Origin of the sequence: Amycolatopsis sp. A133 (genome assembly GCF_031082405.1) — a bacterium.
Taxonomy (GTDB): domain Bacteria; phylum Actinomycetota; class Actinomycetes; order Mycobacteriales; family Pseudonocardiaceae; genus Amycolatopsis.
Window position 1 is genome coordinate 248,903 of record NZ_JAVHJU010000036.1, and the last position, 57,671, is coordinate 306,573.

Annotated in this window: 36 protein-coding genes, 2 tRNA genes and 1 pseudogene (2 of these 39 running past the window's edge); 22 read left to right on the plus strand and 17 right to left on the minus strand. The window is 72.6% G+C overall.

The features are described 5' to 3' along the window. The 4 genes from Q5425_RS24085 to Q5425_RS24100 form a co-directional block, all read left to right on the plus strand. Window positions 1-165, plus strand: partial view of a type I polyketide synthase gene (locus Q5425_RS24085; RefSeq protein WP_396135233.1) — the 3' portion only. 8,967 nt of this gene lie to the left of the window's left edge; 165 of the gene's 9,132 nt are visible here — the last part of the coding sequence; its start codon lies off the left edge, out of view; the stop codon is at window positions 163-165. A gap of 74 nt (window positions 166-239) precedes the next feature. After that, a complete protein-coding gene (locus Q5425_RS24090) occupies window positions 240-15,227 on the plus strand; it encodes a type I polyketide synthase (protein WP_396135234.1) in 14,988 nt (4,995 codons plus the stop codon). A 34-nt stretch (window positions 15,228-15,261) separates the two neighbouring features. Further along, window positions 15,262-23,868 carry an SDR family NAD(P)-dependent oxidoreductase gene (locus tag Q5425_RS24095; RefSeq protein WP_308674559.1) on the plus strand — a complete coding sequence of 2,869 codons (8,607 nt, stop codon included), beginning with the start codon at window positions 15,262-15,264 and terminating at the stop codon, window positions 23,866-23,868. A gap of 110 nt (window positions 23,869-23,978) precedes the next feature. Beyond that, window positions 23,979-25,547, plus strand: coding sequence for a carbohydrate-binding protein (locus Q5425_RS24100; protein WP_308674560.1), 1,569 nt, complete (start codon window positions 23,979-23,981; stop codon window positions 25,545-25,547). A 49-nt stretch (window positions 25,548-25,596) separates the two neighbouring features. On the opposite strand, the gene Q5425_RS24105 is transcribed toward Q5425_RS24100, so the two are convergent. Continuing rightward, complete coding sequence (locus tag Q5425_RS24105) at window positions 25,597-25,962, minus strand: helix-turn-helix domain-containing protein (RefSeq protein ID WP_308674561.1); 366 nt, start codon at window positions 25,960-25,962, stop codon at window positions 25,597-25,599. 67 nt (window positions 25,963-26,029) lie between these two features. Between Q5425_RS24105 and Q5425_RS24110 the strand changes: the two genes are divergently transcribed. Beyond that, window positions 26,030-26,827, plus strand: coding sequence for an NAD(P)H-binding protein (locus tag Q5425_RS24110; RefSeq protein ID WP_308674562.1), 798 nt, complete (start codon window positions 26,030-26,032; stop codon window positions 26,825-26,827). After that, entirely contained in the window at window positions 26,824-27,642 is an 819-nt protein-coding gene (locus Q5425_RS24115) for an alpha/beta fold hydrolase (RefSeq protein ID WP_308674563.1), read from the plus strand. The genes Q5425_RS24110 and Q5425_RS24115 overlap by 4 nt, the downstream gene beginning before the upstream one ends. A gap of 268 nt (window positions 27,643-27,910) precedes the next feature. On the opposite strand, the gene Q5425_RS24120 is transcribed toward Q5425_RS24115, so the two are convergent. From Q5425_RS24120 to Q5425_RS24140, 5 genes are all read right to left on the minus strand, one after another. Then, the gene (locus Q5425_RS24120) at window positions 27,911-28,585 is read right to left on the minus strand and encodes a uracil-DNA glycosylase (RefSeq protein ID WP_308674564.1); all 675 of its coding nucleotides are present in this window, start codon (window positions 28,583-28,585) and stop codon (window positions 27,911-27,913) included. Window positions 28,586-28,822: 237 nt separating this feature from the next. Beyond that, window positions 28,823-29,221, minus strand: coding sequence for an ATP-binding protein (locus Q5425_RS24125; RefSeq protein WP_308674565.1), 399 nt, complete (start codon window positions 29,219-29,221; stop codon window positions 28,823-28,825). A gap of 131 nt (window positions 29,222-29,352) precedes the next feature. Continuing rightward, window positions 29,353-30,291, minus strand: a complete 939-nt coding sequence (locus Q5425_RS24130; RefSeq protein WP_308674566.1) for a sensor histidine kinase — start codon at window positions 30,289-30,291, stop codon at window positions 29,353-29,355. Then, window positions 30,288-30,623: an STAS domain-containing protein gene (locus tag Q5425_RS24135; RefSeq protein ID WP_308674567.1), complete on the minus strand. Its 336-nt coding sequence runs from the start codon at window positions 30,621-30,623 to the stop codon at window positions 30,288-30,290. The genes Q5425_RS24130 and Q5425_RS24135 overlap by 4 nt, the downstream gene beginning before the upstream one ends. A gap of 251 nt (window positions 30,624-30,874) precedes the next feature. Next, entirely contained in the window at window positions 30,875-31,126 is a 252-nt protein-coding gene (locus tag Q5425_RS24140; protein ID WP_308674568.1) for a hypothetical protein, read from the minus strand. Window positions 31,127-31,960: 834 nt separating this feature from the next. Here Q5425_RS24140 and Q5425_RS24145 point away from each other — a divergent pair. After that, window positions 31,961-32,293 carry a helix-turn-helix domain-containing protein gene (locus Q5425_RS24145; protein ID WP_308674569.1) on the plus strand — a complete coding sequence of 111 codons (333 nt, stop codon included), beginning with the start codon at window positions 31,961-31,963 and terminating at the stop codon, window positions 32,291-32,293. 348 nt (window positions 32,294-32,641) lie between these two features. On the opposite strand, the gene aztD is transcribed toward Q5425_RS24145, so the two are convergent. From aztD to aztB, 4 genes are read right to left on the minus strand one after another with little or no spacing between them, the layout of a single operon-like run. Then, window positions 32,642-33,814: a zinc metallochaperone AztD gene (gene aztD, locus Q5425_RS24150; RefSeq protein ID WP_308674570.1), complete on the minus strand. Its 1,173-nt coding sequence runs from the start codon at window positions 33,812-33,814 to the stop codon at window positions 32,642-32,644. A 47-nt stretch (window positions 33,815-33,861) separates the two neighbouring features. Further along, window positions 33,862-34,788 (minus strand): zinc ABC transporter substrate-binding protein AztC, encoded by a 927-nt coding sequence (gene aztC, locus Q5425_RS24155; protein WP_308674571.1) that lies wholly within the window; start codon window positions 34,786-34,788, stop codon window positions 33,862-33,864. Then, the gene (locus Q5425_RS24160; RefSeq protein ID WP_308674572.1) at window positions 34,785-36,005 is read right to left on the minus strand and encodes a hypothetical protein; all 1,221 of its coding nucleotides are present in this window, start codon (window positions 36,003-36,005) and stop codon (window positions 34,785-34,787) included. The genes aztC and Q5425_RS24160 overlap by 4 nt, the downstream gene beginning before the upstream one ends. Beyond that, on the minus strand, window positions 36,002-36,865 hold the full coding sequence (gene aztB, locus Q5425_RS24165) for a zinc ABC transporter permease AztB (RefSeq protein ID WP_308674573.1): 864 nt from the start codon (window positions 36,863-36,865) through the stop codon (window positions 36,002-36,004). Before aztB ends, Q5425_RS24160 begins: the two co-directional genes overlap by 4 nt. Before the next feature lie 108 nt (window positions 36,866-36,973). Here aztB and aztA point away from each other — a divergent pair, with 108 nt between their 5' ends. Further along, window positions 36,974-37,624 (plus strand): zinc ABC transporter ATP-binding protein AztA, encoded by a 651-nt coding sequence (gene aztA, locus Q5425_RS24170; protein ID WP_396135223.1) that lies wholly within the window; start codon window positions 36,974-36,976, stop codon window positions 37,622-37,624. A gap of 51 nt (window positions 37,625-37,675) precedes the next feature. Here the strand turns inward: aztA and Q5425_RS24175 are convergent, their stop codons facing one another. Continuing rightward, a complete protein-coding gene (locus Q5425_RS24175; RefSeq protein ID WP_308674575.1) occupies window positions 37,676-38,626 on the minus strand; it encodes an Lrp/AsnC family transcriptional regulator in 951 nt (316 codons plus the stop codon). 85 nt (window positions 38,627-38,711) lie between these two features. Between Q5425_RS24175 and Q5425_RS24180 the strand changes: the two genes are divergently transcribed. Continuing rightward, on the plus strand, window positions 38,712-39,590 hold the full coding sequence (locus tag Q5425_RS24180; protein WP_308674576.1) for a VOC family protein: 879 nt from the start codon (window positions 38,712-38,714) through the stop codon (window positions 39,588-39,590). A 36-nt stretch (window positions 39,591-39,626) separates the two neighbouring features. Next, a complete protein-coding gene (locus Q5425_RS24185; protein ID WP_308674577.1) occupies window positions 39,627-40,139 on the plus strand; it encodes a hypothetical protein in 513 nt (170 codons plus the stop codon). Between the two features lie 167 nt (window positions 40,140-40,306). Here the strand turns inward: Q5425_RS24185 and Q5425_RS45785 are convergent. Beyond that, window positions 40,307-40,558 (minus strand): annotated as a pseudogene (locus Q5425_RS45785) (DUF4232 domain-containing protein); the annotation flags it as partial. Window positions 40,559-40,613: 55 nt separating this feature from the next. Between Q5425_RS45785 and Q5425_RS45790 the strand changes: the two are divergent. Continuing rightward, window positions 40,614-40,862 (plus strand): hypothetical protein, encoded by a 249-nt coding sequence (locus tag Q5425_RS45790; RefSeq protein ID WP_396135224.1) that lies wholly within the window; start codon window positions 40,614-40,616, stop codon window positions 40,860-40,862. A gap of 198 nt (window positions 40,863-41,060) precedes the next feature. Here the strand turns inward: Q5425_RS45790 and Q5425_RS24195 are convergent. Continuing rightward, a tRNA-Pro gene (locus Q5425_RS24195) sits at window positions 41,061-41,134 on the minus strand. Window positions 41,135-41,213: 79 nt separating this feature from the next. On the opposite strand from Q5425_RS24195, the gene Q5425_RS24200 reads away from it, so the two are divergent. Beyond that, window positions 41,214-41,284, plus strand: a tRNA-Gly gene (locus Q5425_RS24200). Here the strand turns inward: Q5425_RS24200 and Q5425_RS24205 are convergent. Then, entirely contained in the window at window positions 41,284-45,924 is a 4,641-nt protein-coding gene (locus Q5425_RS24205; protein WP_308674578.1) for a HAMP domain-containing protein, read from the minus strand. The genes Q5425_RS24200 and Q5425_RS24205 overlap by 1 nt on opposite strands. Before the next feature lie 139 nt (window positions 45,925-46,063). On the opposite strand from Q5425_RS24205, the gene Q5425_RS24210 reads away from it, so the two are divergent. From Q5425_RS24210 to Q5425_RS24220, 3 genes are all read left to right on the plus strand, one after another. After that, on the plus strand, window positions 46,064-47,644 hold the full coding sequence (locus Q5425_RS24210; RefSeq protein ID WP_308674579.1) for a SpoIIE family protein phosphatase: 1,581 nt from the start codon (window positions 46,064-46,066) through the stop codon (window positions 47,642-47,644). A gap of 90 nt (window positions 47,645-47,734) precedes the next feature. Beyond that, window positions 47,735-48,277 (plus strand): type 1 glutamine amidotransferase domain-containing protein, encoded by a 543-nt coding sequence (locus Q5425_RS24215; protein WP_308674580.1) that lies wholly within the window; start codon window positions 47,735-47,737, stop codon window positions 48,275-48,277. Window positions 48,278-48,404: 127 nt separating this feature from the next. Further along, window positions 48,405-48,569, plus strand: a complete 165-nt coding sequence (locus tag Q5425_RS24220; RefSeq protein WP_308674581.1) for a hypothetical protein — start codon at window positions 48,405-48,407, stop codon at window positions 48,567-48,569. Between the two features lie 66 nt (window positions 48,570-48,635). Here the strand turns inward: Q5425_RS24220 and Q5425_RS24225 are convergent, their stop codons facing one another. Then, a complete protein-coding gene (locus Q5425_RS24225) occupies window positions 48,636-49,046 on the minus strand; it encodes a hypothetical protein (protein WP_308674582.1) in 411 nt (136 codons plus the stop codon). A gap of 154 nt (window positions 49,047-49,200) precedes the next feature. Here Q5425_RS24225 and Q5425_RS24230 point away from each other — a divergent pair, with 154 nt between their 5' ends. The 4 genes from Q5425_RS24230 (at window position 49,201) to Q5425_RS24245 (ending at window position 52,709) form a co-directional block, all read left to right on the plus strand. After that, complete coding sequence (locus tag Q5425_RS24230) at window positions 49,201-49,626, plus strand: helix-turn-helix domain-containing protein (RefSeq protein ID WP_308674583.1); 426 nt, start codon at window positions 49,201-49,203, stop codon at window positions 49,624-49,626. Continuing rightward, window positions 49,623-50,477: an alpha/beta fold hydrolase gene (locus Q5425_RS24235; RefSeq protein WP_308674584.1), complete on the plus strand. Its 855-nt coding sequence runs from the start codon at window positions 49,623-49,625 to the stop codon at window positions 50,475-50,477. The genes Q5425_RS24230 and Q5425_RS24235 overlap by 4 nt, the downstream gene beginning before the upstream one ends. Window positions 50,478-50,630: 153 nt before the next feature. After that, a complete protein-coding gene (locus tag Q5425_RS24240) occupies window positions 50,631-51,728 on the plus strand; it encodes a hypothetical protein (RefSeq protein ID WP_308674585.1) in 1,098 nt (365 codons plus the stop codon). A 141-nt stretch (window positions 51,729-51,869) separates the two neighbouring features. Continuing rightward, window positions 51,870-52,709 carry an SAM-dependent methyltransferase gene (locus Q5425_RS24245; RefSeq protein ID WP_308674586.1) on the plus strand — a complete coding sequence of 280 codons (840 nt, stop codon included), beginning with the start codon at window positions 51,870-51,872 and terminating at the stop codon, window positions 52,707-52,709. 63 nt (window positions 52,710-52,772) lie between these two features. Here the strand turns inward: Q5425_RS24245 and Q5425_RS24250 are convergent, their stop codons facing one another. Both Q5425_RS24250 and Q5425_RS24255 read right to left on the minus strand, forming a co-directional pair. Continuing rightward, window positions 52,773-53,606, minus strand: coding sequence for an aldo/keto reductase (locus Q5425_RS24250; protein ID WP_308674587.1), 834 nt, complete (start codon window positions 53,604-53,606; stop codon window positions 52,773-52,775). A gap of 23 nt (window positions 53,607-53,629) precedes the next feature. After that, on the minus strand, window positions 53,630-54,808 hold the full coding sequence (locus Q5425_RS24255) for an MFS transporter (RefSeq protein ID WP_308674588.1): 1,179 nt from the start codon (window positions 54,806-54,808) through the stop codon (window positions 53,630-53,632). Window positions 54,809-54,948: 140 nt separating this feature from the next. Here Q5425_RS24255 and Q5425_RS24260 point away from each other — a divergent pair, with 140 nt between their 5' ends. The 3 genes from Q5425_RS24260 to Q5425_RS24270 all read left to right on the plus strand — a co-directional run. Then, entirely contained in the window at window positions 54,949-55,410 is a 462-nt protein-coding gene (locus tag Q5425_RS24260) for a MarR family transcriptional regulator (protein ID WP_308674589.1), read from the plus strand. A 243-nt stretch (window positions 55,411-55,653) separates the two neighbouring features. After that, complete coding sequence (locus Q5425_RS24265; RefSeq protein WP_308674590.1) at window positions 55,654-56,925, plus strand: ROK family transcriptional regulator; 1,272 nt, start codon at window positions 55,654-55,656, stop codon at window positions 56,923-56,925. Window positions 56,926-57,144: 219 nt separating this feature from the next. Beyond that, window positions 57,145-57,671: the start of an inositol-3-phosphate synthase gene (locus Q5425_RS24270; protein WP_308674591.1), read on the plus strand. Its footprint extends 595 nt past the window's final position; 527 of the gene's 1,122 nt are visible here — the first part of the coding sequence; it begins with the start codon at window positions 57,145-57,147; the stop codon falls past the right edge of the window.

A 57,671-nucleotide genomic window follows, 5' to 3' on the forward strand; every position in this document is an offset into this window, starting at 1 on the left:
GAGAACGTCCGGATGCGCGTCGAGATGCGGCTGAAGTCCCTGCTGAACCACTGGAGCGCGGACGCCGCGGCGCCGCGGCAGGCGCAGCTCGCGGACGCCTCGGCGGCCGAGGTCTTCGCCTTCATCGACAACGAGCTCGGCGTTTCCCCGCCGCCGGCGGGCTGACGCCCCCCTGACTGGACGAACGGATGAGGTTGGCGATGGCAGAGCAGGACAAGCTCCTCGAGTACCTCAAGCGCGTGACCGCCGACCTGCACCAGACCAGGCAGCGGCTGCAGGCGGCCGAGGCAGCGGAGCAGGAGCCGGTCGCCATCGTCTCGCTCGCTTGCCGGTACCCCGGCGGCGTCGCCTCGCCCGAGGACCTGTGGGACCTCGTCGCGGGCGGCACCGACGCGATGGCGGGCTTCCCCGAGGACCGCGGCTGGGACGTCGAGCGTATGTACGGCGCGGAAGGCGCCCGGGCGGTCGAAGGCGGGTTCGTCCACGACGCGGCCTCGTTCGACCCCGGGCTGTTCGGCATCTCGCCGCGCGAAGCCCTCGCGATGGACCCGCAGCAGCGGCTGCTGCTGGAGACGTCCTGGGAGCTGCTGGAGCGGGCCCGGCTCGACCCGTTTTCCTTGCGCGGCAGCCGGACCGGCGTGTTCATCGGCGCCAACGCGTCCGGTTACAGCAGCACGCTGCAGGCGGCCGCGGGCTCGGAGGGGTACCTGCTCACCGGCGAGGCCCCCAGCGTCATGTCCGGGCGGCTGTCGTACACCTTCGGGCTGGAGGGCCCGTCGGTCACCGTGGACACCGCGTGTTCGTCGTCGCTGGTCGCCCTGCACTGGGCCTGTCAGGCGCTGCGGCAGGACGAATGCGGGCTCGCGCTGGCCGGCGGCGTCACCGTGATGGTCAGCCCGCTGGCGTTCGCCGAGTTCAGCCGCCAGCGCGGGCTGGCTTCGGACGGCCGGTGCAAGTCCTTCGCCGACGCCGCCGACGGCACCGGCTGGGGCGAGGGTGCCGGCCTGGTCCTGCTGGAGAAGCTGTCCGACGCCCAGCGCAACGGGCACCGGATCCTCGGCGTGATCCGCGGCTCCGCGGTCAACTCCGACGGCGCCTCGAACGGCCTGACGGCGCCGAACGGCCCGTCGCAGCAGCGCGTGATCCGCCAGGCGCTCGCCAACGCCGGTCTGTCCACTTCGGACGTCGACGCGGTCGAGGCGCACGGCACCGGCACCTCGCTCGGCGACCCGATCGAGGCCCAGGCGCTGCTGGCGACCTACGGCCAGGACCGGCCCGCGGACCGGCCGCTGTGGCTGGGTGCGCTGAAGTCGAACATCGGGCACACGCAGTCGGCGTCCGGCATCGCGGGCGTCATCAAGATGGTCATGGCCCTGCGGCACGAGGTGCTGCCGCGCACGTTGCACGTCGACCGCCCATCGTCCGAAGTGGACTGGTCCGCCGGTGCGGTGGAGCTGCTGACCTCGCCGCGGCCGTGGCCCGCCGGGGAGGTTCCCCGCCGGGCCGGGGTGTCCGCTTTCGGCGTCAGCGGCACGAACGTGCACGTGATCGTCGAGGAGGCGCCTCCGGTCGCGGTGCCGTCGCCGGTTCCCCGTCCGGACGGCCTGCTGCCCTGGGTGGTGTCCGGGGCGAGTGCCGCCGCCCTGCGGTCGCAGGCCCGGCGGCTGCTGGCCGCCGACCCCGACCCCTTCGACGGTGGTTACTCCCTGGCCGTCACGCGCGCCGATCTCGCCCATCGGGCGGTGGTGCTCGGCTCCGACCGGGAGTCGCTGCGGTCCGGGCTGGAGCGGCTGGCCGCGGATGAAGGCGTCGCCGGCACCGCCGATCCGGATGCGTTGCTGGCGGTGCTGTTCACCGGCCAGGGCGCGCAGCGGGTGGGGATGGGGCGGGGGTTGTCCTCGCGGTTCCCGGTCTACGCCGAGGCGTTCGACGAGGTGTGTGCGCACTTCGGACCGTCGCTGCTGGAGGCTTTCGACGACGCTGAGCTGCTCGACCGGACGGAGTTCACCCAGCCGGCGTTGTTCGCGGTCGAGGTGGCGTTGTTCCGGCTCTTCTCGTCGTGGGGTGTGCGTCCGGATTTTGTGGCGGGGCATTCGATCGGGGAGATTTCGGCGGCGCACGTGGCTGGGGTGTTGTCCCTTTCGGACGCCTGCCGGCTGGTTTCCGCGCGGGCTTCGTTGATGCAGGCTCTGCCGCCGGGTGGAGCGATGGTGTCGATCGCTGCTCCCGAGTCCGACATCGTTTTGACCGAGGGTGTGTCCATTGCGGCGGTGAACGGTCCGGAGTCGGTGGTGATCTCCGGTGACGAGGCCGCGGTGCTGGAGATCGCGGCCGGGTTCGCGAAGACCAAGCGGTTGCCGGTGAGCCATGCGTTCCACTCGCCGTTGATGGAGCCGATGCTGGCGGAGTTCCGTGCGGTGGCGGAGTCTCTGACGTATCACCCGGCGCAGATTCCGGTGATCTCGAATGTGAGCGGTGCTCTCGCTTCGCCGTTCACGGCGGAGTACTGGGTGCGGCACGTGCGTGAGGCGGTCCGGTTCGCCGACGGCGTTTCGACATTGGAAGCGGCCGGCGTCGGCGTATTCCTCGAGCTGGGCCCGGACGGCGTCCTCAGCTCGATGGTGCCGGGCACGGCGATCCCGGCGTTGCGGCGGGACCGCGACGAGGAGAGAGCAGTGCTCTCGGCGTTGAGCACTGTTCACATCCACGGCATCAACGTCGACTGGGCCGCATTCTTCCCCGACGGCCGCCGCGTCGATTTGCCCACGTATGCGTTCCAGCGCGAACGCTTCTGGCCGCGCGGCGGGGTAGCGCACGGAGACGCCGGTTCGCTCGGCCTCGGTGCGCTCGACCACCCGCTGCTGGGTGCGGCGGTCAGCTTGGCGGGTCACGACGGCGTCGTCTTCACCGGACGGCTGTCGTCGGAGACGCAGCCGTGGCTGGCCGGCCACGCACTGGGTGGTGCGGTGCTCGTGCCGGGGACGGCGTTGCTGGAGCTGGCCGTGCGGGCGGGTGACCAGGTCGGCTGCGACGTCGTCGACGAGCTGACCTTGGAGGCCCCGCTCGTCCTGCCCGCCCGGGGAGGGGTGGCGATCCAGGTGTTCGCCGGCCCGCCGGACGGCGAGGGCCGCCGCGAGCTGACGTTGTATTCCCGCCCGGACGACGGCACAGCGCCCGGCCAGGACGAGTGGACCCGCCACGCGAGCGGTCTCGTGTCCACCGGCGCGCGGCGGGCGGCGGAGCTGACGGAGTGGCCCCCGCCCGGAGCGGAGCGGGTTTCGACGGACGGCCTGTACGACCAGCTGGCAGGCCTCGGCTTCACGTACGGCCCGGCGTTCCAGGGTTTGGGCCGGGTGTGGCGCCGGGGCGACGAGACGTTCGCCGAGGTGGAGCTGCCGGAGGACTACCACCCGGACGCAGCGGCCTTCGGCTTGCACCCGGCCCTGCTGGACGCGGCCCTGCACCCGCTCGGCCTCGCGGCCCAGGGGGCGGGCGACGCGGCCGGCCCGGCGGCGCGCGTTGACAGCGCCGGCTCGGCTGGCGCCGCCCCCGCCACCGGCACCGCGCCGGTCAGCGGCACCGCCGGCCCGGCGGCGCGCGTTGACCCCGCTGGCTCGGCTGGCATCGGCGCCGCCCCCGCCACCGGATCGGCCGCCACCACCGCCGGTCCCGCAGCCGGCGGTATGCCGTTCTCCTGGAGCGGCGTCACCCTCCACGCTTCCGGCGCCACAGCCCTCCGCGTCCGGCTCACCCCGGCCGGCGACAACGCCGTCACCGTCGCCGTCTGCGACCAGTCCGGTGCCCCCGTTGCCTCGGTCGATTCCCTTGTCCTGCGCCCGATCTCCGCCGCTGCGGCCGCTCCCGTCCAGCACGGCTCGCTCTTCCGCCTCGACCAGACCCCCGTCCCCGCCGGGCCGAAGACGGAAGCGGTCGTCCTCGGCCCCGATGACTTCGGCCTCGGCCTCCCCACCGTGTCCGATATGGACAGCGACGCACCCCTCGTCTTCGCCACCGTGCCCACCGCTAAGGTCGCGACCTCGGCCGCCACCCACCGCGCCCTGAAACTCGTCCAAGACTGGCTCGCCGCCGATCGATCCGGCCGCCTGGTCGTCGTGACCCGCCGCGCCGGAACCGATCCCGCCGCAGCCGCCGCGCGGGGGCTGGTTCGCTCCGCCCAGTCCGAACACCCCGGCCGGTTCCAGCTGCTCGACCTCGACGACGCGCCCTGGCCCGACCTCACCACCCTGCCGGCCACCGAACCCCAGCTCGACATCCGCGAAGGTGCCTTCACCGCCCCTCGCCTGGCCCGCGCCCACACCGGCGCCCTGAGCATCCCCGACGCACCCTGGCGGCTCACCACCACCGGCGGCACCCTCGACGGCCTCACCCTCCGGCCGGAACCCCCGCAACCCCTCGCGGCAACCGAAGTCCGGGTCGCCGTCCGCGCGGCCGGCGTCAACTTCCGCGACGTCCTGATCGCCCTCGGCATGTACCCCGACCCCGCCGCGGTCCTCGGGTCCGAGGCCGCCGGGGTGGTCACCGAAGTCGGGGCGGACGTCACCGGGATCGCCGTCGGTGCGCGCGTTTTCGGCCTCTTCACCGGGGCCTTCGGCCCGTCCGCGGTCACCGACGCCCGCCTGCTCGTCCCGGTCCCGGACGGCTGGACCTTCGCCGAAGCCGCGTCCGTGCCCGTCGCCTTCGTCACCGCCTACTACGCCCTGTTCGACCTCGGCGAGCTCGAAGCGGGCGAGTCCGTGCTCGTCCACGCGGCCGCCGGCGGCGTCGGGATGGCCGCCGTCCAGCTCGCCCGCTGGAAGCACGCCGAGGTGTTCGCCACGGCGAGCCCGGCCAAGCAGGACGCCGTCCGCGCGCTCGGCGTCGAGCACATCGCGTCTTCGCGCGACCTCGAATTCTCCCACCGGTTCCAGGGCATCAACGTCGTCCTGAACTCGCTGACCGGCCCCTTCACCGACGCCTCGCTCGGCCTGCTCGCACCCGGCGGCCGGTTCCTCGAAATGGGCAAGACCGACCTGCGCGACCCCGAAGGCGTCACCTACCTGCCCTTCGACCTCGGCGACCCCGGCCCGGACCGCATCCAGGAGATCCTCCGCTCCCTCCTGGGACTCTTCGCGAACGGCGACCTCACCCCCCTGCCGACCCGGGTCTGGGACGTCGTCCGCGCGCCCGACGCCTTCCGGTTCATCAGCCAAGCCAAGCACGTCGGCAAAAACGTCCTCACCGTCCCCGCGGCGCCGGACCCCGGCGGCACCGTGCTCGTCACCGGCGGCACCGGCACCCTCGGCGGGCTCCTGGCCCGCCACCTGGTGACCACGCACGGCGTCCGGAACCTCCTGCTGACCAGCCGCCGCGGCGCCGACGCCCCCGGCGCCGCCGAACTCGCCGCCGACCTGGCGGAACTCGGCGCGAACGTGCGCGTCGAGCGCTGCGACGTCACCGACCGGGCGGCCCTCGCCGCGCTGCTGGACTCGGTGCACCTCACCGGGGTCGTGCACACGGCGGGCGTGCTGGACGACGGCGTCGTCGAGTCGCTCACCACCGAGCGGATCGACGCCGTCCTCGGCCCGAAGGTCGACGCCGCGCTGAACCTGCACGAACTGACCCGGGACCGCGACCTCGCGTGGTTCGCCCTCTACTCCTCGCTCGCCGGGGTGGCCGGGGCCGCGGGCCAGGCCAACTACGCGGCCGCCAACGCCGCCCTCGACGCACTCGCCGCCCGCCGCCGCGCCGACGGCCTGCCCGCCGTTTCCCTCGCCTGGGGCCAGTGGGCCGAAACGAGCGGCATGACCGCCACCCTCGACGACGAGGACCTCTCGCGGATCGCGCGGTCCGGCATCGGGGCCCTCGCCACCGCGGAAGCCTTGGCGCTGTTCGACGCCGCCCAGGTCGCCGGCGCCGCCTGCGTGGTCCCGGTCCGCGTCGACCTCGCCGCGCTGCGCGCCCAGGCCGAACACCTGCCCCCGCTGTGGCACGGCCTGGTCCGCGGCCGCACCCGCCGCGCGGCCGGGCCGGCGGCCGGCACCGGCGGCCTCGCCGCGAAGCTGGCCGGTCTCGGCGGCGACGACGTCCGCCGGTTCCTGCTCGACCTCGTCCGCACGCACGTGGCGGCGGTCCTCGGCCACGACGGCGCCGGCGCCGTCGAGCCCACCAAGGCGTTCAAGGACCTCGGCTTCGACTCCTTGACCGCCGTCGAGCTGCGCAACCGGCTCACCGCGGTGACCGGCCTGCGGCTGCCGGCCACGGTCGTCTTCGACCACCCGAGCCCGCAGGCCCTCGCGGCGCTGCTGCAGGCCGAGCTGGCCGGCGACACCGGGCCCGTGACGACGGCGGCGGTCACCACCGTCGCCGACGGCGACCCGATCGCCATCGTCGCGATGAGCTGCCGCTACCCGGGCGACGTGACGTCGCCGGAAGACCTCTGGCGCCTGGTCGAGACCGGGCGTGACGCCCTCACCGCACTGCCGGCCGACCGCGGCTGGGACCTCGCGGCCCTGGACGCCGCCGAGGGCGGGTTCGTGCACGACGCCGGCGGCTTCGACGCCGAGTTCTTCGGCATCTCCCCGCACGAAGCCCTCGCCATGGACCCGCAGCAGCGGCTGCTGCTGGAGATCTCCTGGGAGGCACTGGAACGCGCCGGGATCGACCCGCGCTCACTGCGGGGCAGCAGCACCGGCGTCTTCGTCGGCGCCGCGCACCAGGCCTACGGCAGCGGCGTGGCCGAGGTCGCCGACGGCGTCGAAGGCCACCTGCTGACCGGCAACGCGACCAGCGTCGTCTCCGGCCGCGTCTCCTACACCTTCGGCTTCGAAGGTCCCGCCGTCTCGATCGACACCGCCTGCTCGTCGTCGCTGGTCGCCCTGCACTGGGCGGTGCAGGCCCTGCGCCGCGGCGAATGCGACCTCGCGCTGGCGGGCGGTGTCGCGGTGATGGCGCAGCCCGGCATGTTCGTCGAGTTCGACCGGCAGGGCGGCCTCGCCTCCGACGGCCGGTGCAAGGCGTTCGCGGAGGCCGCCGACGGCACCGGCTGGGGCGAAGGCGCCGGCCTGGTGCTGCTGGAGCGCCTGTCCGACGCCCGCCGCCACGGTCATGAAGTCCTCGCCGTGGTCCGGGGTTCGGCGGTGAACTCCGACGGCGCTTCCAACGGCCTGACCGCCCCGAACGGCCCGGCGCAGCAGCGGGTCATCCGCGCCGCACTGGCCGGCGCGGGCCTGGCACCGTCCGAAGTGGACGCCGTCGAGGCGCACGGCACCGGCACCACGCTCGGCGACCCGATCGAGGCGCAGGCGCTGCTGGCCACCTACGGGCAGGACCGTGACGAACCGCTGTGGCTGGGCTCGCTCAAGTCCAACATCGGGCACACGCAGGCGGCGGCCGGCGTCGCGGGCGTGATCAAGGTCGTGATGGCGCTGCGGCACGGCGTCCTGCCCCGGACCCTGCACGTGGACGCGCCGTCGTCCCGCGTCGACTGGGAGTCCGGCGCGATCGAGCTGCTCACCGAAGGACGGCGCTGGCCCGAAACCGGACGGCCGCGCCGCGCCGGCATCTCCTCGTTCGGCATTTCCGGCACCAACGCCCACACGATCATCGAACAGGCCCCCGCCGCGCCGCCCGAGCCCGAGCGCGCGGACGAGCCCGGCACCATCCCGTGGCTGCTCTCCGCCCGCGACGCCGACGCCCTCGCCGCGCAGGCCGAACGCCTCCGCACGCACGTCGAGGCCCACCCGGAGCTGACCCCGGCCGACATCGGCTTCTCGCTGCTGAACTCACGGGCCGCCCTCGAACACCGGGCGGTCGTGGTCGGCGGTGACCGCGAGGAACTCCTGGCCGCACTGGAGAACGCGGCGGTGACCGGCATCGCCCGGCCGGACCGGCGGCTGGCGGTGTTCTTTACCGGCCAAGGCGCGCAGCGGGCCGGGATGGGCCGGGGCCTCTATGAACGCTTCCCGGTCTACGCCGAAGCCTTCGACGCGGTGCTCGCGCACTTCAGCCCGGAGCTGCGCGAGGCCTTCGCGGACGCCGAGCTGCTGGATCGGACCGAGTTCACCCAGCCCGCGTTGTTCGCGGTCGAGGTGGCGTTGTTCCGGTTGGTGGAATCGTTCGGCGTGCGGCCGGATTTTGTGGCCGGGCATTCGATCGGGGAGATTTCGGCGGCGCACGTGGCCGGGGTGCTGACGCTGCCGGACGCGTGCCGGCTGGTGGCCGCGCGGGCGTCGCTGATGCAGGCGCTGCCCGCCGGTGGGGCGATGGTGTCGATCGCCGCGCCGGAGTCGGCCATCACCTTGACCGAGGGGGTCTCGATCGCGGCCGTCAACGGCCCCGAGTCGGTGGTCATCTCCGGCGACGAGGCCGCGGTCCTGGAGATCGCGGCGCAGTTCCCGAAGACCAAGCGGCTGAAGGTGAGTCACGCGTTCCACTCGCCGCTGATGGACCCGATGCTCGAGGAGTTCCGCGCGGTCGCGGAAACCCTGACGTATCACCCGGCGCGGATACCGGTGATCTCGAATGTGAGCGGTGCTCTCGCCGAGCCGTTCACCGCGGACTACTGGGTGCGGCACGTGCGGGAGACGGTCCGGTTCGCCGACGGCGTGTCAACGCTGCAGGCCGCCGGTGCCGACGTGTTCCTGGAACTGGGCCCGGACGGCGTGCTCAGCGCGCTGGTGCCCGGCCCCGCGGTTCCCGCCCTGCGCCGCGACCGCTCTGAAGAAAGAGCACTGCTCTCGGCGTTGAGCACTGTTCACGTCCACGGTGTCGACGTCGACTGGACGTCGTTCTTCCCCGGCGGCCGCCGGGTCGACCTGCCCACCTACGCCTTCCGGCACCGCACCTACTGGCTCGCCCCGGAGCCCGGCGCGGCGCCCGGCGGCGACTCCGGCTTCTGGGACGTGGTGCGCAGCGGCAAGCTGGCTGCCGAGCTCGAGCTGGACGCGAACGTCGCCGAGGCGGTCACCCCGGCCCTGTCGGCCTGGTACCGGCGCCGCCACCGGCAGTCCACTGTGGAGTCGTGGCGCTACGGCATCGCCTGGCGCCCGGTCTCGCCGGACGCCGCCGCGCTCACCGGGCACTGGCTGCTGGTCGTGCCGGAAGCGGGCGAACCCGGCGTCGTGGCCGGCGTCGCCCAGACGATCATCGAACGCGGCGCCCGGATCACCCCGGTGCGGATCGACCCGCTGCTGCCGCGCGCGGAGTTCGCCGCCCGCCTCCGCGCGGCCCTGGCCGGGTCCGAAGTGGACGGTGTGCTCTCCCTGCTGGCCCTGGCCGACGGCGGCCACGGAGTCGCGGCGGGCACGGCCACCCTCCTCCAGGCCCTCGGCGAGCTGGGCACGACCGGACGGCTGTGGTGCCTCACCCGCGGCGCGGTCGCGGCCGTCCGGGCCGACGGTGTCGAAGCGCCGGTGCAGGCCCAGGTCTGGGGCCTCGGCCGCACCGCGGCCATGGAGTACCCCCAGCGCTGGGGCGGCCTGATCGACCTGCCCGCCGAGCTGGACGACCGCGGCCGCGAACGGCTGGCTTCCGTGCTCGCCGGCACCGAAGACGAAATCGCGCTCCGGCCGTCCGGCGTCTTCGCGCGCCGGCTGGAACGGCGGTCCGCGACGGCCGAACCCTGGCAGCCCCGGGGAACCGTGCTGGTCACCGGCGGCACGGGTGCCCTCGGTGCCCAGGTCGCCCGCCGGCTGGCCGCGGGCGGTGCCGAGCGGCTGGTGCTGCTCAGCCGGCGCGGCCCGGCGGCGCCGGGGGCCGCGGACCTCGAACGCGAACTGACCGCCCTCGGCTGTGCCGTCTCGATCGTGGCCTGCGACGCCGCCGACCGCGCCGCCCTGGCCGCGGTGCTCCCCGGCGATCTCCGCGCGGTGGTGCACGCGGCAGGCGTCCTCGACGACGGCGTCATCGAGTCCCTCACGCCGGAGCGCTTCGACGCCGTCCTGCGTGCGAAGGCGACCGCCGCCGAGAACCTGGCCGCGCTCACCGCCGACCTCGACGCGTTCGTCCTGTTCTCGTCGATGGCGGGTGCGTTCGGCGCCGCCGGCCAAGGCAGTTACGCCGCGGCCAACGCCCACCTCGACGCGCTCGCCCAGCAGCGGCACGCCGCGGGGCTGCCCGCGGTCTCGATCGCGTGGGGTCCGTGGGCGGGCGACGGAATGGCCGCGGGCGACGCCGAAGCACGGCGACGGCTGCGGGCTGCCGGCGTCGGCGCCCTCGACCCCGGCCTCGCCCTCGACGCGCTCGCGCTCGAAGCGACAGCCGGTGCGCCGCTGGCCGTGGTGGCCGATCTCGACTGGGACGCCTACCTCCCCGCGCTGCGGGCCGTTCGGCCCCGGCCGCTGTTCACCGGGTTCGGCGAGCCGCTCGAAGCCCCCGAAACCCCCGAACCGGCGGGGCTGCTCACCGGACTGTCCGAAGCGGACGCCGCCCGGAACGTCCTCGACCTGGTCCGCACCCACGTCGCGGCCGTGCTCGGCTACCCCGACGCGGCTGCGGTCGACGCCGGCCGCGCGTTCTCCGACAGCGGGTTCACCTCGCTGACCGCGGTCGAGCTGCGCAACCGCCTCGACGCGGCGACCGGGCTGAACCTGCCGGCGACCCTCGTCTTCGACCACCCGACGCCGGCCGCGCTGGCCCGGAACCTGCACCGGGAGCTGCTCGGCAGGCACCCCGAACCCGTTGTCGCCGAGCCGGCGCGCACCGGGACCGACGAGCCGATCGCGCTCGTCGCCATGGGCTGCCGGTTCCCCGGCTCGGTCAGCACGCCGGAGGACCTCTGGCGGCTCGTCGCGGACGGCGTCGACGCGATGACCGGGCTGCCCGAGGACCGCGGCTGGGACCTCGGCGCGCTCTACGACCCCGACCCGGGCAAGAGCGGCCACAGCTACGTCCGCGAAGGTGGTTTCCTCGACACCGCGGCGGAATTCGACGCGGGGTTCTTCGGGATCTCCCCGCGGGAAGCCCTCGCCATGGACCCGCAGCAGCGGCTGCTGCTGGAGATCACGTGGGAGGTCTTCGAGCGGGCCGGGATCGATCCGCACTCGCTGCGGGGGAGCCGCACCGGCGTGTTCGCCGGCACCAACGGCCAGGACTACGCGGGCCTGCTGGGTGCGGCGGGCGAGGAGGTCGGCGGGTTCATCGGCACCGGCAACGCCGCCGCGGTCGTGTCCGGCCGGCTGGCCTACGCGTTCGGCCTCGAAGGCCCGGCGCTCACCGTCGACACCGCCTGCTCGTCTTCGCTGGTCGCGATCCACCTCGCCGCGCAGGCGCTGCGCCGCGGCGAGTGCGACCTCGCGCTCGCCGGCGGCGCGACGGTGATGTCGACCCCGGCCACGTTCGTCGAGTTCAGCCGTCAGCGCGGCCTGGCCTCCGACGGCCGGTGCAAGGCGTTCGCCGAGGCCGCGGACGGCACCGGCTGGGGCGAAGGCGCCGGGCTCGTGCTGCTGGAGCGGCTGTCCGACGCGCGCCGCAACGGTCACCGCGTCCTGGCCGTCGTGCGGGGTTCGGCGGTGAACTCCGACGGTGCTTCCAACGGCTTGACCGCGCCGAACGGCCCGTCCCAGCAGCGCGTCATCCGGGCCGCGCTGGCCGACGCGGGATTGTCCACTTCGGACGTCGACGCCGTCGAAGCCCACGGCACCGGCACGACCCTGGGCGACCCGATCGAGGCGCAGGCCCTGCTCGCCACCTACGGCCAGGACCGGGCGATCCCGTTGCTGCTCGGCTCGGTGAAGTCCAACATCGGCCACACCCAGGCCGCGGCGGGCATCGCCGGGGTCGTCAAGATGGTGCTGGCCATGCAGCACGGGGTCCTCCCGCGCACCCTGCACGTCGACGCGCCGTCGTCGCACGTGGACTGGTCGGCCGGGGCCGTCGAACTGCTCACCGAGCCGGTGCCGTGGCCGGAGACCGGGCGCGCCCGCCGTGCCGGCGTGTCGGCGTTCGGCGTCAGCGGCACCAACGCGCACCTGGTCCTCGAAGCCGGGGAGCCCGAGCCCACGGCCGTGGCCCCGAGCGGGCTGACGCTCTGGCCGCTGTCCGCCCGCGACGAGCAGACCCTCCACGACCAGGCCCGCCGCCTCCGCGCCGCGCTGGGCGGCGGCGCACCCGTCGCCGCGGTCGGCCGCACCCTCGCCACCGGCCGCGCGGCCCTGGAACACCGGGCCGTCGTGGTCGGTGCCGGCGAGGAGGAGCTGCTCGCCGGGCTCGCGGACCTCGGCAACGCGGTGCGCGGCACGGCGACGACCGGTGGCCGCCTGGCCGTGCTGTTCACCGGCCAGGGCGCCCAGCGCGCCGGGATGGGCCGCGAGCTCTACGACCGGTTCCCGGTGTACGCCGACGCCTTCGACGCCGTGTGCGCGGAGTTCGACGGCCTGCTCGACGCGTCGCTGCGCGAGATCGTCTTCGACGGCGGCGACCGCCTCGACCGGACCGGCTACACCCAGCCCGCGCTGTTCGCCGTCGAGGTCGCGCTCCACCGGCTCGTGACGGCGTGGGGCGTGCGCCCGGACTTCGTCGCCGGGCACTCGATCGGCGAGCTGGCCGCGGCGCACGTGGCCGGGGTGCTCACGCTGCCCGACGCGTGCAAGCTGGTGGCCGCGCGGGCGTCGCTGATGCAGGCGCTGCCCGCCGAAGGGGCGATGGTGTCCATCGCTGCTTCCGAAGCCGACATCGTCTTGACCGAGGATGTCTCCATCGCGGCGGTGAACGGCCCCGGGTCGGTGGTGATCTCGGGCGACGAGGCCGCGGTGCTGGCGATCGCCGCGGAGTTCGCCGGGCGCGGTGTGAAGACCAAGCGGCTCACCGTGAGCCACGCCTTCCACTCGTCGCTGATGGACCCGATGCTCGAGGAGTTCCGCGCGGTCGCGGAAACCCTGACGTACCACCCGGCACAAATTCCGGTGATCTCGAATGTGAGCGGTGCTCTCGCCGAGCCGTTCACCGCCGACTACTGGGTGCGGCACGTGCGCGAGGCCGTCCGGTTCGCCGATGGGGTGGCCACCCTCGAAACCGAGGGCGTGACGACGTTCCTGGAGCTGGGGCCCGACGGGGTGCTCAGCGCGCTGGTCGGCGGCACGGCGGTCCCGGCGTTGCGGCGGGACCACTCTGAAGAGAGAGCACTGCTCACTGCGTTGAGCACTGTTCACGCCCACGGCGTGGACGTCGACTGGGCCGCGTTCTACCCGCCCGCGCGCCCGGTCGACCTGCCCACGTACCCCTTCCGGCGGCAGCGCTTCTGGCCCGAACCGGCCCCCGCGACCCCGGTGTCCGAAGTGGACGCCGAGTTCTGGAACGCCGTCGAAGGCGAAGACCTGGACTCGCTCGGCTCGCTGCTCGGCCTCGACGGCGACCAGCGCGCCGCCATCGCCACCGCCCTCCCGGCCCTGGCCGGCTGGCGGCGGGAGACCACGGCGAGCGCCGACTCCTGGCGCTACCGGGTCGTCTGGCGCAAGCTGCGCGAACCGGCCGCCGCGGTGTCCGGCGACTGGCTGTTCGTCCTGCCGGAGACCGTCGACGACCCCGGCGCCATGACCGCGGTGGCGGGCGCCTTCGCGACGTCCGGGGCGCGGCCCCTGGTCGTCCGGGTGCCCGAGGACGCCGACCGCATCACCGTCGCGAAGCTGGTGGAAGCCAAGCTCGCCGAGGAAGGCGCCACGCCGGTGGGTGCGCTGTCGCTGCTCGCCTTCGCGGCCGGCGCTCCGGGATCGGCCGTGGCGGCCGGGCTCCCGCAGACCCTCGCCCTGGTGCAGGGCCTCGGCGACGCGGGTGTCACCGCGCGGCTGTGGTGCGCCACCCGCGGCGCGGTCGCGACGACCGACGACGAGACCGTCGCCGATCCGGCCCAGGCCCAGTTCTGGGGCTTCGGCCGGACGGTCGCGATGGAGCACCCGAACCGCTGGGGCGGCCTGGTCGACCTGCCGGGCACCCTCGACGCCGAGGACGGCGAGCGGCTCTGCGCGGTCCTCGCGGCCGGCGGCGAGGACGAGGTCACCGTGCGACCCGGCGGCGTCTTCGCCCGCCGGCTCGTCCGCGACCACCGCACTGGTCCACAATGGACTCCGCGCGGCACCGTGCTCGTCACCGGCGGGACCGGGGCCCTCGGCGGGCACGTCGCCCGCTGGCTCCTGGACCACGGCGCCGAGCACGTCGTCCTGGCGAGCCGCCGCGGCGGGGAGGCGCCGGGCGACCGGATGACGGTCGTCGCCTGCGACGTCGCCGACCGGGCCGCGGTCGCGGCGCTGCTGGCCGAGCACCCCGTGTCGGCGGTGGTGCACGCGGCGGGCGTCCTCGACGACGGCGTCGTCGACACCCTGACCGGCGACCGGTTCGCCGGCGTCCTGCACGCCAAGGTGACCGGCGCCCGGATCCTCGACGAGCTGACCGGCGACCTCGACGCGTTTGTGCTGTTCTCCTCGCTCGCCGGCGCGGTCGGCGCCGCGGGCCAGGCCAACTACGCGGCTGCCAACGCCGAACTGGACGCCCTCGCCCAGCGCCGCCGCGCGAGGGGCCACGCGGCCGTCTCGATCGCCTGGGGCCCGTGGGCGGGCGGCGGCATGGCGGCCGGGAACGCCGACCGGATGCGGCGCGCCGGCGTCACCCCGCTGCCCGCGGCGGAGGCGGCGGCCGTGCTGGGCCGGGTCACGCGGTCGCAGGTCGTCGCCGACATCGACTGGGACACCTACCCCTCGTCCCGGCCGCTCTACGCCGAGCTGGCGCCGGTGGCGCCGGTCGCCGAAGCCCCGGTCGGGCTCGCCGGCCGCCTGGCCGGGCTGCCGGCGGCCGACGCGGGCGAACTCGTCCTCGACGTCGTCCGCGAGCACGTCGCGGCGGTCCTCGGCCACGGCCGGGCGGCCGACGTCGCCCCGGAACGGGCGTTCAGCGAAACCGGTTTCACGTCGCTGACCGCGGTCGAACTCCGCAACCGCCTGGACCGCGTCACCGGGCTGGACCTGCCCGCGACGCTCGTCTTCGACCACCCGTCGCCGTCCGCGCTGGCCCGGTACCTGACCGCGGAACTGCGGGACGACGAGCCCCGCGGGGTCGACGGGCTGCTCGCCGAGCTCGGCCGCGCCGGGGCCGCCCTCGGCGAGGCCGACCGGGTGCGCGTCGCCGAGCAGCTGCGGCTGCTGACCGCGGGCTGGGCGGGCGAACCGGCCGCCCCGAGCCTCGAATCCGCCAGCGACGAGGAGATGTTCGACCTCCTCGGCAAAGAGTTCGGCATCTCCTGATCCGGCGCCCGCGACTGCATGGAGTGAGAAGACGATGGACAACGAGGAGAAGCTCCGCTACTTCCTCAAGCGGGTCACGGCCGATCTGCAGGACACCCGCCGCCGCCTCCACGAGGCGCAGACCAGCGAGCCCGTCGCGATCGTCGGCCTCGGCTGCCGGTTCCCGGGCGGCGTCCGCACCCCGGCACAGCTGTGGGAGCTGGTCGAGGGCGGGCGGGACGCGATCTCCGGGTTCCCCGAAGACCGCGGCTGGGAGCTCGGCTCGCTGTACGACCCGGACCCGGAAGCACCGGGGACGTCGTACGTGCGCGAGGGCGGCTTCGTCGACGGCGTCGCGGACTTCGACGCCGGGTTCTTCGGCATCTCCCCGCGCGAAGCACTGGCCATGGACCCGCAGCAGCGGCTGCTGCTGGAGACGTCGTGGGAAGCACTGGAACACGCGGGCATCCGGCCGCCGTCGCTGAAGGGCAGCCGGACCGGGGTCTTCGTCGGCTCCAACGGCCAGGACTACGGCACCCTCATGCTCAGCTCCGCCGAAGCCCTCGAAGGGCACCTCGCGACGAGCAACGCGGCGAGTGTCCTTTCCGGACGCGTCGCCTACGCCTTCGGCCTGGAGGGGCCGACGCTCACGGTCGACACGGCGTGCTCGTCATCGCTGGTCGCGCTGCACCTGGCGGTGCAGGCCCTGCGGCAGGGGGAGTGCGACCTCGCGCTCGCCGGCGGCGTGACCGTGCTGCCGACACCGGGTTCGTTCATCGCGTTCAGCCGGCTGCGCGGCCTGGCCCCGGACGGCCGGTGCAAGGCGTTCGCCGAAGCCGCCGACGGCACGTCGTGGGGCGAGGGCAGCGGCATGGTCGTCGTGGAGCGGCTGTCCGACGCGCGCCGCCACGGGCACCCGGTGCTGGCCGTCGTGCGCGGCTCGGCCGTGAACTCCGATGGTGCGTCGAACGGCCTGACCGCGCCGAACGGTCCTTCGCAGCAGCGGGTGATCCGGGCCGCACTGGCCGACGCGGGTCTGTCCGCTTCGGACGTCGACGCGGTCGAAGCCCACGGCACCGGGACGACGCTGGGTGACCCGATCGAGGCGCAGGCGCTGCTCGCGACCTACGGCCAGGAGCGGGAAACGCCGTTGTGGCTCGGCTCGGTGAAGTCGAACATCGGCCACACCCAGGCCGCCGCCGGGGTCGCCGGGGTGATCAAGGTGGTCATGGCGATGCGGCACGGCGTGCTGCCGCCGACCCTGCACGTCGACGCACCTTCGTCACGGGTGAACTGGTCGGCGGGCTCCGTCGAGCTGCTCACCGAGCGTCGTGAGTGGCGGCCGGACCGGCCGCGGCGGGCCGCGGTCTCGGCGTTCGGCATGAGCGGCACCAACGTGCACACGATCCTGGAGGAAGCCCCGGCCGAAGACGCGCCCGCCGCCGGGCCCGACGAGCCCGGCCGGGTCGTGCCGTGGGTGCTGTCGGCCCGGTCACCGGAAGCCCTGCGCGCCCAGGCCGCCGCGCTCGCGGACGTCACCGGGCCGGTCGGCGACATCGGGCTCTCGCTGGCCACGACGCGGTCCGCGTTCGATCACCGCGCGGTGGTCGTCGGCGACCGCGACGGCCTGGCCGCCGGGCTCGCGGCGCTGGCCGGCGATCTCCCGGCACCCGCCGTCGTCAAGGGCACGGCCGTCGCGGGCAAGGTCGCGATGGTGTTCCCCGGCCAGGGGGCCCAGTGGGCCGGGATGGCCGTGGACCTCCTCGCCGAATCCCCGGTGTTCGCCGCGCGGATGGCCGAGTGCGCGACGGCTCTCTCGTCCTTTGTGGACTGGTCGCTGCCCGACGCTCTCCGCGACGCCGCCATGCTGGACCGCGTCGATGTCGTGCAGCCCGCGTTGTTCGCCGTGATGGTTTCGCTCGCCGAGCTTTGGCGCTCGTACGGTGTCGAGCCCGCCGCGGTCGTCGGGCACTCGCAGGGGGAGATCGCCGCCGCCGTCGTCTCGGGTGCACTGTCGCTCGAGGACGGTGCCCGGGTCGTCGCCCTGCGCAGCCAGGCGCTCCTGGCCTTGGCGGGCGAAGGCGGCATGGTTTCGCTCGCCGAGTCCGCGGACGCGGCGGCGGCCCGGATCGCGCCCTGGGGCGAACGGCTGTCGATCGCCGCGATCAACGGTCCCGCCGCCGTCGTCGTCTCCGGCACGCCCGGCGCGCTCGACGAACTGCTGGCGGCCTGCACCGATGTCCGCGCGAAGCGGGTCCCGGTCGACTACGCCTCGCACTCGCCGCAGGTGGAACGGATCCGCGACCGCCTCCTCGAGGTACTGGCCCCGGTCCGGCCCCGGGCCACCACGACCGGCTTCTTCTCCACCGTCACCGGCGCCTGGATCGAGGGAACCGAGCTCGACGCCGGGTACTGGTACACCAACCTCCGCCGTCCGGTCCGGCTCGACACCGCCGTGGCCGCGCTGACGGACCAGGGCTTCCGCACCTTCGTCGAGGCCTCGCCGCACCCCGTGCTGACCATGGCGATCGGCGGCGACGACGTGACCGCGCTCGGCTCGCTGCGCCGCGAGGACGGCGGGCTCGCCCGGTTCCACACCTCCCTGGCCGAAGCCTGGGTGCACGGTGCCGACGTCCGGTGGGACCCCGCGTTTCCCGGCGCCCACCGCACCGAGCTGCCCACGTACGCGTTCCAGCACGAACGCTACTGGCCGCGGCTGGTAACCGTCGGCGACGCGAGCGGCCTCGGCCTGGCGTCGGCCGGACACCCGCTGCTCGGCGCCGTCGTGGCCTTGGCGGGCTCGGGCGGCACGGTCCTGACCGGCAAGCTCTCGCTGTCCGGCCTGCCGTGGCTGGCCGACCACCGCGTGGGCGGGGAAGTCCTGCTGCCGGGCACGGCGTTCGTCGAGCTCGCGCTCCGCGCCGGCGACCAGGCCGGTCGCCGCACCCTCGACGAGCTGACCCTCGAAACCCCCCTGGTGCTGCCCGCCTCCGGCGGCGTCCAGCTCCAGGTCTCCCTGTCCGGCCACGGCGACCTCGCCATCCACTCCCGCCCGGACGACCTCACCCCCTGGACCCGCCACGCGACCGGCCTCCTGACCGAAGCGGAGCTTTCACGTGAAAGCTCCGCCGAGGGAACCGCACTTTCACGTGAAAGTGCGGTTCCCTCGGGCGCACTTTCACGTGAAAGTGCCGCTTGGGAGTGGCCGCCGGCGGGGGCCGAGCGCGTCCCGCTGGACGGCTTCTACCCGGCCATGGCGGCCACCGGTGTCGACTACGGCCCGGCGTTCCGCGGCCTGCGCGCGGTGTGGACCCGGGGGGACGAGGTCTTCGCCGAGGTCGAGCTGCCCGAGGCCCTGCGGGCCGAGGCGGCCCGGTTCGGCCTGCATCCGGCCCTGCTCGACGCGGCCCTGCACGCGGCCGGGTTCGGTGCCCTCACCGTGGACGGCGACGGGCCGAAGCTGCCGTTCGTGTGGAGCGGTGTCTCTCTGACCGCGTCCGGCGCGACCGTGCTGCGGGTGGCGCTGACGCGCGTGTCCGGCGACGCCGTCGCGCTGACCCTGGCCGACGAAACCGGCGCCCCGGTCGGCGAGGTCCGTTCGCTGACGCTGCGGACGCCCGCCAAGGCCGACCCCACGCGTGACGCGCTCTTCGAAGTCGTCTGGTCCGAGCCGGTCGTCACAGAGTCGACCGGCGAGTTCACGGTGTTCCGGGTTCCGGGCGGTTCGGTGCGGGAGGTGACCGCGGCGGTCCTCGAGCGGCTCCAGGAGGAGCTCGCTGGCGACGAGCTGCTGGTCGTCGCCACCTCCGGCGCGGTCTCGGTCGGCGGCGAGGACGTCACCGACCTCGCCGCCGCGGCCGTGACCGGCCTGGTGCGGTCGGCCCAGGCCGAGAACCCGGGCCGGTTCGTGCTCGTCGACGCCGACGCCGACGTCGACGCCGACGCCGTCCCGGCCGAGCTGCCGCTCGGGGAGCCCCAGCTGGCCCTGCGCGCGGGGAAGTGGCACGTCCCCCGGCTGGCCCGGGCGTCCACTGTGGACGATACGGCGTCCTGGGGCGACGGCGCGGTGCTGATCACCGGCGCGTCCGGCCTGCTCGGCGGATTGGTCGCCCGGCACCTCGTCACCCACCACGGCGTCCGGCGGCTCCTGCTGCTGTCGCGCCGCGAACCGTCCGCGGAGCTCGTCGACGCACTCACCGCGCTGGGCGCCACCGCGACGGCCGTCGCCTGTGACGTCGCCGATCGCGCGCAGCTGGCGGCGGTCCTGGCCGGGCACCCGGTGTCGGCGGTCGTCCACGCGGCCGGGGTGCTGGACGACGGCGTCCTCGAATCCCTGACCCCGGAGCGCCTGGACACCGTCCTGCGGCCCAAGGCCGAGGCCGCGCTCAACCTGCACGAACTCACCTCCGACCTGTCGGCCTTCGTCCTGTTCTCGTCCTTCGCCGCCACCATGGGCGGCGCGGGCCAGGCGAACTACGCGGCCGCGAACGCGTTCCTCGACGCCCTCGCCCAGCACCGCCGGGCCCGGGGCCTGCCCGCCGTCTCCCTGGCCTGGGGGCTCTGGGCCGAGGCCAGCTCGATGACCGGGCACCTCGCCGAGAGCGACCGCCACCGCATGACGGGTGCGGGCATGACCCCGCTGGACACCGCACTCGGCCTGGCGCTGTTCGACCGGGCCGTCGCCGCGGACCGGGCGGTGCTCGCCCCGGTCCGGCTCGAACTCGCGGCGCTTCGTCGCCGGCCGGTGATCCCCGCGCTGCTCCACGGCCTGCTGCCCCCGCCACGGCGGCAGGCCACGGCCGGCGCCGCGAAGTCGTCGTTCGCCGATCGCCTGGCCGGGCTCGGCGCGGACGAGCGCGCCCGCCAGGTCCTCGACCTGGTTCGCGGGCTCGTCGCGGGCGTGCTCGGGTACAGCTCGGGCGCCGCCGTCGAACCGGCGCGCGCGTTCAAGGAGCTCGGCTTCGACTCGCTGACCGCGCTGGAACTGCGCAACCGGCTCGCGGCCGAGACCGGGCTGCGGCTACCGGCGACGCTCGTCTTCGACCACCCGACCCCGCAGGCGCTCACCCGGTACGTGGCCGAGCGGGTGTCCGGGGCACCGGCGCCGGTCGTGGTGCGGGAGCGCCGGGTGGACGGCGACCCGATCGTCGTCGTCGGCATCGGCTGCCGCTACCCCGGCGGGGTCCGCGGCCCGGAGGACCTTTGGGACCTCGTCGCCGCGGGCCGCGACGCGATCGCCGGTCTCCCGGACGACCGCGGCTGGGACGCCGACGCGCTCTACGACCCCGATCCGGACCACCCCGGCACCAGCTACGCCAAGGAAGGCGGGTTCCTCTACGACGCCGCCGACTTCGACGCGGGCTTCTTCGGCATCTCACCCCGTGAAGCGCTCGCCATGGACCCGCAGCAGCGGCTGCTGCTGGAGACGTCCTGGGAGGCGCTCGAACGCGCGGGCATCGACCCGGACTCGTTGCGCGGCAGCCGGACCGGCGTGTTCACCGGCGTGATGTACTCCGACTACGCGTCCCGCCCGCTAGCCGTGCCCGAGGGCGTCGAGGGGTTCCTCGGCACCGGCAGCTCGGCGAGCGTGGTGTCCGGCCGCATCGCGTACGCCTTCGGCCTGGAAGGCCCGGCGATCACCGTGGACACGGCGTGTTCGTCCTCGCTGGTGGCACTGCACCTGGCGTGCCAGGCGCTGCGGCAGGGCGAGTGCGACCTCGCGCTGGCGGGCGGTGTGACCGTGCTTTCGACGCCGGGCGTGTTCATCGACTTCAGCCGGCAGCGCGGCCTCGCCGCCGACGGCCGGTGCAAGTCCTTCGCCGACGCGGCCGACGGCACCGGCTGGGGCGAAGGCGCCGGAATCCTCGCCGTGGAGCGGCTTTCCGACGCCCGGCGGCTGGGGCACCCGGTGCTCGCGGTGGTCCGCGGCACGGCGGTGAACTCCGACGGCGCGTCCAACGGCCTGACCGCGCCCAACGGGCCGTCGCAGCAGCGGGTCATCCGCGCCGCGCTGGCCGCGGCCGGGCTGGAACCGTCCGAAGTGGACATCGTCGAGGGGCACGGCACCGGCACCACGCTGGGCGACCCGATCGAGGCGCAGGCGATCCTGGCGACCTACGGCCAGGACCGGCCGACGCCGCTCTGGCTCGGCTCGCTCAAGTCGAACCTCGGGCACACGCAGGCCGCCGCCGGGGTCGGCGGCGTCATCAAGATGATCATGGCGATGCGGCACGGCGTCCTGCCGCCGACGCTGCACGTCGACGCCCCGTCGTCCCATGTGGACTGGACGGCCGGTGCGGTGGAACTGCTGACCGAGGCGCGGGAGTGGTCGCCCGGCCGGCCGCGGCGGGCGGGTGTCTCGTCGTTCGGCGTCAGCGGGACGAACGCGCACGCCGTCCTCGAGCAGGCGCCGGACTTCGAACCGGCTCTGCCCGAACGCGGTGCAACCGGGGTCCTGCCTTGGGTGGTGTCCGGCCGCGGTGAGGCGGCGCTGCGGGCGCAGGCCGCCCGGCTGGCGGCCGTCACCGAGCACCCGGCCGATGTCGGGCTGTCGCTGGCGACGTCCCGCAGCCGGTGCACGCACCGGGCCGTGGTCCACGGCAGCACTACCGATGAGCTTTCGAGCGGGCTGGCCGCGCTGGCGGAGGGCCGGTCCGCGCCGAACGTCGTCGTGGGCCGCGAACGGCCCGGACGGCTCGCCGCGCTGTTCACCGGCCAAGGCGCGCAGCGCGTGGGCATGGGCCGGGAGCTCGCCGAGCGGTTCCCGGTCTACGCCTCGGCCTTCGACGCGGTGCTCGCGCACTTCGGCCGGGAGCTGCGCGAGGCCTTCGACGACGCCGAACTGCTGAACCGCACGGAGTTCACCCAGCCCGCGCTGTTCGCGGTCGAGGTCGCGCTGTTCCGCCTCGTCGAGTCGTTCGGCGTCCGCCCGGACTTCGTGGCCGGCCACTCGATCGGCGAAATCTCCGCCGCCCACGTCGCCGGGGTGCTGTCCCTCGAGGACGCGTGCCGCCTGGTCGCCGCCCGTGCCTCGCTGATGCAGGCCCTGCCGCCCGGCGGGGCAATGGTCTCGATCGCCGCTTCCGAGGCCGACATAGTCCTGACGGAGGGGGTCTCCATCGCGGCGGTCAACGGCCCGGAGTCGGTGGTGATCTCCGGTGCCGAGGCCGCGGTGCTGGAGATCGCGGCGAAGTTCCCGAAGACCAAGCGGTTAAAGGTGAGTCACGCCTTCCACTCGCCGCTGATGGAGCCGATGCTTTCGGAGTTCCGCGCGGTGGCTGAGACGTTGACGTACCACCCGGCAGAGATCCCGGTGATCTCGAATGTGAGCGGTGCTCTCGCCGAGCCGTTCACCGCGGACTACTGGGTCCGCCACGTGCGCGAGACCGTCCGGTTCGCCGACGCCGTGCGCACCCTCGAAATCGAGGGTGTGACAACGTTCCTGGAGCTGGGCCCCGACGGCGTGCTCAGCGCGATGGCCAGGGAGACCCTCGGCGGGAGCTGCGTCGCCGTCCCGGTGCTGCGACGTGACCGCGACGAAGAGAGAGCACTGATCTCTGCGCTGAGCACTGCTCACGTCCAGGGCGCCGACGTCGGCTGGGCGCCGTTCTTCCCCGGTGCCACCCGCGTCGACCTGCCCACGTACGCCTTTCAGCGGAGCCGCTACTGGCTCGACATGGTGCTGCCCGACACGGTGGTGCCCGAAGAGAGCGAAGTGCCGCAGGCCGAGCCGATCACCGGGCGTCTGGCGGATCTTCCTGCCGCCGAGCGCCCCGGGTGGCTCCTGGAGTGGGTTCGCGCGGAGGTCGCGGCGACGCTGGGGCACCCGTCGGTGGACGCGGTCGAGCCGGAGTCCGCGTTCGCCGAACTGGGGTTCACCTCCCTCGGCGTCGTCGAGCTGCGCAACCGGATCAGCGCGGCGACCGGCCTGGAGCTGCCCGCCGCACTGGTCTGGGACTACCCGACGGTCGCCGAGCTCGCCGACCACCTCCTGGCCAACGTCTCGCTGCCCCCGGCGGACTCGGGCGGCTCGCTGGGCACGCTGCTCCGCACCGCCCGGGAAACCGGCCGCACGGCCGAGTTCCGGACGTTCCTGAGCACCGCCGCGCAGTTCCTGCCCGCGGCCCCGTGGACGCCCCGGCTCCGGCGCGCGACGGCGGGCGCGTCCCGGCCGCTGCTGTTCGCGGTCAGCACCCTCACCGGCTCGACCCGGTGGTGCGAAGACGTCACCGCGCGGTTCGACGGCGTCCGCGAGGCGTGGCTGGTGCCCGCACCGGGCTTCGACGGCGAGCCCCCCGCGCCCGCCGACCTCGGTGCCCTGATCACGACGGCGGCCGAAGCGATCCGCGCGCAAGCGGACGGCGAACCGTTCGTCGTACTGGGGGCGGGCTCGGGCGCGCTCCTCGCCGCCGCCGTGGCCGACGCCGCCGGCGCGACCGGCGTGGTCCTCGCCGACCCGGCGGAAGTGGAGTTCGACGAGCTGCCCGAAACCACGACCGACGCCGAGCTGACGGCGATCGGTGCCTATCTGCGGCTGTTCGGCACGCCGGTCGCCGAGCCGCGGCTGCCGGTCCTCACCTTGAAGACCGGAGAAGACGTGGCCGACGCGGCCCGGCAGATCCACACGTGGCTGGTGGAGGAGCTGCCCGCGCCGTGCCGGTGACCGGGATGATCCGGCGTCATATCTGATGTTTCGTGCATCAAGTCTTGACCGCCTGATTGGAAGGACCTTTTACTAATCGGAGGTCGCCCACCTCACCTCCGGGAGCACGCATGTCCTCACTCCGGCGCATCTCCAGCGCGGCCGCCGCGCTCGTGATCGCGGCCAGCGGTCTCGTCCTGGGTTCGGCACCGGCGTCGGCCCTCGAAAACGGCCTGCTGCGCACACCGCCGATGGGCTTCAACAACTGGAATTCGACGCAGTGCCGCGCCGAGTTCGACGAAGCGATGATCAAGGGCATCGCGGACATCTTCGTCGCCAAGGGCCTCAAGGACGCCGGCTACACCTACGTCAACATCGACGACTGCTGGGCGCTGCCGTCGCGCAACTCGGCCGGGAACCTGGTGCCCGACCCGGCGCGTTTCCCCAGCGGTATCAAGGCTCTCGCGGATTACGTGCACGCCAAGGGCCTGAAGTTCGGCATCTACACCAGCGCCGGCACAAAAACCTGCAACAAGGCCGGGTTCCCGGGCGCGCTCGGCCACGAGCAGCAGGACGCGAACCTGTTCGCCTCGTGGGGCGTGGACTACCTGAAGTACGACAACTGCAACAACCAGGGTGCCGACGCGCAGCAGCGTTACCAGGCGATGCGGGACGCGCTCGCGAAGTCCGGCCGCGCCATCGCGTACTCGATCTGCGAATGGGGGCAGAACCAGCCGTGGACGTGGGCCGCGCCGGTCGGGAACCTGTGGCGCACCACCGGTGACATCTCCGACAAGTGGTCGAGCATGATCGGCAAGGCGCAGGCCAACCGCGGCCTCGCGCAGTACGCCGGCCCCGGTCACTGGAACGACCCGGACATGCTGGAGGTCGGCAACGGCGGGATGACCGCGACGGAGTACCGCACGCACTTCGGCCTCTGGGCGATGATGGCGGCGCCGCTGCTGATCGGCAGCGACCTGCGCAAGGTGTCGGACGACAGCTTCGCGATCCTGAAGAACACCGACGTCATCGCGCTCGACCAGGACCCGCTGAGCAAGCAGGCGACCGTGCTGAGCGCGAACGCGGGTCTGGTCGTCTACAGCAAGGTGCTGGCGAACGGCGACCGCGCGGTGGCGCTGTCCAACGAAACGGCGGCGACGGCGACGATCGGCACGACCGCGTCCGCCACGGGGATCGGCGGTGCGTCCTCGTACACGCTGAAAGACCTGTGGAGCAAGGGTGTCCGCACCACTGCGGGCGCGATCAGCGCGTCGGTCCCGTCGCACGCGACGGTGCTGTACCGCGTGTCCCGCGCCGGCGGCGCGACGCGCTACGAGGCCGAGTCGGCCACGCTTTCGACGGGCGGCACGATCGACGCGAACCACGCGGGCTTCTCCGGAACCGGCTTCGCGAACGGCGCCAACGCCGTCGGCAGCTCCGTCGAGTGGCAGGTGAGCGGGCCGGCGTCGTCGCTGACGTTCGGCTACGCGAACGGCACGACGGCGGCGCGCCCGGTGGACATCGCGGTCGACGGCACGGTGGTGGCCACGGCCGTGCCCTTCCCGGCGACGGGCGCGTGGATGACGTGGAGCACGGTGAGCCGCCAGCTTGGCCTGCCCGCCGGGGCACACACGATCCGCCTGACGGCGACGACCGGCGACGGCCCGGCGAACCTCGACTACGTGGACGTTTCGCCGTGAGCGGTCGGTGCAGATCTTGTCGGCGTCCCTCCGACGTCGCCGCGGAGGCTTACCTGGCCGGGCTGCGGGAGTCGTAGGCCTGCCGGGCCGCGTCGACCTTCCCGAGGTTGCCCGACCACTCCGAGAGGCTGGCGAACAGCGGCCCGAGGCTGCGGCCGAGTTCGCTGATCTCGTACTCCACCCGCGGCGGCACCTCGGCGTAGTAGGTGCGCACGACGAGGCCGTCGCGCTCCAGCTGTCGCAGCCGCTGGGTGAGCACCTTCGGCGTGATGGTGGTGATGCGCCGCTGCAGTTCGACGAACCGCTGCCGGCCGTACTCGTGCAGGACCCACAGGATCGGCGTCGTCCACCGGCTGAAGACGATGTCGACCACCGGGGCGATCGGGCAGGCCAGTTCGGGAGTGGTCTCGGTCACTTTTGACGCCTCCAGCCATTACTTTCCTCTAGGTACCTACTATATCGCTGAATGTACCGTCGTCGGCATGATCATGGTTGTGGGAGCGACGGGAAATGTCGGAGAGCCACTGGTGCGGGCGTTGGCGTCGGCGGGCGAGAAGGTGACGGCGGTGTCCCGCCGGATCACGACGGCGCCACCGGGAGTCGTTGTCCGGCGGGGAGAGCTGGCTTCGCTCGGCTTCGCCGGTGTGTCGGCGGTGTTCTTGATGACGCCGCCGGGGTTCGCGGATCCGCTGGGTCCGGTGCTGGACCGAGCACGCGCGGCGGGCGTCGAGCGGGTGGTGCTGCTGTCGTCCCAGGGGGTGGGGACGGGCCGGCACCCGGCGGCGCCCGAGGAGGCGGTGCGGGCTTCGGGTCTGAAGTGGACGATCCTGCGTCCGGCGGGGTTCGCGTCGAACGCGTTGCAGTGGGCGGAAAGCGTGCGTGCGGGGCGGAAGATCGCCGCACCCTTCGGTGACGTGGCGTTGCCGGTGATCGACCCGGAGGACATCGCTTCGGTGGCGGCAGCGGCGCTGCTTTCGCCGTCGCACGAGGGCCGGACGTACGTACTGACCGGTCCGTCCCCGGTGTCCCCTCGCGAACAAGCGGCGGCGATCGGCGAGGCGGTGGGGGAGCCGGTGCGGTTCGTCCCGCGGACGCGCGAGGAGGCGCTCGCGGCGCTGCTGGGCTTCATGCCCCCGGAGGTAGCGGAGTCGACGCTGGCCATCCTCGGGACACCGACGCCGGAGGAGCAGCAGGTGAGCCCGGACGTCTCGCGGGTGCTGGGCCGCCCGCCACGCTCGTTCGCCGAGTGGGCGTCGCGGTTCGCGGGGGTGTTCAAGTGACGGTTCTGGCTCACCGGGAGATCGGCACCGGTTCACCGGTGGTGTTCCTGCACGGGAACCCGACGTCGTCATTGTTGTGGCGCAACGTGATGCCGTCCCTGCCGGGCCGGCGACTGGCGCCGGACCTGATCGGCATGGGTGATTCCCCCAGGCCGGATATCCCGTATTCGTTCGAGGACCACACGCGCTACCTCGACGAGTGGTTCGACGCTCTCTCGCTGGACGACGTCGTCCTGGCAGGCCACGACTGGGGTGGCGCATTGGCGGCGGACTGGGCGTCACGGCACCCTGCGCGGGTCCGGGGCTTGGCGTTCACCGAAGCGGTCTTGAAGCCGATGACGTGGGAGGAGTTCCCGCCGGCGGGCGCGGAGCTGTTCCGCGCGATCAAGACCCCGGGTGTGGGGGAGTCCCTAGTCGCGGACTTCCTGTCCGGGCTCCCGCCGGAGTACGCGACGTCGCACCACCGCCCCCTCCTCCAGTGGGCGCGCTCGTTGCCCTTGGGCGGCGAGCCGGCCCCGGTGGTGGCTCGCATCGAGGCGTTCGGCCGCTGGCTGGCGTCCTCTGTGGAGATTCCGAAGCTGCTGGTGACGTTCGAGCCGGGCCCGGACACGATGCTGACGCCGTCGATGATCGAGTGGTGCGCGTCGGCCTTCGCTTCCCTGGAGGTGGTGGCTCGCCCCGAGAAGGCGGGCCACCACACCCCGGAAGACCAGCCGGCGGCATTGGCGGCGACCTTGGCGGGCTGGCTGGCAGACGCGGTCGCGACTGGCGCCGTTCGGCGCGAACTCCAGGCGGGCTTCGGCGGCAGCCGGTAGCAGGATCGCCGTGCCGTCGGCGCGGTCATCCGCACTCCGCGCGCCGAGGTCCTTGCCGCTGCGGACCACGGTGTCGGCCATCGTGGGCAGGGCTACCTCTGCCGCCGTCGAGCCGCGGCCGGGATCGGCTTGTTCGTCGGACAGCACCTCTCCGTGAACAAAGCCGCGCGAGCGCCGGGAATGCCAGGTCGCCTCCCGCGCCCGCCGGCTCGACCGGGCCGGCCGCTTCGGCAAGACCGTTGGAGGGAGCGAACGCCGATTCGGCGGCTCAGGTCAGGCCGGCGAGCCGGCGCGCCTGTGCGAACACCGCGTCGAGCATCGGCTCGGTGAGCAGGCCGGTGTGCACGTTGCGCGGACTCGGGTGGTAGCTGCCGAGCAGCACCGGCCCGCTGCCGAGCCGGTGTTCGCCGCCGTGGGCGAACCTCGGTTTCGGCCGCACCCCCGCCCAGTGCAGCGCGGCCCGCCAGGCGAACCCGCCGAGGCAGACGATCACCCGCAGGTCGCCGAGGGCGGCCACCTCGGCCGAGAGGTGCGGCAGGCAGTTGTCGCGCTCGGCGGGCGTGGGGCGGTTGGCGGGCGGGGCGCAGCGCACGGCCGAGGCCAGCCAAGTCCGGTGCAGCCGCAGCCCGTCACCGGCGTGGTCGGAAGCCGGCCGGTCGGCGAGCCCCGCCCGGTGCAGCGCCCGCATCAGCAGGGTCGCGGTGGGATTTCCGGTGAACGCCCGCCCGGTGCGGTTGCCGCCGTGCGCGGCCGTCGCCAGCCCGAGCACGAAAATCCTCGCCCTCGGGTCCCCGAACCCCGGGACCGGCCGGGACCGGTAAGCCTGCCCGGCATAGCGCTCCGGCGCCCGGCTCGCGGCTTCCGTCCGCCAGGCGACCAGGCGGGGACACCGGACGCAGGCCACGATCCGGGCACCGACGCGATCGAGTTCGGTCGAGGACACGTCCTCAGTCCAGCACGACATCGACGGCGAAGGTAGCGGAATCTCCGAAGCGTGGGCGAAACCGCTCAGCCGCAAGGCTGACAGTCGCTCTCGTCGCCGGGCGCCGCGTGGATCTCATGACCGCTCCGCACTCGAGGGCGGTCTCGGGTACTTCCTGTCGGTGCACGACCTGCTCCTTGATCAGGTGGAGCGAAGACGGTGCCGGTGCGGCCACCGGCCTGTTCGCCCGGGGCCGGGTCAGCGGCAGGGCGCTCGAGCACGGGTGCCGCAGGACAGTCGTGCCCACACGGTCTTTCCGCCGGCATCGTGGTTCTCGTGGACACCCCAGGTGTCGGTGAGCTCCTCGACCAGGAACATGCCCCATCCGGAGGTGTCGTGGGCGCCGGGTGCCGTCGGGTGGACGTGTGGGTGGGCGGAGGAGACGTCGTCGACTTCGACGACCACGCAGCAGGGCGTGGTCATGGCGGTGATCCGGGCTCGCAGCGGACCGCCGCCGTGGGTGTAGGCGTTGGCGGCCAGCTCGTCGACCACCAGCAGCACGTCGGCCAGGTGGTCGGTGCCGAGGTGGGAGCACTGTCCGGTCGCCCAGCGGCGGAGCCCGCCCAGCGCGAACGGACCGGTGCCGCGCAGATCCATGACCCAGCGCGCGGCATCACCGCTTACGTCCTCACCACGCACCGGTCATGGTCCCCATGGCGTCGGTCACGGGTGCGAATACCCGCAGACCGTTCGCCCGAACGGCTCCACCGCCACGGGAACCGGCCGCGTCACAGCCGGAAGTGGACGCGGATGGCGGTGCTGCGGGTGCCGGTGTGGAGCCGCACCAGGTCGGACATGTGATTGACGAGCAACAGGCCCCGCTGCCGGTGCTGGCCGGGTGCGGCCGGGTGCCGGCCGGCCAGCGGGTCGGTCAGCGTGCCCTGGTCGCGGACGTCGCAGACGAGGTGCCCGCCGGCGGTCCAGATCCGGAGCCGGCCGGTGCCGCCGCCGTGGTCGATGCTGTTGGTCACCAGTTCGGTGACGACCAGTTCGACGTCGGCGATCCGGTCGTCCGTCAGGCCCGCCTGCAGGGCGTGGGTGCGCGCGAGGAACCGGGCCTGGGCGAGGTTGGTGGCGTCGACGGTGAGTTCGGTGGCATCGGCCGGCTCGGGCAGCGGCTGGTTGTAGCCGGTGATGATCCGCTCGGGGTTGTACGCGGTGCTGGTTCGCTGACCGGTGCCGTCGATCAGCAGCGGGTGGGTTGTTTCGGCGTCGGCCAGTACTGCCGGTGTGAGGTTCTCGGTGTCGTAGGGGCAGAGGATGGTGACGTCGCGGCCGGTGAAGGCGAGGTTGATCAGGGCCTCGTGCTGGGCGCAGGCGGGATATTCGTCGTCGGTGCGGGTCGGCCAGATCGGTTCGCCGATGATGCGGACGGGCTGCTGGGGATGGGTGTCGGCGAAGGCGCGCAGCACACCGGGGATGATCCGGCCGGGGTTGCGACCGGCGGTGTTCATGTCCAGGAGCCGGACTTGCTCGGCGTCGGCGCCGAGTTCGGCGCGCAGCAGCGCGAGGTTGGGTCCCGGGACGGCCACGGCGACCGGTTCGCCCGCGGCGAGTCCGGACCGGATGAACGGGACGGTGCCGTCGAGGTACTCGTCGGCACCCCGGTAGAACAGGGCCGGGTGGACGAACGGCTCTGCGCCGGGTGTGTCGACGGGCGTGCTCAAGACGCCTCCTGTTCTTCGATCACGATCTGCGCCGGCTCACCCGGGCACAGCACCGCCAGTACCCTGCGCAGGACTCTCGGTGGGCGGGTGATCGTGAGAGGTGCCGTGTCGGGTTGGCGTTGCGCCGCGGAGAGCAGCATGGACGCGCCGCGGGTATCGATGAACGACAGTTCGGACAGATCCAGCCGGGTGGGCGCACCGCTCGCGGTCGCCGATTCCAGCACCTTCCGCCAGGCCTCCCGGGTGCTGAGGTCGACCGCACCGATCACCCGCAGGCCTCCCCCATCGGGTAGCGGGACCACCTGCAAGTGGCTGATGTGCGAGTCGCTCACCCACGCAGCCTACCGGGGCTGCCGTCCGGCCATGGCTCGAGAGGCTTTCCGCGACCCACCCGCCCCGCGCGGCGCGGGACAAGGCCGCGAACTGCCGGCCACCGGACGTCGACTCGATGGGCGTGGCCTGGCAAAACCTCCGTCCCGGCCAGGCGCGGGCATGGCGTCCGCCGACCCCGCCGGCCGGACGCGCTCCTGACTGACTTCGAACCGATCGGCGGCTGAGCCGCGGCGAGCGTGGCGGTCTGTGGTCAGGCGCCGAGGCGGCTGTAGATCCGGCTGGCCATGGTCGCGGCGAGCTGGTGCAGCTTGTCCGTGGGATCGAGCTGGGCGTACTGGCCGAGCAGTTCGGCCACGGCGTAGGCCTCGGTGCCCGACATCACGGCGATGCAGCGTTCCCGGCGGCCGCGGTCGATCAGCCGGGTGAGGGCGTCGGCGTAGTCCGAGCGGTTGCGGACCGCGGCGAGTTCGAACGGCTCCTGCCCGGCGACCTGGTCGCTCATTGCACTGTCCTCCCCTGTTCGTGTTCTCGAGGGCGTCCGCCCGGGAGCTCACCTGCGACTTTGCGAGGTGGGGGTACCCCGTTCGGGTCGCGTAGTAAATCTATGGCGGCTGGGTTAGACATTCGGTGCTGGGTGTGTGTAGAGTCCTTCTCGTACGGAGAGAGACAACGTCAAGCAGGCGCGGGAGAGGACGTAACTACCCGCGAAGTGAGACAAGCGGTCAGGCAGGACGGGGCCAATCAGTGAACAGGTCTCGGCTGGTGACCGAAGCAGTGCCCGGGACCGGGTTGTGAAGATGAAGTCAGAGGTAGCGGTCCCGGTGAAGTGAAGCAGTGCATGACGTGGGCGGAGTTCGAGTGCCCGCGGAGCAAGGCAGTACCCAGTAGTCAGTTAGTCCGCAGTAGCAGCAGTACCCGTAGTTGGCTAGATCGCAGTAGGCAGTGAAGTAAGCCAGGTGGCCGGGACCGAGCAGGGTAAGGGGTTCCGGGCAGTGGCCGCGGTGTTGCGCGTGCTGGGGCCGATCGGTGAAAGGGTTCCAGCCGGTGACGACCGCGACAGCAGGACGCAGCAAGAAGGAAACACAGGAAAGAAGGGACAGGGCCCATCATTGGATCGCCCGCAGCGGCTGGGCAGTAGCGCCGCGCGGGTACCGCAGTCCCATCGGATTGGCAGGTGGTTCTCGGTTACGAATCAGCGATCCCCGCGTCAGCGGCCTCTCGGCCGGACGCGAGTACAGGAAGCCGGCGGTCGCGCCGGCCGACAATGGTGAAACCCAACCCTGGGACCCCGGGTGCCGTGCATGGCACCCGGGGTCCCTTGTCATGCGGAGGCCGAATGATCCCTGACCAATACCACCCGGCCACGCCCGCGGCCGACAAATTCGACGACGAACACTACCCCGGCTACACCATGGGCCGGGCCGCCGAAATGCTCGGCACCACCCAGAACTTCCTGCGCAGCCTCGACGAAACCGGGCTGATCAAGCCACAACGCTCCACCGGCGGGCACCGTCGCTACTCCCGGCACCAATTGCGCATCGCCGCACGAGTACGGCACCTCGTCGACGAAGGCACCGCCATCGACGCCGCCTGCCGCATCATCACCCTCGAAGACCAACTCCACGAAGCCCAACGACGCAACACCCGTCCCCAACCCGCCACCGACTGAGCCGCGAGGTGTACCACCCGCGGGTGGTACACCTCGATCGACCGCCGAGGGCCGGGGCCATCCCACCCTCGGAAGCCGGCGCCCGTTCCCGGCTGGACTCGTGCTGCATCCTCGGGAGGGACACCGCGGCAGCGGACCCCCCGGCGACTGGTCGTCAGCGAGCCGCACGGCCGACGCCGCGAGCAGGCTGATCCAGCGGGATCCCAGGCACGACCGCGACTCGGCACGGGCATCCGGCTGCGGGTCATCCGGTGAGCTGGGCCGGTGTCGACTTCGGGGATGACGCGGCCGAGGGAGTCTTTCCACGCTCGGGCGTACCGGATGCCCCGGCACCGGATCGCGTTCCGCCTACGCGGGCACCCCGCTGATCTCGTTCGGTACGTCGGGAAGCGCGCCGGTCGCGGTTTTCGTGCCTGACTCGAGGTCGACCGAGTGGATTTCCTTCTTGCCCGGGTCGGTGACATAGGCGGTCCCGCCCCGGACGAAGATCGCCGGCCGGGGTTGCTGCCACTCCAGCGGCTCCTGCCAGGCGCCGGTCACCGCGATCTTCCGCACCACCGAACCGGTCACCGGGTCGAGCACGTGGATCCGGCCATCGGTACCCAGCACCAGCGCCTCTCCCCGCGGGCCGCGGGCCAGCGACCGGAAGGTGTAGCTGACTCCGAGGTCGACCAGCCGGAGCGTGGCCTTTTCGGTGTCGATCAGGGAAACCCTGGTCGGTCGCTCGAGTTCGGCGTCTCTGTCCACTTTGTAATCACCGAGGGTGATCGGCGAGACGTCGGAGCCGGCCTGGTTGCCGATCCGCCCGTAGGGGTCGGGGCTGGCGACCTTGGTGATCTTGCCGTCCCGGTAGATCAGCGCGCCGGTCTCGCAGCCGATCACCACGGCCTCGCCCCGCGCGGCCGCTTCCCCGTGCACGCCGGGGCACTGGTCGTTGCGCGTGATTTCCCGGCGATCCTTGCCCAGCACCGCGATCCCCGGCCGGGAGTCTTCGTTGCCGATGGTGGTGACCAGCTCGCCGTTGGCGAGTTCGACCGCGACACCGTGGTGCGGCTCCGGCGTCTTGTACAGCGGCGCCGGAAGGGGCCCGTGGCCGATGGTCTGCGGGTCGACCACGGTCACCTCGCCGGTACCGTCGGCGAACAGCACGGTTTTGCCGGCGTGCCGTACGACGTGTCCCGGCTTGGCCGCCTTGAACTCCTTGTCGGTCAACGTCGCGGTGGTCAGCTCGAGAACGCGGAACCCGGTGGAGGTCGAGACCAGCAGGTGCCGGTCGTCTCCGGCGGGGTTGAGGCGGTTGAAGCCGTCCAGCGGGATGTCCTCGGCCACCTTCAGGGTCTTCCCGTCGAGCACGGTGATCCCGCCGTCGTGGGTGACGGCGACGGGTTCGGTGATCGCGGCCGGCGCCGCGGCGGTGTCCGGCGCCGGCTCCGATCCGCAGGCCGACAGTGCGAGCGTGCTCGCCCCCGTGAGCGCGGCGTACCTGATGGTCCGCCGTCGAGTGGACAACACATTCGCCATTTTTGCTGCCTTTCGTTCTTCCAACCGGCTTCGGGTCATATCCGTGGTCAGGGCCGGGTCAGGCCGGCGGCGATCGCCTCGGTGTTGGCGCGCATCATTTCCAGGTAGGTGGCCGCACCCTGGCCGGGCTCGCTGAGCGACTCGGAGAACAGGGGGGTGACCGCCACCCGGAGACCGGCTTGGTCCGCCAGCACGCGCGCGAGCCGATCCGGCTGTGAGGAATCGGCGAAGATCGCCGGGACGCCGGCCGACCGGACGGCGTCGGCGAGTGACTTCAAGTCCGAACTGCTGGGGGAGGCCAGGGTGGAGCCGCCCGGGATCACCGCGCCGATGACCTCGAAGCCGAACCGCCGGGCAAGGTACCCGAACACGTGGTGATTGGTGACGAGCTTCCGTCGCTGCGGGGGGATTTCCGCGAAGCGCCGGCTCATCGTGGCCTCCAGCGCGTCAATTTCGCCGCGGTACCGGTCGGCGTTGATCCGCACCGCCGGCGCGTCCACGCCGTCGACGTGGGCGATGACCTGATCGGCGATCGCGTTCACCGCGTCACGCACCCGGCCCGGATCGGTCCAGAAATGCGGGTCGGGACGGCCGGCGGCTTCGTCGCTCGTATAGCTGATCGGGTTCACGCGCTCGGCGACGGGCAACGCGGGGACACCGCTGTCCTCGGCTGCCCGCACGGTGCGCAGCATTCCTCCTTCGAGGCCGAGTCCGTTGTAGACGATCAGCCCGGCGCGCTCGACTTCGGCCGCCTGCTGGGCGGAGATGCCGAAGGAATGCGGGTCGGCGTTCGGTTTCATCAGCACCGTCACCTCGGCCTGCGCACCCACGATGGCGCGGGTGATGTCGCCGAGGATGTTCGTGGTCACCACCACCGAGGACCGGGCGTCACCGGTGCTCGTGCAGCCCGTGACGACGAGAAGTGCCGCGGAGACCAGCGCGATCAGGGAAGGTGCGGTCCGGCCGTGGTTCATCGGCCGGTCTCCACGACGTAGCTGGCCTTGCCTTCGACGGTGAGTGTCCTGGCAACACGCAGGTTGTCGTTGTAGTCGATTTCGTACACCTCTCCGGAAGCGGGATTGTTGACGTAGGCACGAGTGGTGTCGACCTGGATGGTGGGCGCCGCGGCACCTCCGGTCGCTTCCGGCGGCAGCAAGCGCGTCTGCGCCTGCTCGCGTCCAGTGGCGATGTCGAAGGCCCGCAACACCCCGTCGCGCGCCAACGCCAGCACGGGTGCGCCCTCTCCCACGGCGTTGACAGCGGTGACCGGACCGGTCTCGAGGTGGCTCCACGCCCGCCGGCCGACGTCCAGCAACCACACGGCGTCGTCGCCTGCCGCGGCGGCGAGCGTGGTACCGCCCGGCCGGTGGGTGAACCGGGTGGCGCGCTCCTGTTCACTCACCCCGCGGGGGTAAGGGATCTTCTCCCCGGCGAACACGCTGTCCTTCTCGGTGACCAGCAACGCCCCGTCCGCACAACCGAAGACGACGCCGCGCCGGGTCACCGCCTGGCCCTGGAGGTCCGGGCACGGCTGCGCGATCTCGGCGACCGGTTTTCCCCGCCTGTCGTGCACCCGCACGCCGCGCGCGTGGCGGTGACCGGGGTCGGCGACCGACGCCAGGACGTGCTCGCCGTACGGCACCGCGGTACTCGGGTGGGGCTCGCGGAGGATCTTCGCCGTCTCGACGACCGATCCCGCGTCGAGCTGCGCACGGTCGAGCAGGCTGGTGGTTCCGTCCGGAAAGGACACTGCCGTGACGACGGGGTCGCTGTGGACACCCAGCGGTGTCCTGCCCGGTGCCACCCCGACCTCGCGGACGGGCGCCCGGTAGTAGTGCACGTGGTCGCCGTGATCGACCGTCCACGAACCACTGTCGATCACGTGGACCGAATCACCGGCGCCGGTCAGGTACCCGAACCGCCCGTCGCCGGCGATGTTCCGCACCCCGTCGACGCGTCCGGCCGGGTGAACCTGTCCGGTGATGAGGTCCACCACGCGCACGGCACCCGTGTCCGCGTCCGCCACCACCAGCCGCGACTGCGCTTCGGCGGTCTCCTCGGCACCTTCGACGTAGCCGTGCGGCGACGCGTCGGCGGGCACGGCGTCGTTCTGCCGCTCACCGCCGCAGGCCGCCACCGTCAGTGACGCGGCCGCCAGCAGTGCGGCTGCCCCGTGTCTCCGGACTTTCATCGTGAACGCTCGACCTCCGTCGTCGGGTGGGGATGCCGCCGGCTCAGCCTCCGCTGGGCGAAGGACAGCAGCGCGGAAAGGAAGAACAGCAGGACCGCGCCGGCGGCGATGCTCGCGCCGGCGGCGGTGCCCCAGTGCCAGGAAACGAGCAGTCCGGCGACCGTCGCGAGGATGCCCAGGAGTGCGGCGACCAGCATGATCGTCCTGATTCGCTTCGCCCAGAACAACGCTGCCGCGGCGGGCGCGATGAGCAACCCGAACACCAGCAACGTACCGACCACCCGGAACGACGCGACGATCGTCAGCGTCACCAGCGTGAGCAGCAGGGCGTTGGCCAGTCCCGGCCGGAGGCCCAGGGAGTGTGCCTTCCGGGTGTCGAAGGAGAGGGCGACGAACGAGCGGTATCCGAGCACCGACACCGCCGCCACGACCGCGAGGGCGAGCGCGAGGACAACCAGGTCGCCGTGGCCGACGGCGAGCACGTCGCCGAAGAGGAATCCGGTGAGGTCCACCGCGAACGACCGCGAATGGGAAACGATGATCACCCCGGTCGCGAGCATGCCCACGAAGAGCAGGCCGATGGTGGTGTCCTGGGAGAGCCGCCGGGACCGGCTCAGCACCGTGACGCCGAGCGCCATCACCCCGGCACTGACCGCGGCGCCGAGCACCAGGTTCACGCCGGCAAGGGAGGCGAGCGCGACGCCGGGCAGCATGCCGTGCGACATCGCGTCGCCGATGAAGGCCATGCCCCGCACCACGACCCAGGTCCCCACGAGCGCGCACGCCACCGAAACGAGCACCCCGGCCACCAGCGCACGCTGGACGAACGACACCTCGAAGGGGATGAGCAACCAGTCCACGCGTCACACTATAGTGGTAATGATTGTCATTATCATGGACGGTGCGAGTTGAGTCACGGCAAAGCGGCGATCACGCTGAACGAGGTAAGCGCGGGTTACGGCCCCCGCGTGGTGCTCCATGGGGTCACGGCGGAGGTGCCGGACGCGCGGATCACCGCGATCGTCGGGGCGAACGGGGCGGGCAAGTCCTCCCTGCTCAACGTGATCGCCGGAGTGTTGCCGACGATCGGCGGGTCGGTGACGACCACCGGACTGGAACGCCCGGCTTACGTGACCCAGCACAGCGATGTATCCGACGCGTTGCCGATCACCGTGCGTGCCGCGGTCGCCATGGGGCGGTGGGCTCGTCGGGGACCGTGGCGCCGGCTGACCGCGGAGGACCGCGCGGTGGTGGACGACTGCCTGGCCCGGCTGGACATCACCGCGATCGCCGACCGCAGGCTGGGCACTCTCTCCGGAGGACAGCGGCAGCGGGCACTCGTGGCGCAGGGACTGGCACAGCGATCCGGTGTGCTGTTGCTCGACGAACCCACGGCGGGACTCGACCCGCGCGCCCGGATCCTGATCGACCGGGCGCTGACCGTCACCCGCGACGAAGGCGTGACGGTCCTGCGCGTCACCCACGACCTCGCCACCGCAGGCCACGCGGATCACTGCCTGCTCCTCCGGGACGGTCACCTCGCCGCCGAGGGCCCGCCGGACTCGGTGCTGACGCCCGGGCAAGTGGCCGAGGCTTGGGGTCTTCCGCCGCTGCGATGATCCTCGACCGCGGGGGAGCGCGTTGGCGGGGTGGCGTGGCGGAGGCCGGGGTCAGGGTGTGGGGGCGACGCGTTTGGTGTAGGAGGTGATCAGCGCTGTTTCCAGTCCTTCGACGCCGGGGACGGTGCCGATCCGGTCAGTGAGGCAGGTGTAGAGGCCGTCGGAGTCCCGGCAGATCACGATGGCGATCAGGTTGCGCTCGCCGGTCGTCGCGCCGACGAACGCCGTTTCGGAGCCTGCGGCCAGGGTGCGCGTGACGGCGGTGAGCCGGGACGGGGTGACGGTCAGCCAGAGCAGGCACTGGACGGAGAAGCCGAACAGCGCCGGGTCGACCTCGACGTCGAGCTGGAGCACGCGGGAGCGGCGTAGTTCGTCCAAGCGGCGGCGAACGGCGGACTCCGACCAGCCGACCTCCCGGGCGAGGCCCGGATAGGCGGCGCGGCCGTCGGCGGCGAGAGCGGGCAGCAGCCGACGGTCCAGATCGGTCAGGGCCACTGCCGTGGGGTCGCCGGTGCCGGGCGGCCGCAGTGCGGTGATCTGCTCGGCGGTGAGTGCCGAGGTGCGGCCGAGCCAGCGGCGGTCCATCAGGTGGCGCAGCAGCCGTTGTGCGGTGACATCGAGGATCTGCGGATGACGGGCCAGCGACTCCAGCGGGGCCGGGCCGCCGCCGGCGACTCGGACGATGCAGACGATCTCGGCGCCGCTGGACAGCACGCTCACCCAGGCGGTGTCCGGGCGCCGGGCGAGAGCACGGGCCAGGGCGGTGGTGTGCCGGGGATGGACGCGTAGGCGCACCAGCCACTCCGCGTGTCCGGCGAGGTGGCTGTCGATCGCACCGGTCACGCGGGCCGCGCCGGTGACGCGGAGCCGGCCGAAGCGGCGGGCCACGGTGCGGTCGGACACGTCGAGAACTTCGGCGATCTTGCTGAACGGAGCGCGTCCGTCGAGCTGGAGCGCGTGCAACAGTTGCAGGTCCAGGGTGTCCAGCATGACCGAATCCACCCGATCAGGGTAAGCCGATGTCGGATCACGGCGGGGAGCCGGGAGTTCCGGGCCGGCCGGCCGCGGCCGACGCAGCATCGTTCCCATGACGAATGACATTCTCGGCATTCACCACACCGGCATCCTGACTCGCGACCTCGATGGGCTGGAGCGAAGGTACGCCTCGTTCGGCTTCACGCTGAGTCCCCGCTCGCGGCACCTGCTCAGCGAACGGCCCGGCGAGCCGCCGGTGCCCGGTTGCACGGCCAACCGGTGCGCGCTGTTCGGCGGGTCGTACATCGAACTGCTCGGCATCGTGGACGAGTCCGCTCCCGATCCCTGGCACACCAAGGCGATGGCCGACCGGTACGAGGGGTTCCGGCTGCTCAACCTCGACACCGACGACCCCGAATCCGTCCATCGGCGACTGGACGGCGCCGGCCTGCGCACCTCGGGTGTGCTCGACCTGGACCGCGACGTCGACACCGAGGACGGCACCCGCACCGTCCGGGCCCGGGCCGTGCACATCGACCCTCGCTCGACTGCGGAGGGCTACCTGGGGATCGCCCAGCACCTCACGCGTCAGTACGTGCACCAGCCGCGCTACCTCGACCACCGGAACGGCGCCTTCGGCCTCGGCGGTGTGCTGATAGTGGCCGGCGACGCCGAATTCGACGCCATCATCGACCGGTACACCCGCTTGCTGCAGGCAACCCCGAGGCACGACGGCCCTCGTGCAGTGCTGGACCTGGCGGCCGGGCGGCTGGAGATCGTGCGGGCCTCCGACGTCGAGGAGGTGCTGCCCGGCGAACCCGCGCCGGCCTCGTCGTACCTCGCCGCCATGACGGTCTTGGTGGACGACGTCGACCACGCCCGCACGATCGTCGAGAACGGCGCTATCACGACCCGGACGACCGAAGACGGGTTCTTCGTCTCCGCACGCGATGCCTACGGCGCCGGACTGTTTTTCACCGAAGCCGCATAAGCACCCCTTGAGAGGACAGTGATGTTCACAACCCCGATGCTCCTCATCGGCCCCTTGCTGGGATTCCGCCTGCTCGGCGCGCTCGGCGTCAGCCGGTTCGCCACCTGGCGAGTCAGCGCGGCACACGGGTTGGCCACGATGCTCGTGGCCACCGGAACGGCGCACTTCGCCCCCGCGACCGTCACGGTGATGCCCAACCACGCGGATCTGGTGGCCATGGTCCCGCCGTTCGTGCCCTTCCCGCACCTGATGGTCTACGCGACCGGCGTACTCGAACTCCTCGGCGCGCTCGGCCTCGTCCTGACCACGACCCGCTCGACCACGGGAATCGGCCTGGCTGCCCTCTTCGTGCTGATGTTCCCGGCCAACGTCTACGCAGCCACCGCGGACATCCCGCTCGACGGCGACCCGCCCACCCCCCTGTGGTTCAGGATCCCGGAGCAGCTTCTCTTCATCGCGGTCGCGCTCTGGGCGGCTGGAATCGCCGACCTTGTCCGAAGCCACCGGCGAGCAGGTGTGGCAAAAAGCCGGCCTTGGCGATCCCACTGAACTCGGTGCAGCCCGGTCCGCCGGAAGTCTGGTCGATCAGGGTGAACCAACTCGGCGACAGGCCGCCGGCCCCCTGTTTCGGTGGGCCGGGCTGCACCGGTCCCTCGGCATCGACCGCTGCCGCCCCGCCTTCCCGGGACACGATGATCCGCCCGGCCGCTCCACCCCGGCCAGCTGATCGGCGCCGAGGCCCGCTGTCCCGGCTGCAGGATCACGAACGGCGGGATGCGCAACTCCAGTGTCATCCACTGATCCACATCCAGCGGTTGTCCGTCCACTCCCAAGGGACGCAGCGCCGGCTTGTTCCCCAACCGGCAGGGCCGCCCGCTGACATTCTCGGCAACGACCTCGCCCCGCAAACCACCACCGCCGGCGGCCGGGGACCACCGCACCGAACGGCAAGATCGTCCGAGCCGCACGGAACATCGTGCTGGGTGCGGTCTGCAGTGCCACCGCGACCGCAAGGGCCTGGTCGTGGTCGAACGACAGTGGCGGCAGGGTGTGTCCGGCGCCGAGCCGGTAGCCGCCGTCGGGGCCGTGGACGGTGGTGATCGGGTAGTCGGGCCGGCGCAGGGTTTCGATGTCGCGGCGGACGGTGTTCGACCGCGACACCTGGGCATGAAGACCGTCCGATGGATCCTGGCCACCGACACCGCACTCGGCGCCGCAGCCACCGTCGTGAGCACGCCGATTCTGGCCGCAGCCGTCCGGCTACGCCACTGACGAGCCGCGCGACGCCCGCGTTGCCGGCGCTCAGAACAGGGTGTCGCGCACACGCCGGCGTCCCCGAGTTCACGGACAGGAGCCGGGCTGCTCGCTGCCGGTGCGGCCACGGCGCGGTAGATCGCGTCAACCGCGAGGGTGGAGGGGCCAGTAGGGGCGACACGGAAAAGGCTGAACCTCTCAGGTCCAGCCCATCGGTCGGGATGACAGGATTTGAACCTGCGACCCTCCGCTCCCAAAGCGGATGCGCTACCAAGCTGCGCCACATCCCGGGTCCACCCCCAGGGGGGTGTGCGATCAGCCTAGCGGGTCACGCTAAGCTGGCTGCGCACCCGGGTACCTCGGGGGCACGCGGGTGTAGCTCAATGGTAGAGCCCTAGTCTTCCAAACTAGCTACGCGGGTTCGATTCCCGTCACCCGCTCAACTGGCCGGTGAGGCGGCGTCGCGGGTTGAAGCGGCGTCGGCCTCCAGTTTGGCCGCTATCACGTCCAGCAGCTTGTCCGTGTCCACCGGCTTGGTGATGTAGTCGTCCGCGCCGCTGGCCAGGGTGCGGGCTCGGTCCTCGGCCGTGGCCTTTGCGGTGACCGCGATCACCGGCAGGTCCGCGTTGGCGGCCTCGGCGCGGATGGCCGCGATCGTGGCGTTTCCGTCCAGCTCCGGCATCATCACGTCCATCAGGACCAGGGCCGTGTCCTCGTTGCGTTCCAGGGCGCGGATGCCGTCGACGCCCGTCTCCGCGTAGATGACCTCCAGGCCCGCCTGCTCCAGGACCGCCGCCAGGGCGAACACGTTGCGGAGGTCGTCGTCGACGATCAGGACCTTTTCGCCGTGGAAGCGCTTCGGGGTGATGTCGGGGGCGGCCACCAGGACCGTGCTCGGGACGGCCGGCAGCCGGGGGGACGACAGGGCCGCCCACGCCGGGTCCACCAGGTTGGCCGCCGCCACCGGGAGGTACAGCGTGAACGTCGAACCGACGCCCGGTTCGCTCATCACGCGCAGCTCGCCGCCCAGGAGCTCCGTCAGCTGCTGGCTGATGTTCAACCCGAGGCCCGTGCCGCCGTACTTGCGGCTCGTTGTGCCGTCCGCCTGGCGGAACGCCTCGAAGATGACCGCCAGCTTCTCCTCCGGGATCCCGATCCCGGTGTCCTCGACCGCGAACGCGATGATGCCGGGCGCGTTCCGCAGGGCCTCCTGCTCCACCTCGGCCGGGTCCGCCGCCCGGATGTGGAGCCGGACGCTGCCCTCGTTGGTGAACTTCGCCGCGTTCGACAGCAGGTTCCTGAGGATCTGCTGGAGGCGGTGCTCGTCGGTGTGGACGCTGCCCGGCACCGGCGGGTCGATGTGGACGGCGAACTCGAGGCCCTTGTCCGCGGTCAGCGGGCGGCACAGCGACTCGACGTAGTCCACCAGCTCCGGCAGCGTGATGTCGGACATCTGCATGTCCAGCCGGCCCGCTTCGACCTTGGCCAGGTCGAGGATGTCGTTGATCAGCTGCTGCAGGTCCGACCCGGCCGCGTAGATCGTCTTCGCGAACTGGATCTGCTTCTCCGTCAGGTTGCCCTCGGGGTTCTCCGACAGCAGCTTCGCCAGGATCAACGCGCTGTTCAGCGGCGTCCGCAGCTCGTGCGACATGTTCGCCATGAACTCGGTCTTGTACTGCGACGCGACCGTCAGCTGCCCGGCCCGCTCTTCGAGCTCCTGGCGGGCCTGCTCGATCTCGCTGTTCTTGACCTCGATGTCGCGGTTCTGCTGGGCCAGCAGCGCGGCCTTCTCGGCCAGCTCGGTGTTGGACCGCCGCAGCTCGCCCTGCTGGGCCTGCAGCTGCTCCGACCGCGCCCGCAGCTCCTGGGCCAGCCGCTGCGACTCGGTCAGCAGCGCCTCGGTGCGCGAGTTCGACAGGATCGTGTTCACGTTGACGCCGATCGTGTGCCGCAGCTGCTCCAGCAGGTCCTGGTGCACCGTGCTGAACTCGTTCACCGAGGCCAGCTCCAGCACTCCGAGCACCTCGCCCTGGAACAGCACCGGCAGCACGATGAGGTTCACCGGCGCGGCCGAGCCGAGCCCGGACGAGATCAGCGCGTACTCCGGCGGCGCGTTGTGGACCAGGACCGTGCGCTGGTCGACGGCGGCCTGGCCGATCAGGGACTCGCCCATCGCGAACCGCAGCCCCGCGCGGGATTGCGCGAGCCCGTACGCGGCGATGCACTCGAGCACCGTGCCGGCGCGGTCGTCTTCGCGGGCCAGGAAGAACGCGCCCTGCTGCGCGCGGACCAGCGGGGCCAGCTCGGACAGGATCAGCGCGGCGACCGACGCCAGGTCGCGGTGCCCCTGCATCCGGCCCGAGAGCTGGGCGAGGTTCGTCTTCAGCCAGTCCTGCTCGCGGTTGGTCCTCGTCGTCTCCTTGAGGTTCGCGATCATCTGGTTGATGTTGTCCTTGAGTTCGGCGACCTCGCCGGACGCGTCGACCGTGATGTGCCGGGTCAGGTCGCCCGCCGTCACCGCGGTGGCCACCTGCGCGATCGCGCGGACCTGGGTGGTCAGGTTCCCGGCCAGCTGGTTCACGCTCTCGGTGAGCCGCTGCCAGGTGCCGGACACGCCGTCGACCTCGGCCTGGCCGCCCAGCTTGCCTTCGGTGCCGACTTCGCGTGCGACACGCGTGACCTCGGAGGCGAACGCCGAGAGCTGGTCGACCATCGTGTTCATCGTGGTCTTGAGCTCGAGGATCTCGCCGCGGGCGTCGACGTCGATCTTCTTGGTCAGATCGCCCTTCGCGACCGCGGTGGTGACCTGCGAGATGTTGCGCACCTGGCTGGTCAGGTTGTGCGCCATGAAGTTGACGTTCTCGGTCAGGTCCTTCCAGGTCCCGGCGACGCCCGGAACCCGCGCCTGACCGCCGAGGATGCCTTCGGTGCCGACTTCGCGGGCGACGCGGGTGACCTCGTCGGCGAACGCGCGCAGCGTCTCGACCATGCCGTTCAGCGTCTCGGCCAGGGCCGCGACCTCGCCCTGGGCCTCGATGCGGATCTTCTTCGACAGGTCGCCGTTGGCCACCGCGCTCGCCACGGTGGCGATGTTGCGCACCTGGTCGGTCAGGTTGTCGGCCATGACGTTGACGTTGTCGGTGAGGTCCTTCCACGTGCCCGCGACGCCGCGGACGCGGGCCTGGCCGCCGAGGATGCCTTCAGTGCCGACTTCGCGCGCCACCCGGGTGACTTCGTCCGCGAACGCGGACAGCTGGTCCACCATCGTGTTCAGCGTCGTCTTGAGCTCGAGGATCTCGCCGCGGGCGTCGACAGTGATCTTCTGCGTCAGGTCGCCCTTCGCGACCGCCGCCGTCACCTGGGCGATGTTCCGGACCTGGTCGGTCAGGTTGTTCGCCATCGAGTTGACGTTGTCGGTGAGGTCCTTCCAGGTCCCGGCGACGCCGGGCACGGTGGCCTGGCCGCCGAGCTTGCCCTCGGTGCCGACCTCGCGGGCGACGCGGGTGACTTCGTCCGCGAACGCGGACAGCTGGTCCACCATCGTGTTCAGCGTGTTCTTGAGTTCCAGGATCTCGCCGCGGGCGTCGACCGCGATCTTCTGCGTCAGGTCGCCGCGCGCGACGGCGGTGGCGACCTGGGCGATGTTGCGGACCTGGGTGGTCAGGTTGTTGGCCATGAAGTTCACCGAGCCGGTGAGGTCGCGCCAGGTGCCGGCGACGCCGGGGACCTGCGCCTGCCCGCCCAGCTGACCCTCGGTGCCGACCTCACGCGCCACTCGGGTGACTTCGTCCGCGAACGCGGACAGCTGGTCCACCATCGTGTTCATGGTCGTCTTGAGCTCGAAGAACTCGCCGCGGGCGTCGACGGTGATCTTCTGGGTCAGATCGCCCTTCGCCACGGCCGTGGTCACGTGGGAGATGTTGCGGACCTGGTCGGTGAGGTTGTCGGCCATCTGGTTGACCGAGTCGGTGAGGCTGCGCCACGTCCCGGCCGCGCCCGGCACCTCCGCCTGACCGCCGAGCTTGCCCTCGCTGCCGACCTCGCGGGCGACGCGGGTGACTTCGCCGGCGAACGCCGAGAGCTGGTCGACCATCGTGTTGAGCGTGTTCTTCAGCTGCAGGATCTCGCCGCGGGCGTCGACGTCGATCTTCTTCGTCAGGTCGCCGGTGGCCACCGCGGTCGCCACCTGCGAAATCCCGCGGACCTGGTCGGTGAGGTTGTCGGCCATCAGGTTGACCGAGTCGGTGAGGTCGCGCCACGTCCCGGCGACGCCCGGCACCTGGGCCTGGCCGCCGAGCTTGCCGTCCGAGCCGACCTCGCGGGAGACGCGGGTGACCTCGTCGGCGAACGCCGAGAGCTGGTCGACCATCGTGTTGATGGTGTTCTTGAGCTCGAGGATCTCGCCGCGGGCGTCGACGTTGATCTTCTGGGTCAGGTCGCCGCGCGCGACGGCGGTGGTGACCTGGGCGATGTTGCGGACCTGCTCGGTGAGGTTGTCGGCCATGAAGTTGACCGAGTCGGTCAGGTCCCGCCAGGTGCCCGACACGCCCGGGACGACGGCCTGGCCGCCGAGACGTCCCTCACCCGCGATCTCGCGGGACAGCCTCGTCACTTCGGCGGCGAACCGCGACAGCTGCGCGATGAGGCCGTTGACCGTCTTCGCCAGCGTGGCGTACGCGCCCCGCAGCGGGCGTCCGTCCAGGGTCAGGGTCATCGGCTGGGACAGGTCGCCGTCGGCGACCCCGCCGAGCACCCGCTCCAGCTCGATCGCCGGCCGCGTGAGGTCTTCGACCAGGCCGTTCACGGCGTCGACGGCCGTGGTCCAGCCGCCGGGGCCGACCTGGCCCTCGAGCCGCTCGCTGAGCCTGCCTTCCTGCCCGACGGCCGCGCGGACCCGCAGCAGCTCGCTGACCAGCCGCTGGTTGCGCTCGGCGATGTCGTTGAAGGCGACCGCGAGCTGCGCCGAAATGCCGTCGCCGTACGGGACGAGCCGCCGGCGGAAGTTGCCGTCCCCGAGATCCCGCACCGCGACGAGCACCCGCTCCAGCGCGGCCGCTTCGCTTTGGGATTCCGTTGTCATGTGTGCCGACCCTCTCCACCACGCATGCGCCAGCCATGGTCGTCGACCCAGCGTGCCATGCTTCGCCCTACACTTCGAGCCAGCCCGCCCGCTCACGCGGTAGCCGTGCGACAGCAGTCCGGAGGCAGGAGGTCCGTGCATGGTGTCACGTCCGGCCCCGGCCTCGACGGCCCTGCCGCCGATGACCGGTGACGGCGGGCCGCCGGGCTTCGACGCGTTCGGCCGGGCCGTTCTCGAAGACGTGCGCGACGCGGTGTTCCTGCAGGACGACGCCGGGTTGGTGCGCTGGGCGAACCCCGCGGCGCGGACGCTGGCCGGCGACGCCGAGCCGCAGCTGCAGTCCGGGGCTTCGCCGCCGGCCGTGAGCTCGGCGGACCAGGTGACCGGGCACGTCGAGCTGGCCGGCCACCGCCACCCGGCCCGGATCCGGGCCCTGCCCGGCGGGTGGCACGCCTGGACGGTGGCCGCCGAGGAGATCCCGCAGCGGCACGTCGGCGACTTCCTGGCCGCGGTCGGTCCCCGGCTGGCCGCCGCGCGCGGGCGGCACGGCACCGCCAGGGTGATCGCCGAGCTGGCCGCGTCCGCGCTGGCGGAGACCGTCTTCGTGCTGCTGCCGACCACCCGCGGCCGGTGGGAGTGGTGGAGCTGCGAGCGCCCGGCCGCGCAGGGCCACGGCCGGATCCGGCGGGTGCCCGCCCAGGTCGCGCCGGTGCTGGCGGCGACGTTCGGCACCGCCGGGCGGCCCCAGCCGGTCCCCGTGCCCGCGCCCGAGGTGGCGACACTGCCGTCGGTCGTCGCCGACCGGTTCGCCGGCCACGCCGAGGTCTCGGTCGTCTCGCTGGGCCCGAGCGCGAGCTCCGGGGTCACCGGCGCCCTGCTGCTGGGGCGCCGCGCCGACCCCGGGTTCGGCGCCGAGCAGTCCCGCGCGGTGGTCGAGTTCGCCGCGGCGGCCGGGACGGCGCTCGCCAACGCCCAGCGCTACGCCCGGCAGGAAGAGGCCACCCGCGGCCTGGAGACGACGCTGCGCCCGGTCGACCCGCCGGAGCTCGACGGCGTCCGGTTCGAGACCTGGTACGAGCCGGCCGGCGGGGTCCTCGCGGTCGGCGGCGACTTCTTCGACGTCCTGCCCCACGAAGACGGCAGCGCTTTCCTGGTGCTCGGCGACATTTGCGGCAAGGGCCCCGAGGCGGCGGCGCTGACCGGCCGGGTCCGGCACGCGCTCACCGCGCTGGCGATGGTCGAACGCGACGGCCGCACGCTGCTGCGCCTGCTCAACGAGCTGCTCATCGCCGGCGGCAGCAGCCGGTTCGCCACCCTCGTGCTCGGCACGGCCCGGCCGTCCGACGGCGGCGTCGGCCTCACGCTGGCCTCCGGCGGCCACCCGGCGCCGCTGATCGTGCGCCGGTCGGGCGTGGTCGAGGAGGTGACGGTCCCGGGCACGCTGGTCGGCATCTCGCCGCAGGCCCGGTTCGCCGAGGCGGAGGTGCGGATCGAGCGCGGCGACGTCTGCCTGCTCTACACCGACGGCATCACCGAGGCCCGCAACCGCCACGAGCAGACGGAGCTCTTCGGAGACGACCGGCTGCGCTCGGTGCTCGCCGCCGCGGCCGGTGAGCCGGCCCGCGAGGTGGTGCGGCGGCTGCGCCAAGCCGTGCGCGACTGGCTCGGCAGCTCCGCCCACGACGATATCGCGGTGCTCGCCATCGAATGTGCGGACTGACCACACCGTCCTTTGTGGACCTGGTTTGACGTCGTGACAAGGGGGTAACTACCCCGGTGCACTCAGTTTTCCGACTGACGGAGGAGCCGCATGGCGAACGCATTGCAAGGACGCCGGGTCGCGATCCTGGCCGCGGACGGCGTCGAACAGGTCGAGCTGGAAAAGCCGCGCCAGGCCGTTCTCGACGAAGGCGCGACGGTCGAGCTGGTTTCGCTGGACACCGGCGAAATCCAGGCGATGAACGGCGACATCGACAAGGGTGACCGGTTCCCGGTGGACCGGAAGGTGGCCGACGTCGAAATCGGCGATTTCGACGCGCTGCTGCTGCCCGGCGGCACGATGAACCCCGACAACCTGCGCACGAGCCCCGAGGCGGTCAAGTTCGTCGGCGACTTCGTGCGCGCCGGCAAGCCGGTCGGGGTGATCTGCCACGGTCCGTGGACGCTCGTCGAAGCGGATGTCGTGCGTGGCCGCACGCTGACGTCGTACCCGAGCATCCGGACCGACATCCGTAACGCCGGCGGCACGGTCGTCGACGAAGAAGTAGTAGTGGACAACGGACTGGTCTCCAGCCGCAATCCGGACGACCTGCCGGCCTTCTGCCGGACGGTCGTACGCGAGTTCGCCGGCTGACCGGTGTCCACAGAGGACATTCACTCGTTCGTGTGTTAAGTCCCGCTTAAATCTGTTGGCTTTCGGCACCGCGGCGGAGGACGCTGAGGGTGTGACCGGGATCGCCCGTGGAGAGGAGGTGGACGCGATGACTGTGCACGCAAGGCGCTACGGCCGCTGGTGCCGTGAACACTTCGACGCGATGGCCGCCGAGGGCGTTCCTGCACCCCGGGGCGGCGAACCCGCCGGACCGGCCCTGCCCGAACCCGAGCCGGAGCCCGTCCAGCCGGGTGCCGAACCGCCCCGGCACTGACCGGACCGAACCACGAAGAAGGCCTCCCCGGCACCGCGCCGGGGAGGCCTTCTTCGTGGTTCGGGGTCAGCGGTAGCTGCGCCGGTACCAGACCCGCCTGGGTCCGGGCGCGCCGATGCGGGTGATGACGTCGGTCAGGATGGCGCCGATGATCAGCCAGAGGACGGCGGCGAGGCCGTCGTTGAGGAACGTCCGCAGCCCCTCCGAGTCCGGCGTGAAGAGGTTCCGCAGGCCGAGCGACACGCCCGACGACCACTCCGAGATCAGGCGCGCGAAGCCGTTCGCCGAGTTCGCCCCACCCAGCACCAGCACGATGTGCACGGCCAGGACCAGCGCGAACACCGCGCAGACGAGGTGGATGAGGGCGTTGATCGTGCGCACGACCCGGATGCGCGGGTGGGTGCGCTCCACGATCTCTTCGGCGGGTGCGAGCTCGTACGGCGTTCCGTACGGCTCCGGGGGCGGGGGATACGGCATCGTCGGCGCCGTCCTTTCGACTGTCCGATGTGGACGTATCTGGCGAGCGGGAACAACCCGGGGAATACCCGTCACCCGGGTGAGTGAACCGCGCCTTCCTTAAACTTCCCTATGGCCAGCGTGTTAGGGTAATTTGCGGAAGGTAAGGAGGGTCATGGCGCAGGACGTCTACTCCGTCGAACAGGTCGCCGCCCAGCTCGGCCTGCACGTCCGGACGGTCCGGAACTACGTTCGGGACGGCAGGCTGAAGGCGGTCCGGATCGGCAAGCAGTACCGGATCACGGCCGAGGACCTGGCGGCCTTCACCGGGCTGCCCGTCGCCGAACGGGCCCCGGCCCCGACCGCCGAGCTGTCGGGCGTCGCCGAAATCGGCGGCGTCGACCGGGCGGCGGCCGACCGGATCTCGACCATGGTCGTGGCCTCGGTGAACGGGCCGCGGGACGGCGGCGAGCGGCCCCTGCGCGTCGAGACGATCCACGACGGGGAGCGCTCCACCATGAAGATCATCGTGCTCGGCGACCTGGCCGCCGGCGCCGACCTGCTGCGCTGGGTGGCTTCGGTCGCGGAAAACCCGACATGACGGCGATCTACCGGTCGGCGGCCGGGGCGGCCGCGGTCCGCGACCGCTACGACACGCTCCTCGCCCGCTGGCCCGTGCCGTCCGGGCAGCGCACCTTGGCCACCCGGCTGGGGGACACCTTCGCCGTGGTGTCCGGACCGGTGGACGCACCGCCGGTCGTCGCGCTGCAGGGTTCCGGCGGCACCGCCGCACACTGGCTGCCGGACATCGCCGCGCTGGCCGGGCGGCTGCGGGTGTACGCCGTCGACGCCCCCGGCGAACCGGGCCGGACCGTCGCGGCGCGGCCCCCGCTCGCCTCGTCCGCCTACGCCGAGTGGCTCGACGACGTGCTCGACGCGCTCGAGGTGCCGCGCGCGGCCTTCCTCGGTACCTCGCTGGGCGGCTGGTGGGCGCTGGACTACGCCTTGCGGCGGCCCGCCCGGGTCACCGCGCTGGCGCTGGTCAACCCGGCCGGGATCGGCCGGCGCCGGGTCGCGCCGCTACTCAAGTTCGCCGCCTACCGCGGCTTCGGTGCCCGGGGACGGCGCCGCTCGCTGGCCATGGTCGCCAAGGGCAGCCCCGCCGACCCGGCGCGGCAGGCGCTCGGCGAGTTCACCCTCGCGACGTTCGAGCACTTCAGGCCCCGGCTGGAGACCATTCCGGTGTTCCCGGTCGAGCGGCTGCGTGCCCTGGCGATGCCGGTGCAGGCCCACTTCGGCGCGCACGACGTCCTCCTCGACCAGCGCGACGCGGCGGCGAAACTGCGGGAAGCCCGCCCGGACGCCGACGTCCGGCTGGCCGAGGACGCCGGGCACTTCCTGCCCGGCTGGGCCGGAGCCGCCGCCGCGTTCCTGGCCGGAGCACGAGCGTGATCGACGGCGGGTGGGTCCGGCCTGGTGCCGAATCCGGTCCGCGGCACGGATGTCCGGTTCGGGGCGCCCGGGCGGCCGCACCGCGCTGAGCCGCGCGGCGCAACTCCGCGCGGGACGGGCAACCCGGGCCCCGCGCGGGACGTCCACGTGATCATGAGAACTCCCCGGCGCGGTGCGCTGCTGGTGTCCGTCCTCGCCCTGCTGACCGCGTTCGCGTCGCCCGCGACCGCCGAAGCCGCGGTCCCGAAGGGATTCCAACCCGCGTCGACGAGCTGGACCGGCCCGGACACGGGATACGTCCTCGGGTACTCGCCGTGCGCGCAGGGGTGGTGCCCGGCGCTGCTGGGCACCACCGACGGCGGCCGGAGCTGGCGGCGGCGGGGAGCGCCGCCGGTGCCGCTGCCGGACAACCACAACCACGTCGCGCTGAGGGCCTTCGGCGACCGCGTCGCGTACGTCAGCGACGGCGTCCACGTGCGCACGACCCGCGACGGCGGCGCCACCTGGCACCCGGTCACCCTGGCCGGCGCGCGGGAACCGTACTACCTCTCGAAGCTCACCGAAACCGGCGGTCGCGTCTTCGCCGTGCTGACCACGTACGGCGAGGGCCGCGGCTCGACCCGGCTGTACTCGGCGGCCGCCGGCTCGCCGGTGCTGAGCCCGGTGCCCGGGTTCGTGGTCACCGGCGGCCTCACCTACGGCGACCTGGCCGTCGGCGGCGGCCTGCAGGTCGCGCTCGGCGCGGACTACGGCAAGGAGCAGTACTGGACCTCCCGCGACGGCGTCCGGTTCACCCCGGCCGACCCGCCGTGCCCGGAGGGGGAGGTCGCTTCGCTCGCCGGGGTCCGCGAACGGCAGGTCGTGGCGTTGTGCAGCAGCAGCCCCGGCTCGCCGTCGCCCGGTTCGACCGAGCGGCAGCTGCGCCGCGCGCCGCAGCTGGGCGCGCGGTTCGGCGAGGGCGGCGCCGCGCCGTTCGCCGGCATCAACCAGGGCTTCGACGCGGCCTCGCCGACGTCCGCGACGGTCGCGGCGGTGGGCGGCGGCGTCGGGTTCCTGCACAGCACGGCCGACGGCGGCCGCACCTGGACGACGCTCGCGCTGACCGAACGCGGCTTCGCGCTGACCGATCTCGACTTCCCCGGCCGCGGCACCGGGGTGGTCGTCGACGGCCAGCCGGACGCCGACGGCGGCTCGGCCGTGTACCGGACCACGGATGGGGGAACGACGTGGAAAGAACTCCGTTTCGGGTAGTTCTCCCTGGCAGGCAAGGCCCTTGCGCCCGGTTCACTTGGTGAACCGCATGTCGTAATCTGAGCACTGTCCGTCGCCGGACACGGTGAGCGAGCCCGGGCAGGGGGCGCCGTCACCACGCGCAGAGTGGGAGTACAGCCGATGACGCCTGGCGACCTGCGGTCCGGAACCGAGGGCGGTGCGGCCGCCCTCGATTTCAGCAAGGCGAGCCTGGCCCGGCTGTCCGACGCGCTGCTCGGCGGGCACGACCACTACGAGGTGGACCGCGAAGCGATGCGGCGCCTGCTCGCCATCGCGCCCGGCGCCCGTGGGATGGCGAAGGAACACCGCGACTGGCTGGTGCGCGCGGTGCGGTTCCTGGCCGGCAAACGCGGCATCGACCAGTTCCTCGACCTCGGTTCCGGCATGCCGACGGCGGAGAACACCCACGAGGTGGCGCAGCGGTACAACCCGGACGCGCAGGTGGTGTACGTCGACAACGACCCGCTGGTGCAGGTGCACGGGCGGGCGCTGCTCGAGGAGAACTACCTGACCCACGTCACGGGCGCCGACCTGACGCGGCCCGCCGAAACCCTCGCCGACGAGGTCGTCAAGGAGTACCTCGACTTCTCGCGGCCGGTGGCGCTGATCCTCACCTCGATCGTCCACCACATCGACGACTACGACCGCGCGAAGGCGATCGTCGCGGAGTACGTCGCCGCGCTCGCGCCCGGGTCGTTCCTGCTGCTCACGCACAACTGCGACCCGGAAGAGGACTCCCCGCGCCAGGAACTGGCCCGGCTGCTGGAGACCAGTTTCCAGGGCACCGGCCTGGGCAGCGTCTACCGCACGCGCGAGCAGATAACGGGGTTCTTCGACGGTACCGACCTGCTCCGGCCGGGGCTGGTCTACCTGCACGAATGGTGGCCGGACGGCCCCCGGCTGCACCCGCTGGGCGAGCTGAACTTCCTGACCTTGGGCGGAGTGGCCCGCAAGCAGTGACTCTCCCGCAGCTCGTCGTGAGTGGTTAGGCGGGTTCTAACCCGCCTAACCACTCACGACACCTCAGGCGGCGTTGAACGAGTCCGGGTCCGGGCCGGTGCGCTCGGCGCGGTCCAGCGGGGTCAGCGACTCCATCTCCTCCTCCGTGAGGGTGAACCCGAACAGGTCGAAGTTCTCCTCGATCCGGGACGGCGTGACCGACTTCGGGATCACCACGTTGCCCAGCTGCAGGTGCCAGCGCAGCACGATCTGCGCGGGCGTGCGGCTGCGCTTCACCGCGAGGTCGGCCACCACCGGGTCGCCGAGCAGGCTGCCGCCCTTGGCGAGCGGGCTCCACGCCTCGGTCGCGATGCCGTGCTTCGCGTCGAATTCGCGCAGCTCGGCCTGCTGCAGGTACGGGTGCAGCTCGACCTGGTTGACCGCCGGGGCGACGTCGGCGGCGTCGAGCAGGCGCTCGAGGTGCGCGGGCTGGAAGTTGGAGACGCCGATCGCGCGGACCCGGCCGTCGGCGTGGAGCTTCTCGAACGCCTTCCACGTGTCGAGGTACTTGTCGCGCGCCGGGGTCGGCCAGTGGATCAGGTAGAGGTCCAGCTGCTCCAGGCCCAGCTTGGCCATGCTCGAGTCGAACGCCTTGAGCGTCGAGTCGTAGCCCTGGGCGGAGTTCCACAGCTTCGTCGTGACGAAGAGCTCGTCGCGGGCGATGCCGGATTCGGCGATCGCCTGGCCGACGCCCTTTTCGTTGCCGTAGACGGCGGCGGTGTCGATGCTGCGGTAGCCCGCTTCGAGGGCGGTCTTCACGGCGGTGGCGGTCTCGTCGTCGGGGACCTGGAACACGCCGTAGCCGAGTTGCGGCATCCGCACGCCGTTGTTGAGTTCGATCACGGGCACGCTGGTCACGAGGGTTCCTTTCGGTGGGTGGTTCATCGGACGGGTACCCGTTCCCCGGCCGGGAAACGGGCCCGGCGGTCGAGCAGGCCGGAGACGAGCGCCACGGCGAGGCCCGCCGCGGCGAGCGCGGCGCCGATCCAGCTGGGCGCGGTGTAGCCGAGGCCGGCGTTGATGGCCTGGCCGCCGAGCCAGGCGCCGCCGGCGTTGCCGAGGTTGAACGCGGCGATGTTCGCTGCCGACGCCAGGGCCGGGGCGCCTTCGGCCTTGGCCATCACGCGGGCCTGCAGCGGCGGCACGGTGGCGAACCCCGCCGCGCCGAACAGCACGATCGTGATCGCCGCCGGCACCTTCGCGTGCGCGGTGAACACGAAGGCCACCAGCACGAGCGCCAGCGCGGCGAGGATGACGTAGAGGCTCGGCATCAGCTTGCGGTCCGCGGCCCGGCCGCCGAGCAGGTTGCCGGCGAACAGGCCGGCGCCGAAGAGCACGAGCAACCAGGTGACGGCGCCGCTGGAGAAGCCCGCGACCTGCGTCATCATCGGTGCGATGTAGGTGAAGGACGCGAACACCCCGGCGAAGCCGAGCGCGGTCATGGCCAGCGCGAGCCACACCTGCGGGCGGCGGAACACGGCGAGTTCACCGCGCAGGCCGGCGCCCGGGTCCGGTTCCTGGCGCGGCACGAGCGCGATGACGCCGATCGCGCCGGCGACGCCGAGCGCGCTGACCACCCAGAACGTCGAGCGCCAGCCGAAGGCCTGGCCGAGCGCGGTGCCGGCGGGCACGCCGAGCACGTTCGCCACGGTCAAGCCGGTGAACATCAGGGCGATGGCGCTCGCCTGCTTGGCCGGGGCGACCAGTGACGCGGCGACGACCGAGCCGACGCCGAAGAAGGCGCCGTGGCTCAGCGCCGCCACCACGCGGCCGGTCATGAGCAGGCCGTAGCCCGGGGCCAGCGCCGAGAGCACGTTGCCCGCGATGAACAGGCCCATCAGCGCGACGAGCACGGTCTTGCGCGGCACCCGGGTGGCGAGCGCGGTGAGCACGGGAGCACCGACGACGACGCCGAGCGCGTAGCCCGAGATGAGCAGGCCTGCGGTGGGGATCGAGACGCCGAAGTCGCCCGCGACCTCGGGCAGCAGGCCCATGATCACGAACTCGGTGGTGCCGATCCCGAAAGCGCTGATCGCCAGTGCGAGCAGAGCGGCGGGCATGGGGTTCCTTCTTCCCGGGGTAGACTGGTTGCTGGCGTGGGCAACTACAAGCGTCCGAGATAGTTGCAGACGCCGTCTATTGCACAAGCTTGATGGTGCTTCGTGCAACGACCTGCGCGCAAGCCGGGAAGAGGTGAACCGTGTCACTGGACGACGATGCCGTCGAAGCCCGCGCACAGGGCTGGCGCACGCTGGCCGCGCTGCACGCGCGGATCGAGGACCGGCTGCAGCGCGCGCTCGAGCGCGACCACGAACTGTCGGTGAGCGAGTACACGGTGCTGGACGTGCTGGCCCGCCAGGACGGCTTCCACCTGCGGATGAACCAGCTCGCGAACGCGGTGGTGCTCAGCCAGTCGGCGACTACGCGGCTGGTCACGCGGCTGGAAGGCCGCGGGCTGCTGGCCCGCTACCTCTGCGCGGACGACCGCCGCGGCATCTACACGGAGGTGACGCCGGCGGGCCAGGCCCTGCTGACGGCGGCGCGGCCCACGCACGACACGGCGCTGGCGGACGCCCTCGCGGACGCCGGGAGCTTGCCGGAACTTTCGCCGCTGGTCGCGGCGCTGAGCAAGCTCTCTTTCCCGGCGGTGCCTTCGGCCTGACGGAAACTTGCGCAAGTACGCCGACACTCCCGCTGAGCGGTGCTGCCCGATCGGCGGGGGGATTACGGCGGGCGCACACCCTAACTCCTGCTCCATCCGTGGGACACTTTTGCTTCCCGCGTGCGATAGTTTCGCTGGTCAACCCCGGTTGCCCGGCTTTCGCCCGGCACCCGGGCGCGTTGACCCGATGGTTTCCGCCGACCTAATTTGTTGTTCCAGCAAACGAACCGGGGCGGTGTCGGCGTGGACTCCTCCTTTTTCCTCAAACCGGTGCGCCCGGCCGACCAGGCCGCCGTACGCCGGAGCAACCTGGCGCTGGTGTTGCGGCACCTGCGGGACGCGGGCCCCCGGTCGCGGGCGGCGATCGCCGCGGACACCGGGCTCAACAAGGGAACCGTGTCGAGCCTCGTCTCGGAGCTGGTCGGCCGCGGGTTGGCGCGCGAGGGCGAGCGGGAACGCGCCGGCGCCGTCGGGCGGCCGGGCACGATCGTCGAGCTGGACGGCCGCGGCGTCGGCGGCATCGGCGTCGAGATCAACGTCGACTACCTGACCGCGCTCGCCCTCGACCTCACCGGCACGGTCCTGTTCGAGCAACGCGTGGCGCTCGACGTCCAGGCGCTGCCCGTGGCGAAGGTCCTCGACGCCGGCGCGGAACTCACCGCGCGGGCGCTGCGGGAATGTCGTCGGCTGGGCGTCACGCCGGCCGGCGTGACCGTCGGCGTCCCGGCGCTGGTGGACGTCGCGAGCGGCACCGTCGCCTTCGCGCCCAACCTGCACTGGACCGACGTCCCGGTGGTCCGCGGCATCACCGACCGGCTGACCCGGCGGCTCGGCCCGCCGTCGTTCCCGATCCGCACGGCCAACGACGCCAACCTCGGCGCGCTCGGCGAATACGCCATGGGCAGCGTCGCGGGCACCCCCGACCTGGTGTACCTGACCGGCGAGATCGGCGTCGGCGGCGGGGTGATCGCCGCCGGCCGGCTGCTCGGCGGCGCCGGCGGGTTCTCCGGTGAGGTCGGGCACATCCAGCTCGACCCGGCCGGGCGCCTTTGCGGGTGCGGGCGCCGCGGCTGCTGGGAAACGCTCGTCGGGCTGGCCGGGATGCTGCGCCTGGCCGCGTCGCCCGCCGATCCGGTGCACGACCCGTCGCTCGACCTCGAACAGCGGCTCGACATCATCCGCCGCCGCGCCGAGCGGAAGGACCGGCGGACGCTCGACGCGCTCGCCCGGGTGGGCACCGGGCTCGGCGTCGGCGCGGCCGTGCTGGTCAACGTCTTCAACCCGCGGGTGGTGCTGCTGGGCGGGTACTTCGCCCAGCTCGGGCCGTACCTGCTCGGCCCGATGCTCGCCGAGCTCGAGGCCCGGGTGATCGCTCCCGGGATCGGCGGCTGCCGTGTCGAGCTGTCCTGGCTCGGGTTCTCCGCGGCTTCGCGCGGCGGGGCGCACGTCGCGCTCCAAGCGGTGTTCGACGACCCGGCGCTGGTGCCGGTCCGAGCGGAAAGGGACAGCGGATGAAGACCCCTCAACCGGTCCGCAAGATGGGACGTGTCACGGCCGGATCCAGCGGGCAGACTGGGCCGCAGTCACGACTGGGTGGAAACACGTGATCGACTCCGGCGATGTAGCTCTGGCGGGCACCCGCACGCGCGGCGGCACGGACGCCGCGCGCGGTGCCCCGCCCCGCGGCACCGGAGGAACTCGCGGCGCGGGCTGAACCGAACAGGTGGAGGAACAATGGGGAAGATCGGTGTCTGGCTGATCGGGGCCCGGGGATCGGTGGCCACGACGGCCGTCGCCGGGGCGGCCGCGATGCGGGCGGGACTGGCCGCGCGCACGGGGTGCGTGACCGAGCTGCCGGACTTCGCGGGGGCCGAGCTGCCCGGGCTGGGGGACCTGGTCTTCGGGGGCCACGACGTCGTCGACACGCCGCTGGTCAAGCGGGCCGAGCACCTGGCGGCGGCGGGTGTGCTGCCGGCGACGCTGCCGGGCCCGGTCGGGGCGGACCTCGAGGCCGCCGAGACGCGGCTTCGGCCCGCGCCCGACGGCGGTGGCCGCGCGGCGATCGACCAGGTCGTCGCCGACCTCACGGCGTTCCGCGAGGAGCTCGGCCACGTGGTCGTCGTCAACGTCTCCTCCACCGAGCCGCCCTGCGTGCCGCACCCGGCCCACGCGTCGCTCACGGCGCTGGAAGCCGCGCTGGACGCGGGTGAGGACGTGCTCCCCGCGAGCGCGCTCTACGCCTACGCCGCGTTCCGCGCCGG

Bases quoted from the DNA above. Each gene is read 5' to 3' on its own strand.
- Q5425_RS24145 (WP_308674569.1), top strand. From the start codon at position 31,961: ATGATCCCTGACCAATACCACCCGGCCACGCCCGCGGCCGACAAATTC.
- Q5425_RS24100 (WP_308674560.1), top strand. From the start codon at position 23,979: ATGTCCTCACTCCGGCGCATCTCCAGCGCGGCCGCCGCGCTCGTGATC.
- Q5425_RS24210 (WP_308674579.1), top strand. From the start codon at position 46,064: ATGGTGTCACGTCCGGCCCCGGCCTCGACGGCCCTGCCGCCGATGACC.
- Q5425_RS24230 (WP_308674583.1), top strand. From the start codon at position 49,201: ATGGCGCAGGACGTCTACTCCGTCGAACAGGTCGCCGCCCAGCTCGGC.
- Q5425_RS24245 (WP_308674586.1), top strand. From the start codon at position 51,870: ATGACGCCTGGCGACCTGCGGTCCGGAACCGAGGGCGGTGCGGCCGCC.
- Q5425_RS24240 (WP_308674585.1), top strand. From the start codon at position 50,631: ATGAGAACTCCCCGGCGCGGTGCGCTGCTGGTGTCCGTCCTCGCCCTG.
- Q5425_RS24110 (WP_308674562.1), top strand. From the start codon at position 26,030: ATGATCATGGTTGTGGGAGCGACGGGAAATGTCGGAGAGCCACTGGTG.
- Q5425_RS24205 (WP_308674578.1), bottom strand. From the start codon at position 45,924: ATGACAACGGAATCCCAAAGCGAAGCGGCCGCGCTGGAGCGGGTGCTC.
- Q5425_RS24095 (WP_308674559.1), top strand. From the start codon at position 15,262: ATGGACAACGAGGAGAAGCTCCGCTACTTCCTCAAGCGGGTCACGGCC.
- Q5425_RS24235 (WP_308674584.1), top strand. From the start codon at position 49,623: ATGACGGCGATCTACCGGTCGGCGGCCGGGGCGGCCGCGGTCCGCGAC.
- aztD (WP_308674570.1), bottom strand. From the start codon at position 33,814: ATGGCGAATGTGTTGTCCACTCGACGGCGGACCATCAGGTACGCCGCG.
- Q5425_RS24220 (WP_308674581.1), top strand. From the start codon at position 48,405: ATGACTGTGCACGCAAGGCGCTACGGCCGCTGGTGCCGTGAACACTTC.
- aztC (WP_308674571.1), bottom strand. From the start codon at position 34,788: ATGAACCACGGCCGGACCGCACCTTCCCTGATCGCGCTGGTCTCCGCG.
- Q5425_RS24215 (WP_308674580.1), top strand. From the start codon at position 47,735: ATGGCGAACGCATTGCAAGGACGCCGGGTCGCGATCCTGGCCGCGGAC.
- Q5425_RS24140 (WP_308674568.1), bottom strand. From the start codon at position 31,126: ATGAGCGACCAGGTCGCCGGGCAGGAGCCGTTCGAACTCGCCGCGGTC.
- Q5425_RS24160 (WP_308674572.1), bottom strand. From the start codon at position 36,005: ATGAAAGTCCGGAGACACGGGGCAGCCGCACTGCTGGCGGCCGCGTCA.
- Q5425_RS24185 (WP_308674577.1), top strand. From the start codon at position 39,627: ATGCTCCTCATCGGCCCCTTGCTGGGATTCCGCCTGCTCGGCGCGCTC.
- Q5425_RS24255 (WP_308674588.1), bottom strand. From the start codon at position 54,808: ATGCCCGCCGCTCTGCTCGCACTGGCGATCAGCGCTTTCGGGATCGGC.
- Q5425_RS24180 (WP_308674576.1), top strand. From the start codon at position 38,712: ATGACGAATGACATTCTCGGCATTCACCACACCGGCATCCTGACTCGC.
- Q5425_RS24225 (WP_308674582.1), bottom strand. From the start codon at position 49,046: ATGCCGTATCCCCCGCCCCCGGAGCCGTACGGAACGCCGTACGAGCTC.
- Q5425_RS24125 (WP_308674565.1), bottom strand. From the start codon at position 29,221: ATGGATCTGCGCGGCACCGGTCCGTTCGCGCTGGGCGGGCTCCGCCGC.